46 protein-coding genes and 3 pseudogenes are annotated in these 56,084 nt (G+C 70.3%); 35 read left to right on the top strand and 14 right to left on the bottom strand.

The features are described from left to right. The first annotated feature begins 216 nt into the window (after positions 1-216). The 21 genes from ACIQK6_RS12755 to ACIQK6_RS12855 all read left to right on the top strand — a co-directional run bounded on the left by ACIQK6_RS12755 (position 217) and on the right by ACIQK6_RS12855 (position 29,754). Complete coding sequence (locus tag ACIQK6_RS12755) at positions 217-2,664, top strand: SDR family NAD(P)-dependent oxidoreductase (protein WP_402694771.1); 2,448 nt, start codon at positions 217-219, stop codon at positions 2,662-2,664. Between the two features lie 140 nt (positions 2,665-2,804). Continuing rightward, a complete protein-coding gene (locus ACIQK6_RS12760) occupies positions 2,805-10,196 on the top strand; it encodes a beta-ketoacyl synthase N-terminal-like domain-containing protein (RefSeq protein ID WP_402694772.1) in 7,392 nt (2,463 codons plus the stop codon). A 29-nt stretch (positions 10,197-10,225) separates the two neighbouring features. After that, on the top strand, positions 10,226-11,848 hold the full coding sequence (locus tag ACIQK6_RS12765) for a PfaD family polyunsaturated fatty acid/polyketide biosynthesis protein (protein ID WP_329100014.1): 1,623 nt from the start codon (positions 10,226-10,228) through the stop codon (positions 11,846-11,848). Then, the gene (locus tag ACIQK6_RS12770; protein ID WP_402694773.1) at positions 11,845-13,740 is read left to right on the top strand and encodes an acyl-CoA dehydrogenase family protein; all 1,896 of its coding nucleotides are present in this window, start codon (positions 11,845-11,847) and stop codon (positions 13,738-13,740) included. Before ACIQK6_RS12765 ends, ACIQK6_RS12770 begins: the two co-directional genes overlap by 4 nt. After that, positions 13,737-15,494 (top strand): acyl-CoA dehydrogenase family protein, encoded by a 1,758-nt coding sequence (locus tag ACIQK6_RS12775; protein WP_402694774.1) that lies wholly within the window; start codon positions 13,737-13,739, stop codon positions 15,492-15,494. Before ACIQK6_RS12770 ends, ACIQK6_RS12775 begins: the two co-directional genes overlap by 4 nt. Before the next feature lie 22 nt (positions 15,495-15,516). Beyond that, positions 15,517-16,296, top strand: coding sequence for a 4'-phosphopantetheinyl transferase superfamily protein (locus tag ACIQK6_RS12780; RefSeq protein WP_329100011.1), 780 nt, complete (start codon positions 15,517-15,519; stop codon positions 16,294-16,296). Positions 16,297-16,455: 159 nt separating this feature from the next. Continuing rightward, positions 16,456-17,148, top strand: coding sequence for an RNA polymerase sigma factor (locus ACIQK6_RS12785; RefSeq protein WP_402694775.1), 693 nt, complete (start codon positions 16,456-16,458; stop codon positions 17,146-17,148). 5 nt (positions 17,149-17,153) lie between these two features. Further along, entirely contained in the window at positions 17,154-17,564 is a 411-nt protein-coding gene (locus ACIQK6_RS12790; RefSeq protein WP_329100008.1) for a hypothetical protein, read from the top strand. Continuing rightward, positions 17,557-18,000, top strand: a complete 444-nt coding sequence (locus tag ACIQK6_RS12795) for a hypothetical protein (RefSeq protein ID WP_329100007.1) — start codon at positions 17,557-17,559, stop codon at positions 17,998-18,000. The genes ACIQK6_RS12790 and ACIQK6_RS12795 overlap by 8 nt, the downstream gene beginning before the upstream one ends. Further along, positions 17,997-19,409, top strand: coding sequence for an aldehyde dehydrogenase family protein (locus ACIQK6_RS12800; RefSeq protein ID WP_329100006.1), 1,413 nt, complete (start codon positions 17,997-17,999; stop codon positions 19,407-19,409). Before ACIQK6_RS12795 ends, ACIQK6_RS12800 begins: the two co-directional genes overlap by 4 nt. A gap of 9 nt (positions 19,410-19,418) precedes the next feature. After that, complete coding sequence (locus tag ACIQK6_RS12805) at positions 19,419-19,898, top strand: DUF4188 domain-containing protein (RefSeq protein WP_329100005.1); 480 nt, start codon at positions 19,419-19,421, stop codon at positions 19,896-19,898. A gap of 7 nt (positions 19,899-19,905) precedes the next feature. Then, positions 19,906-20,088, top strand: coding sequence for a hypothetical protein (locus ACIQK6_RS12810; protein WP_329100004.1), 183 nt, complete (start codon positions 19,906-19,908; stop codon positions 20,086-20,088). Next, the gene (locus ACIQK6_RS12815) at positions 20,085-21,101 is read left to right on the top strand and encodes a LuxR C-terminal-related transcriptional regulator (RefSeq protein WP_402694776.1); all 1,017 of its coding nucleotides are present in this window, start codon (positions 20,085-20,087) and stop codon (positions 21,099-21,101) included. Before ACIQK6_RS12810 ends, ACIQK6_RS12815 begins: the two co-directional genes overlap by 4 nt. Positions 21,102-21,212: 111 nt before the next feature. Continuing rightward, positions 21,213-21,704 carry a cobalamin-dependent protein gene (locus tag ACIQK6_RS12820; protein ID WP_329100002.1) on the top strand — a complete coding sequence of 164 codons (492 nt, stop codon included), beginning with the start codon at positions 21,213-21,215 and terminating at the stop codon, positions 21,702-21,704. Beyond that, entirely contained in the window at positions 21,704-23,035 is a 1,332-nt protein-coding gene (locus ACIQK6_RS12825; RefSeq protein WP_329100001.1) for a methylaspartate mutase, read from the top strand. Before ACIQK6_RS12820 ends, ACIQK6_RS12825 begins: the two co-directional genes overlap by 1 nt. Further along, entirely contained in the window at positions 23,032-23,952 is a 921-nt protein-coding gene (locus ACIQK6_RS12830; RefSeq protein WP_402694777.1) for a transporter substrate-binding domain-containing protein, read from the top strand. Before ACIQK6_RS12825 ends, ACIQK6_RS12830 begins: the two co-directional genes overlap by 4 nt. 34 nt (positions 23,953-23,986) lie before the next feature. Then, positions 23,987-25,078, top strand: a complete 1,092-nt coding sequence (locus ACIQK6_RS12835) for an aspartate-semialdehyde dehydrogenase (RefSeq protein ID WP_329099999.1) — start codon at positions 23,987-23,989, stop codon at positions 25,076-25,078. Beyond that, positions 25,075-26,172: an aspartate kinase gene (locus ACIQK6_RS12840; protein ID WP_329099998.1), complete on the top strand. Its 1,098-nt coding sequence runs from the start codon at positions 25,075-25,077 to the stop codon at positions 26,170-26,172. Before ACIQK6_RS12835 ends, ACIQK6_RS12840 begins: the two co-directional genes overlap by 4 nt. Before the next feature lie 5 nt (positions 26,173-26,177). Further along, positions 26,178-27,200, top strand: coding sequence for a TauD/TfdA family dioxygenase (locus ACIQK6_RS12845; protein ID WP_329099997.1), 1,023 nt, complete (start codon positions 26,178-26,180; stop codon positions 27,198-27,200). Between the two features lie 551 nt (positions 27,201-27,751). After that, positions 27,752-28,747: a LuxR C-terminal-related transcriptional regulator gene (locus ACIQK6_RS12850; protein ID WP_329099996.1), complete on the top strand. Its 996-nt coding sequence runs from the start codon at positions 27,752-27,754 to the stop codon at positions 28,745-28,747. A gap of 110 nt (positions 28,748-28,857) precedes the next feature. Next, the gene (locus ACIQK6_RS12855; RefSeq protein WP_329099994.1) at positions 28,858-29,754 is read left to right on the top strand and encodes a LysR family transcriptional regulator; all 897 of its coding nucleotides are present in this window, start codon (positions 28,858-28,860) and stop codon (positions 29,752-29,754) included. A 135-nt stretch (positions 29,755-29,889) separates the two neighbouring features. Here the strand turns inward: ACIQK6_RS12855 and ACIQK6_RS12860 are convergent, their stop codons facing one another. After that, positions 29,890-31,557 carry an FAD-dependent monooxygenase gene (locus tag ACIQK6_RS12860; RefSeq protein WP_402694778.1) on the bottom strand — a complete coding sequence of 556 codons (1,668 nt, stop codon included), beginning with the start codon at positions 31,555-31,557 and terminating at the stop codon, positions 29,890-29,892. A 102-nt stretch (positions 31,558-31,659) separates the two neighbouring features. Here ACIQK6_RS12860 and ACIQK6_RS12865 point away from each other — a divergent pair, with 102 nt between their 5' ends. Together ACIQK6_RS12865 and ACIQK6_RS12870 are read left to right on the top strand one after the other, a co-directional pair. After that, positions 31,660-32,274: a TetR/AcrR family transcriptional regulator gene (locus tag ACIQK6_RS12865; RefSeq protein WP_329107761.1), complete on the top strand. Its 615-nt coding sequence runs from the start codon at positions 31,660-31,662 to the stop codon at positions 32,272-32,274. Between the two features lie 316 nt (positions 32,275-32,590). Further along, positions 32,591-33,067 (top strand): cupin domain-containing protein, encoded by a 477-nt coding sequence (locus ACIQK6_RS12870; protein WP_329099992.1) that lies wholly within the window; start codon positions 32,591-32,593, stop codon positions 33,065-33,067. A 235-nt stretch (positions 33,068-33,302) separates the two neighbouring features. Here ACIQK6_RS12870 and ACIQK6_RS12875 read toward each other — a convergent pair whose 3' ends face one another. Next, positions 33,303-36,089, bottom strand: a complete 2,787-nt coding sequence (locus tag ACIQK6_RS12875) for a hypothetical protein (RefSeq protein WP_329099991.1) — start codon at positions 36,087-36,089, stop codon at positions 33,303-33,305. A 211-nt stretch (positions 36,090-36,300) separates the two neighbouring features. Between ACIQK6_RS12875 and ACIQK6_RS12880 the strand changes: the two are divergent. Beyond that, positions 36,301-36,447 (top strand): annotated as a pseudogene (locus ACIQK6_RS12880) (DUF4287 domain-containing protein); the annotation flags it as partial. Between the two features lie 36 nt (positions 36,448-36,483). Here the strand turns inward: ACIQK6_RS12880 and ACIQK6_RS12885 are convergent. After that, positions 36,484-37,284 carry an alpha/beta hydrolase gene (locus tag ACIQK6_RS12885; RefSeq protein ID WP_329099990.1) on the bottom strand — a complete coding sequence of 267 codons (801 nt, stop codon included), beginning with the start codon at positions 37,282-37,284 and terminating at the stop codon, positions 36,484-36,486. Continuing rightward, positions 37,281-38,270 (bottom strand): sigma-70 family RNA polymerase sigma factor, encoded by a 990-nt coding sequence (locus ACIQK6_RS12890; RefSeq protein ID WP_329099989.1) that lies wholly within the window; start codon positions 38,268-38,270, stop codon positions 37,281-37,283. Before ACIQK6_RS12890 ends, ACIQK6_RS12885 begins: the two co-directional genes overlap by 4 nt. 942 nt (positions 38,271-39,212) lie before the next feature. Here ACIQK6_RS12890 and ACIQK6_RS12895 point away from each other — a divergent pair. Continuing rightward, positions 39,213-39,767, top strand: a pseudogene (locus ACIQK6_RS12895) (tyrosine-type recombinase/integrase); the annotation flags it as partial. Positions 39,768-39,903: 136 nt separating this feature from the next. Here the strand turns inward: ACIQK6_RS12895 and ACIQK6_RS12900 are convergent. After that, the gene (locus ACIQK6_RS12900) at positions 39,904-40,464 is read right to left on the bottom strand and encodes a hypothetical protein (protein WP_327384165.1); all 561 of its coding nucleotides are present in this window, start codon (positions 40,462-40,464) and stop codon (positions 39,904-39,906) included. A 219-nt stretch (positions 40,465-40,683) separates the two neighbouring features. On the opposite strand from ACIQK6_RS12900, the gene ACIQK6_RS12905 reads away from it, so the two are divergent. Next, the gene (locus tag ACIQK6_RS12905; RefSeq protein WP_329099988.1) at positions 40,684-41,514 is read left to right on the top strand and encodes a hemolysin III family protein; all 831 of its coding nucleotides are present in this window, start codon (positions 40,684-40,686) and stop codon (positions 41,512-41,514) included. Positions 41,515-41,581: 67 nt separating this feature from the next. Here ACIQK6_RS12905 and ACIQK6_RS12910 read toward each other — a convergent pair whose 3' ends face one another. Further along, positions 41,582-41,941, bottom strand: a complete 360-nt coding sequence (locus ACIQK6_RS12910; protein ID WP_402694779.1) for a PRC-barrel domain containing protein — start codon at positions 41,939-41,941, stop codon at positions 41,582-41,584. 503 nt (positions 41,942-42,444) lie between these two features. Between ACIQK6_RS12910 and ACIQK6_RS12915 the strand changes: the two genes are divergently transcribed. Further along, complete coding sequence (locus ACIQK6_RS12915; protein ID WP_402694786.1) at positions 42,445-43,653, top strand: PP2C family protein-serine/threonine phosphatase; 1,209 nt, start codon at positions 42,445-42,447, stop codon at positions 43,651-43,653. A gap of 48 nt (positions 43,654-43,701) precedes the next feature. Here the strand turns inward: ACIQK6_RS12915 and ACIQK6_RS12920 are convergent, their stop codons facing one another. Beyond that, positions 43,702-44,040: a MerR family transcriptional regulator gene (locus tag ACIQK6_RS12920; RefSeq protein WP_329099986.1), complete on the bottom strand. Its 339-nt coding sequence runs from the start codon at positions 44,038-44,040 to the stop codon at positions 43,702-43,704. A 1,280-nt stretch (positions 44,041-45,320) separates the two neighbouring features. Between ACIQK6_RS12920 and ACIQK6_RS12925 the strand changes: the two genes are divergently transcribed. Both ACIQK6_RS12925 and ACIQK6_RS12930 read left to right on the top strand, forming a co-directional pair. After that, entirely contained in the window at positions 45,321-45,536 is a 216-nt protein-coding gene (locus ACIQK6_RS12925) for a hypothetical protein (RefSeq protein ID WP_329099985.1), read from the top strand. A gap of 215 nt (positions 45,537-45,751) precedes the next feature. Beyond that, a complete protein-coding gene (locus ACIQK6_RS12930) occupies positions 45,752-45,925 on the top strand; it encodes a CsbD family protein (RefSeq protein WP_266594583.1) in 174 nt (57 codons plus the stop codon). Positions 45,926-46,000: 75 nt separating this feature from the next. On the opposite strand, the gene ACIQK6_RS12935 is transcribed toward ACIQK6_RS12930, so the two are convergent. From ACIQK6_RS12935 to ACIQK6_RS12945, 3 genes are all read right to left on the bottom strand, one after another. After that, a complete protein-coding gene (locus ACIQK6_RS12935; protein ID WP_329099983.1) occupies positions 46,001-46,447 on the bottom strand; it encodes a DUF2267 domain-containing protein in 447 nt (148 codons plus the stop codon). Between the two features lie 54 nt (positions 46,448-46,501). Then, positions 46,502-46,897 carry a DUF2267 domain-containing protein gene (locus tag ACIQK6_RS12940; RefSeq protein ID WP_266594581.1) on the bottom strand — a complete coding sequence of 132 codons (396 nt, stop codon included), beginning with the start codon at positions 46,895-46,897 and terminating at the stop codon, positions 46,502-46,504. Positions 46,898-46,993: 96 nt separating this feature from the next. Further along, positions 46,994-47,428: an Hsp20/alpha crystallin family protein gene (locus tag ACIQK6_RS12945; RefSeq protein WP_202197780.1), complete on the bottom strand. Its 435-nt coding sequence runs from the start codon at positions 47,426-47,428 to the stop codon at positions 46,994-46,996. Positions 47,429-47,557: 129 nt separating this feature from the next. Here ACIQK6_RS12945 and ACIQK6_RS12950 point away from each other — a divergent pair, with 129 nt between their 5' ends. The 4 genes from ACIQK6_RS12950 (at position 47,558) to ACIQK6_RS12965 (ending at position 51,001) form a co-directional block, all read left to right on the top strand. Further along, positions 47,558-48,238 carry an HSP18 transcriptional regulator gene (locus ACIQK6_RS12950; protein WP_329099982.1) on the top strand — a complete coding sequence of 227 codons (681 nt, stop codon included), beginning with the start codon at positions 47,558-47,560 and terminating at the stop codon, positions 48,236-48,238. A 74-nt stretch (positions 48,239-48,312) separates the two neighbouring features. Next, positions 48,313-48,711 (top strand): STAS domain-containing protein, encoded by a 399-nt coding sequence (locus ACIQK6_RS12955; protein WP_329099981.1) that lies wholly within the window; start codon positions 48,313-48,315, stop codon positions 48,709-48,711. Positions 48,712-49,131: 420 nt separating this feature from the next. Beyond that, positions 49,132-49,407, top strand: a complete 276-nt coding sequence (locus tag ACIQK6_RS12960; RefSeq protein ID WP_329099980.1) for an isoamylase early set domain-containing protein — start codon at positions 49,132-49,134, stop codon at positions 49,405-49,407. A 1,234-nt stretch (positions 49,408-50,641) separates the two neighbouring features. Next, positions 50,642-51,001 carry a hypothetical protein gene (locus ACIQK6_RS12965; RefSeq protein WP_402694780.1) on the top strand — a complete coding sequence of 120 codons (360 nt, stop codon included), beginning with the start codon at positions 50,642-50,644 and terminating at the stop codon, positions 50,999-51,001. A 105-nt stretch (positions 51,002-51,106) separates the two neighbouring features. Here the strand turns inward: ACIQK6_RS12965 and ACIQK6_RS12970 are convergent, their stop codons facing one another. The 4 genes from ACIQK6_RS12970 to ACIQK6_RS12985 form a co-directional block, all read right to left on the bottom strand. Continuing rightward, entirely contained in the window at positions 51,107-51,418 is a 312-nt protein-coding gene (locus ACIQK6_RS12970; RefSeq protein WP_329099976.1) for an SCO5918 family protein, read from the bottom strand. A gap of 52 nt (positions 51,419-51,470) precedes the next feature. Beyond that, positions 51,471-51,875, bottom strand: coding sequence for a CBS domain-containing protein (locus ACIQK6_RS12975; RefSeq protein ID WP_329099975.1), 405 nt, complete (start codon positions 51,873-51,875; stop codon positions 51,471-51,473). A 46-nt stretch (positions 51,876-51,921) separates the two neighbouring features. Continuing rightward, on the bottom strand, positions 51,922-53,436 hold the full coding sequence (locus tag ACIQK6_RS12980; RefSeq protein ID WP_329099974.1) for a DEAD/DEAH box helicase: 1,515 nt from the start codon (positions 53,434-53,436) through the stop codon (positions 51,922-51,924). Between the two features lie 310 nt (positions 53,437-53,746). Beyond that, positions 53,747-53,950 carry a cold-shock protein gene (locus tag ACIQK6_RS12985; RefSeq protein WP_030647895.1) on the bottom strand — a complete coding sequence of 68 codons (204 nt, stop codon included), beginning with the start codon at positions 53,948-53,950 and terminating at the stop codon, positions 53,747-53,749. A 525-nt stretch (positions 53,951-54,475) separates the two neighbouring features. On the opposite strand from ACIQK6_RS12985, the gene ACIQK6_RS12990 reads away from it, so the two are divergent. Both ACIQK6_RS12990 and ACIQK6_RS12995 read left to right on the top strand, forming a co-directional pair. After that, positions 54,476-54,607, top strand: a complete 132-nt coding sequence (locus ACIQK6_RS12990; RefSeq protein ID WP_266594573.1) for a hypothetical protein — start codon at positions 54,476-54,478, stop codon at positions 54,605-54,607. Positions 54,608-55,130: 523 nt separating this feature from the next. Continuing rightward, positions 55,131-55,990: pseudogene (locus tag ACIQK6_RS12995) on the top strand (IS630 family transposase); the annotation flags it as partial. Positions 55,991-56,084: the final 94 nt, after the last annotated feature.

Genomic DNA, 56,084 nt, shown 5'->3' on the forward strand with positions numbered 1-56,084 from the left:
TCGATCAAGCGTGTTCAGATCATGGGTGCGTTGCAGGAGCGGTTCCCGGTGTCGGGTGAGGTGGATCCGGAGCGGATGGGTGAGCTGAGGACCCTTGATGACATCGCGGGGTTCTTGGCTTCGGCTTCCGGCGCGTCGGCTTCGGTCGCTCCAGTCCCTGCTCCGGCTCCTGCCGTAGAGGCTCCCCTCGTCGTCACGTACCCCGGGGCGAACGGCGTGGGACGTACCTTCGCGGCCGTACGGGAACTGCCGGCGCCCTGCCGTGTCGTAGGGGCCTACCCCGAGCGTCGTACCGCGCTCGTCATGGACGACGGGTCGACGCTGACCCGTCCGCTGGTCGCCGGGCTGCGGGCCGACGGCTGGCGGGTGGAGGTCGTCACGCTGCCGGGCGCCGCGTCCGCGGTGGAAGCCGACTCCGTACGGTCCCTCCGTACCTGGGAGGAGGACGAGCTCGCCGGGGTCATCACCGCCCAGCGGCTCGACCTGGTGGTGCAGGTGGCCGCCCTGGCCGGTCAGGAGTGGGCCGAGGCGGCCCGCCGCCTGGCGCACACCGTGCTCGTGGCCAAGCGGGCCCAGGCGTCGCTGAAGGCCGCGGCCGCGGCCGGCGGCAGGGCCGCGTTCGTCGCGGTGACCCAGCTGGACGGTGCGAACGGCTACCGCGGCAGCGGCGCCGGATCGGCCCTGCTGGGCGGCGTGAGCGGACTGGTCAAGACGCTGGCGATCGAGGTACCGGCGCTCTTCACCCGTACCGTCGACTTCGCCCCCGGCCTGGACGACCGCACCGTCGCGACGCGCTTCCTGGACGAGATCCACGACGTGTCCGTCGACACCGCCGACGTGGGCCACGACGCGGAAGGACGGCGTACCGTCGTCCCGTCCGCCGAGCCGCCCGCCGCCCACGTGGCAGCCGTCCCGGAGATCGGTGTACAGGACCTGCTCGTCGTCACCGGTGGCGCCCGCGGGATCACCGCGGACTGCCTGCAGGCGCTGGTGGAGGCCCGTCCCGCGGGTCTGCTGCTGCTCGGCCGCAGCCAGGTGACCGCCGAGCCCGAGTGGTCGGCGGGTCTCGAAGGGGCGGCGCTCAAGGGCGTCATCGTCAAGCGGATCGTCGCCGCGGGGGAGAAGCCCACCCCGCGCGGGGTCGAGGCGGTCTACCGCGAGGTGACCGGCAGCCGTGACGTGCGGGCCAACCTCGACCGGCTGCGGGCGACCGGCGCCACCGTCGAGTACGTCGTGGTCGACATCACCGACGCGGCCGCCGTCCGGACCGCCCTCGCCCCGTACGCCGCGCGCGTCACCGGTGTCGTGCACGGCGCGGGCGTCCTGGCCGACCGGCTGATCGCCGACAAGACGTCGGAGGAGATCCACCGGGTCCTCGGTACGAAGATCGTCGGCCTGGGCCACGTACTGGACGCGCTCCGCGGTACGGCCGCCCTGCGCCACCTGGTGTTCTTCTCCTCGGTCGCCGGATTCTTCGGCAACCGCGGCCAGTCGGACTACGCGGTGGCGAACGAGGCCCTCAACCGGATGGCGGTGCGCCTCAAGCACGAGCTTCCCTCGGCTCGCGTGACCTCCGTCAACTGGGGTGCGTGGGACGGCGGGATGGTCACCGACGACCTGCGCAGGATGTTCGCCTCGCGCGGTGTGGTGCTGGTGCCGGTGGCGACCGGTGCGGGCATGTTCGCCGAGCAGTTCACCGCGGCCCGCGGGCAGGACACGGTCATCGTCGCCGGCCCGCTGACACCGCTCTCCGCGCCCCCCGCGGCCGACGCGTCCGCCCCGGCGTCCCTGCTCGTCGACCGCACGCTCGCGGACATCGACGCCGATCCGGTGCTCGCCGACCACGCGATCGGCGGCAAGCGGGTGCTGCCCGCCACCGCCGCGCTGGGTGCGCTCGTCAACGCGGCGGAGCGGGTGACCGGCAAGCCGGTGACCGAGGTGACCGCGTTCAAGGTCTTTAAGGGCCTGGTGATGGACGCTGCCGAGGGCGAGGGCCCGACCGCCTCACGGCTGAGGCTGTTCATGGAGCCCGGACCGGCGGCCCGCCCCCAGTCGGTCGAGGTGCTGGCCTCGGCCGTGGACGATGCCGGTCAGAGCAGGCCGTCGTACGGGGCGGGCCTCGCCACCGACGAGCTCACCGCTCCGGCGGACCGTACGGACCTCGCCCGTGCCGCCCGAGAGGCGACCCGCACCGATGCGGGCCCGCTCTACCTGGACGGCACGCTCTTCCACGGACCCGCGCTGCGCGGGCTCCGCTCCGTGCTGGTCGCGGAGGAACGGCTGCTGCTGCTCGGCGCGCGGCTCGGTGACGGGCGGCCGGCGCGCGGCGCGTACCACGGGCGGTTCCTCAGCCCCGTACTGGCCGATCTGCTGCTCCAGTCCGCGCTCGTGTGGGTCCGGCGGTTCCGCAACCGGGCCTGCCTGCCGATGGAGGTCACCAGGGCCCGCTTCTACGCGGAGCTTCCCGTCGACCAGGACTTCCTGATCGCGGTGGAGAACGTGTCGGCCGGCCCGAGCGGCATCAGCTGCTCGATCACCGCGCTCGACCGCGAAGGCCGCGTGCTCCAGGTGCTGGACGGGGTCACGGTCGTGGAAGACCCGCAGCTGGAAGGCAAGTTCGGGCCGACCGTCGAGCGGACCGGCACCGCGACCGTCTCGGTCTGACGTCCGCCGGACCGGACCCGGCCCTTCCCCGGGCCCGGTCCGGGTCAGGCCCGGTCCGGGCCCGGCCCGGACGGACAACCGACCACCGAACCCCCGACTCCCGAACCGATCCATTCGGACACCCGGAGGCTGACCCAACCATGGGCAAGTACGCGATCGTCGGCCTGGCCTGCCTCTTTCCGGGGGCGGGGACACCCGACGACTACTGGCGCAACCTGATCGGCGGCGTGGACTCACGCACCGACGGGGACGATCGGATCTTCGGGCACGCCCCGCAGGTCCGGGAGACCGACCCGGAGGACAGGCACCGCATCTACTGCACGCGGGGCGGCTTCCTCAACGAGTACGACGAGGGTGCCGAAGGCTTCGATCCGAAGGGTTACCTCCTCCCTCCCGACTACCTGGCCGGCCTGGACCGCTCGTTCCACTGGGCGCTCCGGGTGGCCGGGGACGCACTGGCCGACGCGGGCCATCCCCCGACCGCGGGCGGCCGGCCAGGGCGGAGGACCGGGGTGGTGTTCGGGAACTACCCGTTCCCCACCCCGGCCTCCGGCCGGTTCGCCGGTGAACTCTGGGACTCCGCCGTGGCCCGCGGCCTCGCGGACGCCGGACTGCGCGTGCCCGACGAAGCGATCGCGTCCGGCGCGGCCGCCGCGGCCGCGCCCGGCGCGGTCACCGCCCACAACCTGTGGGCGGGCGGCATGCCGGCCCGCGTGGTGGCGGCCGCCCTGGGCCTGGACGGGCCGAGGTTCACCCTCGACGCGGCCTGCTCCTCCGCGCTGTACGCGCTGAAGCTGGCCTGCGCCCATCTGGAGACCGGGCGGGCCGATCTCATGCTCGCGGGCGGCGTCTGCGCGCCCGATCCGACCGTGATCCACCTGTCCTTCTCCGACCTGCGGGCCTATCCGCAGGACGGTTTCAGCCAGCCCTTCGACGCCCGCTCCCGAGGCATCGTCACCGGGCAGGGGGCCGCGATGATCGCGGTGAAGCGGCTCGCCGACGCACGGCGCGACGGCGACCGCATCCACGCCGTCATCGACGGGCTCGCCCTGACCAACGACGGCCCGGGCAAGCACCTCCTCGCGCCGAACGAGGCCGGGCAGCTGGCCGCGTACGACCTCGCCTACCGCGAGGCGGGCGTCGACCCGTCCGCGATCCAGTACCTGGAGTGCCACGCCACCGGCACTCCGCTCGGCGACAGCACCGAACTGGGCGGCGCCGAGGCGTTCTTCGGCCGCACCCCGCTGCTGGGGTCGGTCAAGGCCAACATCGGCCACCTGCTGACCGTGGCCGGCATGTCCAGCCTCCTCAAGGTCGTCCTGTCCCTGTCGCACGGCGTCATACCGCCGACGATCGGCGTGGAGCGGCCGCTGCCCGGAACGATCGCCGACCGGGTCGTACGCGAAGCCGTGGCCTGGCCGGACCCGGCTCCCGGCGCTCCCCGCCGCGCGGGTGTCTCCGCCTTCGGCTTCGGCGGTACGAACGCCCACGTCGTGCTGTCGGCGCCGGACGCCGCGTCCGCGGAGGCCGCCGCGGACGCCGGTGCCGAGGCCGTCGAGCCGCCGCCGCTCGCCGTGATCGGCATGGGCGCACACTTCGGCTCCTTCGCCACCCTCGACGAGTTCGAACGCGCGGGATACGAAGGGCTCGGCGCCGTACGCGACCTGCCCGAACAGCGCTGGCGCGGCTTCGAGACCGTCGAGAACGGCCCCCTGGACCGGGGCGGGCTGGGCGGTGACGCGGCCCCCCGCGCCGCCTACATCGAGGACTTCGAGGTCGACACCACCTCGTACCGCATCCCGCCCAAGGACCTCGACCACTTCAACCAGCAGCAGTTGCTGATGATGCGCGTCGCCGAGGAGGCGCTGCGCGATGCCGGATACGAGCGCAAGCGCCCGGGCGGCGGCGGGGCCGCAGGCTCCGGTCCGCGCCGGATCGGCGTGGTCATCGGCATGGAGATGGAACCCAGCGCGCACGGTCACGGCTCCCGCTACGAACTGGGCCGCAAACTCACCGAGTGGTGTGCGGCGGCGGGGGTCCAGCCCTCCCCGGAGCAGCTGGCGGACCTGACCCGTGCCGCGCGCGACGGAGTCCACGACTCCATCGAGCCCAACGAGGTCCTCAGCTACATCGGCAACATCATGGCCAGCCGGGTCTCCTCCCTGTGGAACCTGACCGGCCCGTCCTTCACGCTCTCCTCCGACAGTGCGGTCGGTGTCGAGGCCCTGGACGTCGCCCGGCTGCTGCTGCTCGACCCCACCATCGAGGCCGTCCTCGTCGGCGCGGTCGACCTGGCCGCCGGACCGGAGAACACCCTCGCCCGCGAACTCCTCGAACCGGGCGCCGTCCGGGACGGACTGAAGATCCTGGGAGAGGGCGCCGGCGCCGTCGTCGTCACCCGGCCGGACAGCGTGCCGCAGGGACTCAGGGTGTACGCCACGGTCGAGTCGATCGCCGTGCACCACGCGCCGGACGTCACCCCGGGCGTCCGCGCCGAACTCGTGGAACGCGCCGCCGAGGACGCGCTCGCCGCGGCCGGACTCGGCCCGTCGGACGTCGAACTGGTCGAGGCCGCCGGCGGAGCGCGGGCGGCCGAGATCGATGGTCTCGCCCGCGTCTGGACCGCCGGGCGGGCGGGCGGGGAGCTGCACACCGCGCTGTCCTCGGTCCGGTCGGCCGTCGGCGACACGGGCTGTGCCTCCGGGCTCGCCGGGCTCATCCGGGCCGTGCTCTGCCTGCACCACGGGTACTTCCCGGTGGCCTCGGACGGGATCGCGGCGGACGGCACCGACGGCTCGGCCTTCTTCCTGGCCGCCGACTCCCGGCCCTGGCTGCGCGCCCACCGTGACGGCCGGCGTGCCGCCTCCGTCAGCGTCATCGGCACGGCGGGCAGCCACGCCCACCTCGTGCTCACCGGCCGCCAGGTCCGCGGCGAGATCACCGAGGCCGACTGGACCCGGTCCGGCGGGGGAGTGGTCGTACCGGTCGCCGCGGACGACTTCGACGGACTGCTGCGACGGCTGGGCGAACTGCGTTCCGCGGTCGCCGCCGACGGCGCCGGGACCGAGGACTGGTCGGCGGAGTTCACGGACCGGCCGGCGAAGCTCAAGGCCGTGCTCGTCGCCGACGACCCGGCCGGGCTCGTCCGGCAGATCGACCAGGCGCTGAAGGACCTGCCCGGCGTGTGGGAGTCCGGTGGCGAGTGGTCCTCCCCGTCCGGCAGCTGCTTCACCGCGCGGCCGCTCGGCCCCGACGCCAAGGTCACCCTGGTCTTCCCCGGTGCGTTCAACTCCTATCTGGGACTGGGACGCGCCATGTTCCGGGCCTTCCCCGGGCTGCTTCCGCGCTTCGAGGCCCAGGCCGAACTCCCCGCCGAACTGTTGCGCAGCGCGGCGCTCTACCCCCGTTCGCGAGGACCGCTGGGGAGGCGCGAGCTGATGCGGCTCGACGGCGAACTCGTCGAGGACATCCCGCTGATGCTCGCGGCGGGCACGAGCTACGCCCTGCTCTCCACCGACCTGGTGCGGGAGGTGCTGGGAGTCCCGGTGCACGGCGCGTTCGGCTACAGCCTGGGCGAGAGCAGCATGCTCTTCGCCACCGGCGGCTGGGTCAAGAGCGCACGCGGCGACGAGAAGATCAGCGCCTCGCCGCTCTTCGGCGACATGCTGCGCGGACCCAAGCGCACGGTGCGCGAGCTGTGGGGCCTGGGCGACGGGGTCCCCGACGCGGAGGTGTGGGCCACCCATGTGCTGCTCGCGCCGGCCGAGGACGTACGGGCGGCCCTGCGGCGCTACGACCGGGTGTTCCTCACCCACGTCAACACACCCCAGGAGACCGTCGTCGCGGGCGATCCGCGGCAGTGCCGCGACCTGATCGCCGAGCTCGAGTGCCGCAGCGCCCGCTCACCCGCCAACCACGTCATGCACTGCCCCGTGGTGGACGGGGTCCTGACCGAACTCGCCGACCTCAACCGCTACCCGACCGGCGACGTGGGGGACCTGGTCCTCTACAGCAGCCGGCACTACGAGCCCGTGACGGACTTCGACGCGGACGCGGTGGCCGAGAACATCGCGGTGACCCTGCGCGAGACGGTGGACTTCCCGCGGCTGGTGCGGCGTGCGTACGATGACGGCTACCGCTGCTTCATCGAGGTCGGCCCCAGCAGCACGTGCTCGCGGTGGATCCACGAGACCCTGGCCGGCGAACCGCACCTGTCGGTGTCCGTCGACCGGCGGGGCGCACGGGGGGCGTCCGACATCGCCCGCCTGGCCGCCCGACTCGCCGCCCACGGCATCCCCGTCGACCTCGGCGCCTTCGCCCCCCTCCCGCACGGCCGTACACGCCCGTCGCCGGGCCTGCGGCGCTTCCCGACGGGCGGCGCCCCGGTCCCGCCCCTGGTGACGGCGGCCGCGGCCCCGACCGTAGAGGTCCTGCCGAACGCTCCGGCGCGGCCGGCCGGACCCGTCACCCCGCCCGCACCCCTGTTCGTGGCGCCGGCCGTACTCCAGCCCGTGGCGTCGGCGGCATCTCTGCCCGTGGCGCCGGCCGTACTCCAGTCCGTGGCGCCGGCCGCGCCCCTGACCGGCTCCGGCGTGTCGAATGCCGGGCCCGCCGCCCCTCCCCGTACCGCCCCGATCACCCCGGCCGCACCCGTCGTCTCCGCCACCCCTGCAGCCCTGCCCGCCCGCCCCACCGCGCCGGTCGCGGTGCTCGTGGGCGGCGTCAATGCCGATCCGGTGCCTGCCCAAGGCCCCGAAACCACCACGGAATGGGACACCGCGATGCCTACCCAACCCTCCGCGCAGCCGCCGGCGCCAGCCCTGGCTTTGGAACGGGAGCCCATCACGATGATCCCGGCCGCCGGTGCCGTGGCACCGCCGGACGGGCCGCCCGCGATCACCCCCGACACGCCGCCCAGGACCGCGGTCTCCGGCGCGCCCCTGCCCGTGCCACCGGTCGCCAAGAGCCCGGCGCGCGCGAGCGACGAGACCACCGCCGTACTGGTGCGCGGACTCCGCAGCGAGATGCTGGAGGCGCACGGCGAGGTGCTCGCGGCCCAGCGCGAGCTGCGTGACGAGCTCGTCGCCCTGCTCACCACCGGGGACCACCCGACGCCCCGCCCGCCCAAGCCCGAGGGCGTCGTCTGGGACGAGCACGATCTGCTGGAGTTCGCGACCGGCAAGATCGGCAATGTCTTCGGCCCCCGCTTCGCGGAGATCGACGGCTACCGCCGCCGCGTCCGCCTGCCCGCCCCGCCCTACCACTTCGCGACCCGGGTCACCGCCCTGGAGGCCGAACCGGGAGAGTTCAAGCCCTCCTTCATCCGTACCGAGTACGACGTGCCGGTGGACGCCTGGTACGCGGTCGACGGACAGGTCCCCCCGGCCGTCACCATCGAGGCCGGCCAGTGCGACCTGCTGCTGATCAGCTACCTCGGCGCCGACTTCACCAACCGCGGCGACCGGGTGTACCGCCTGCTCGACAGCAGCCTCAGCTTCGTCGGCGACCTGCCCCGTGTCGGCCAGACCCTGCGCTACGACATCTGGATCGACCAGTTCGTGCAGCAGGGCGACACCCTCCTCTTCTTCTTCCACTACGACTGCTACGCCGACGGCGAGCTGATCCTCAAGCTCAACAACGCCTGCGCCGGCTTCTTCACCGACGAGGAGCTGGAGAGCTCCCTCGGCATCCTCCAGGCGAAGGTCAGGCCGCCGGTCGGCGACGGCACGTTCTCCGGTTCCAGTGCGTTCAAGCCGCTGGCCCGCACCGACCGCACCGCACTGGGCGCCGTCGACCTGGCGCAGCTCGCCGAGGGCCGGATCGCCGAGGTGTTCGGCCCCGGGCACCGTCAGCCCGCCGGCTGCAACACCTCGCTGAGGCTACCGAGCGAGCGGCTGCGCATGGCCGACGAGGTCACGGTCCTCGACCGCAAGGGCGGCCCGGCCGGTCTGGGCCGCATCGAGGCCGTGAAGCACCTCGTGCCGGACGGCTGGTACTTCACCAGCCACTTCCCGGACGACCCGGTCCTGGCCGGCTCGCTCGTCGCGGAGGGTGCCGTACAACTGCTGGAGGTGTACGCCCTCTCCCTCGGCCTGCACCTGTCCTTCCCCGACGCCCGTTTCCAGCCCGTTCCCGGTCTGTCGACGGAGGTCAAGGTCCGCGGTCAGATCACCCCGGACACCGAGAAGATCGAGTACCGCGTCGACATCACCTCGCTCACCCTGGTGCCGCGTCCGGCGATCACCGCCGACGTGGTCGTCCTGCGGGACGGCAAGGCGTCCATCAGCGTCACGGGCCTCGGCATCCGGCTGGTGGAGAAGCCGGGCACCCCGTTCCGCCCGGAGACGGGCGGCAAGGTGCCGCACTTCCTCGGCCGCCTGAGCCCGGCCACCGGGCAGCCGGCGCTGCTCAGCGAGTTCCACATGGCGCACGCGGCCAAGGGCGACCTGGCCACGGCGATGGGACCCGAGTTCGAGATCTACGCCAACAGCCGCGCCCCGTACATCCCCAACGGCGACTTCCTCTTCGTCGACCGGGTCATGGCCCTCGAAGGCACCCGGGGCGTCCTCAAGCGCGGGGCCGTCATGGTCACCGAGTACGACTCCCCGGACGACGCCTGGTACTACGACCACAACGGGCACCCGCACATGCCCAACTGCGTCTACATGGAGTCCAGCCTCCAGGCGGCCATCCTGCTCGGCTACTACCTGGGCGCCACGCTGCCCTTCCCCGACGAGCAGTTCAGCATCCGCAACCTCGACGGGCGCGCCACCCTGGTCAAGGACGTCGACCTGCGCGGCAAGACCATCCAGCACCGGTCGACCCTGCTGTCCAGCGACCAGATGCCGGGCTCCATCCTGCAGAACTACAGCTACGAGCTCTCCGCGGACGGAGAGGTCTTCTACACGGGCGAGTCGCTGTTCGGCTACTTCAGTGCGAAGGCCCTGGAGAACCAGGTCGGCCTGGACAAGGGCAAGCACGTGGCGCCCTGGCTCGACCGGCACGCCCCGCGCCCCGCGGACGTCCGCCGCGTCGACGTCGCCGCCTACCGGGCCGCCGAGGCCTCCCGGCCGGTGCCCCGCCTCGGCGCGGGCCACCTCGACCTGGTCGAGTGGGTCGACGTCGTGCCCACCGGCGGCGACCACGGCCGCGGCTACCTGCGCGGGCACCGCTCCATCCGCCCCGACGACTGGTACTTCTCCTGCCACTTCCACCGCGACCCGGTGATGCCCGGTTCGCTCGGCGTCGAGGCCCTGCTCCAGGGCCTGCAGGTGTACGCCGTGGAAACCGGCCTCACGGACGGTCTGGTCAACCCGCGCTTCGCCCTCCTCTCCGGTGCCGAGACGACCTGGTCGTACCGCGGCCAGATCCTGCGCGACGACCCCGACATGGAGTTCGACGTGCACATCAAGGAGGTGCGCCGCGAACCGGGCCGGATCCAGCTGCTCGGCGACGCGAGCGTCTGGAAGTCCACCCTGCGGATCTACCAGCTCGGTGGCATCGGCATCGAGATCCACCACGACCAGGTCTGATCCCGCGCACGACCGACAGGAGACGCAGCATGACCACCGATCAGTACCGCCCGCGGTGGACCGGGCGGGGAGAGCCGGCCGTCGGCGACACCGGGGTGTACGAGACCCTGATCCGCCTCGACGAGCCCGTCTACATCGTGCGCGGGCCGTACGGCCTGGGCGCGGCCGCCGGCGGTGAGGTCACCTCCGGCGGCCGTCACGAGATCGTCGCCGCCGTGCCGCCGCTCGGACCCGAACGGCTCGGCAGCGCCGCCTTCCTCGCCGCGCACGGCCTCAAGCAGGCGTACATGAGCGGCGCCATGGCCAACGGCATCGCCTCCGCCGACATGGTCGTCGCCATGGCACGCGCGGGCTTCCTCGCCTCGTACGGCGCGGCCGGACTGCTCCCCGAGGCGGTGGAGAAGGCCCTGATCCGCTTCCGCGACGAGATCCCCGGCCTCGGCTACGCCTGCAACCTCATCCACAGCCCGAGCGAGGACCGGCTGGAGCGCACTTCCGTCGACCTCTTCCTGGCGTACGGCGTGCCCTGCGTGGAGGCGTCCGCCTTCCTCAAGCTGACCCCCCACCTGGTCCGCTACCGGCTCGCCGGTCTGCGCACCGGCGGCCCGCACGGAGTCGTCGCCGCCAACCGGGTCATCGCCAAGATCTCCCGTACCGAGACGGCCGAACTCTTCATGCGGCCCGCACCGGAGGCCATGGTGCGGGCGCTGCTCGCGGACGGCCTCATCACCGAGGAGCAGGCCCGCCTCGCGCCCCGGGTCCCGCTCGCCGACGACATCACCGTCGAGGCGGACTCGGGGGGCCACACCGATCGCAGGCCGCTCCCCGCCCTGCTTCCCGTCATCATGCGGCAGCGCGACGCGATCATGCAGGAGGCCGGCTACCCCGAGCGCATCCGGATCGGAGCCGCCGGCGGCATCGGGACCCCGGACGCCGCGGCCGCCGCGTTCGCCATGGGAGCCGACTACATCGTGACCGGCTCGATCAACCAGTCGTGCCTGGAAGCCGGCACCTCCCCGCGGGTCAAGGAGATGCTCGCCCAGGCCGGCATCGCCGACTGCGAGATGGCCCCCGCGGCCGACATGTTCGAGATGGGTGTCGAACTGCAGGTGCTCAAGCGCGGCACGTTCTTCCCCATGCGCGCCAAGCAGCTGTACGAGCTCTACCGCACGTACGACGGCATCGAGGCGCTCCCGGACGACGTGCGCGCGCGGGTCGAGCAGCAGATCTTCCGGCGGCCGCTGGAGAGCGTCTGGGAGGAGACCGCCGAGTACTTCCGGCGCCGTGACCCGGCCCAGCTCGCCCGGGCGGAGGGCCATCCCAAGCGGCGGGCGGCGCTCGTCTTCCGCTGGTACCTGGGGATGGCGTCGCGCTGGGCGAAGACCGGTGAGGCGGACCGTGCGGTCGACTACCAGATCTGGTGCGGACCGGCGATGGGCAGCTTCAACGCGTGGGTGCGCGGGACGTACCTGGCCGCGCCCGAGCACCGCAGGGTCGCGGACGTGGGCCGGCAGATCATGACGGGTGCGGCGTTCCACCAGCGGCTCGCCATGCTGCGGGCGGCCGGCATCGCCTTCCCCGCGGGCATCGCCACCCGACCGTCGCCGGAGGACTCCACGTCCTACGACTCCGCCGTCGGGGTGGGGCAGTGACCACGGTGTTCCCGCCCGCCGCGGCTGACGTGGCTGACGCGCCCGTGGCTGACGTGCCCTTCGCCGAGGCGGAGCGGCTGGACCGGCTGCTCGGCGACCCCTGGGTGACGGACAACCCGTTCGGCTTCGCGGCCGGCGCGGCCCGCGACGCGGCGCAGGAGTACCCGGCGGCGGCCGAGGCGCGGCTGCGCGCGGAGGGCTTCCACCTGTGCCACCTCCCCGCGGCGCTCAGTGGAAACCTGCGCTCCTTCGAGGACACCCAGATCCTGGTCCGCGCCTGTGCCCGCCGCGACGTCAACGTCATGCCCGCGACCATGTTCAGCATCTCGGCCCTCATGACTGTCCTCGCCGCAGGTACGGAGGCCCAGCACCAGGTGGTCGCCGGTTGGCTGCGCGAGGGGCGCACGATCGCCTTCGGGCTGTCCGAGGAACAGGCCGGCAGCGACGTGCTCGCCAACAGCTGCCGGCTGACCGGCGAGGGAGCGTTGCACGGCACCAAATGGCTGGTCGGGCGCGGGAGTTCCGCCTCCGCCGCCGTGATCGTGGCCCGCACCGCGGAGCGGGGTGCGGGCGCGTTCACCGCGGTCCTGCTGGGGCCGCGGGAGCTCGCCGACCCCCGGGTGCGGCGGCTGCCGCCGCAGCGCACCACCGGGATGCGCGGCATTGACTTTGCCGACCTGGAGTTCGACGGGCTCGTCGTGGCGCCGGACGCCGTCGTCGGCGAGGTCGGCAGCGGCCTGGCGGGTGCGCTACGGGCCCAGCAGATCGTCCGGCTGATGAGCACGGCGGGCTGCCTGGCCACCGCCGACACGGCGCTGCGCACGGCGCTCCGGTTCGCCCGTGAGCACCGTACGGGCGGCGAGCGGGTCGCGGACACTCCGTACGGCTCGCGCGAACTCGCCCTGGCCGCCGCCGAACTGATCGCCACCGACCTCACCGTGCTGGCCGCCGCACGCCAGGTGCACGTCGCCCCCGGCGCGTTCGGTCTGGCGTCCTCCGTCGTCAAGCACGTCGCCACCCGTCTCACCGCCGCCTGCGCCACCCGCTCGCGCGCCCTGGTTGGCGCCCGCGCGGTGCTGCGGGACGGTCCGGGCGCGGTGCTCGACAAGGCGGTGCGGGACAACGCGATGGTCGCGGTCATCGACACGAGCGTCCTCGGCAACCTGCGCGCCCTCGCGATGCACCTCCCGGCCTACGCAACCGTGTTCGCGGACGACCCGACCGACGACACGGCCCGGGAGGCCCCCGACCCGGCCCCGGAGCGGGAGCGGCGGCTGCGCGCCGTGTTCGCCCTGGGCGACCAGGAGCTGCTGCCCGAGCTCCGGCCCGCCGCCCTCGACCTCGGCGTACGGCCGAAGGACGAGGTCCTGCTCGGGTTCGCCGCGCACGCCGGCGCGATCACCGCCGAGCTGTCCGGCCGGGGCGAGGCCCGGGCCGCGGAGCTGGTCGCCGAGGTGCGGGCGGCACTGGCTGCGGTGGTCCGTGACGCGGCCGACGCGCAGCGCGACCGCGCCCGGTCGGCGAAGGTCTCCCCGGAACCGCTGGACCTGGCCGATCGCCTCTGCGTGCTCTACGCGGCGGCCTCCGCCGCTCTGGCCTGGTGGTACCACCGCGACCGGGCCGGCCTCTACGGCGGCGCCGCCCCCGGCGACACCGGGTGGCTCACCGCCGTACTCGCGCTGCTGACCGCCCTCGCCGACGGACGGGACCCGCGCACCGCGGCGTACCGGGATCTCGCTCCGGCGGGTCGGCTGGTCACCGAACTCGACGCGAAACAAAGGCTGTTCACCGCCCTCCCGGTGCGGCTGAGCGACTCCGGCGAGCAGACGGAGAACGACAGGAACGACAGGAACGACAGGAACGACGAGAACGAGGAGGTCGAGGAGCGATGACCGATCTGCCGGCCCTCATGGCCGAGCTGGAGCGCCACCTGGGCGACCCGCACGACCCGGACGGGCCCATGCCGTACAGCCGCGTCCTCGACCTGGACGAACGGGAGGAGTACCCGCACGAGTTCGTCGATCTGCTCGCCTCCTGGGGCCTGTACGACTGGATCGTGCCCGCCGAGAACGGGGGGCGGGCCGTGGACGTGCAGGACGGCTTCAACCTGTACCGGCTGGTCGCCCGCCGCGACCCCACGGCCGCCACGGCCATGGTCCTCACCAGTCTCAGCTACATGCCGGTGTGGGTCGCCGGCACCCCCGAGCAGCGGCAGCACTTCGCCGACGTGATCAGGGGCGGCGGCAAGCTGGCCTGGGGCCTGTCCGAGCGGCGGCACGGCAGCGACGTCCTCGCCAACGACACCACCGCCCGGCGGACCGAGGGCGGCTGGCTGCTGGACGGCGAGAAGTGGACGATCGGCAACGCCACCGTCGCCGATGTCGTCATGGTCTTCGCCCGTACGTCGGACAAGGGGGGACCCGGCGGCTATTCGATCTTCGCCGTCGAGAAGTCCGCGGTCCCCGCCGAGCAGCTCGAGCACCTGCCCGACGAGCCCTTGCACGGCCTGCGCGGGCTGGACATGAGCGGAGTACGGCTGCGGAACTGCTTCGTGTCCGACAGCGCGCTCGTCGGTCGGGCCGGGCAGGGGCTGGAAACGGCGCTCAAGAGCAGCCAGCTGGCCCGTGTGGCGATCGCGAGCATCGCGATGAGCTGCGTGGACACCGCGCTGCGCACCACCCTCGACTTCGCTACCCAGCGGATGATCTTTGGCGGTGCGGTTTCCGAGGTGCCCTACTCCCAGCGACAGCTCGTGGAGAGCTACGCGGACCTGCTGGTCGCCGACGCGCTCACCACCGGCGCCGTGCGCAGCCTCCAGCTGAGCCCGGACCAGGCCAGCATCTGGTCGTCGGTGGTGAAGTACTTCGTCCCCACCTTCCTGGAGGAGACGCTCGGCCGGCTCGCCATCGTGCTCGGCGCCCGTTACTACCTGCGCTCGCACCCCCGGCACGGGATCTTCCAGAAGGTGCTGCGGGACTTCGCCATCTCCAACTTCGCCGACGGCAACACCGTGGTGAACCTGAAGAACATCGCGCTGCAACTGGACAAGCTGCTGGCCAACGCGATCGGTCAGGATCCGGCGCTGGTGGCCGGCGCGGTGGCGAGGACCGGAACGCTCTTCGACCCGGCCCATCCCATGAAGCCCTATCGGCCCGCCGAGCAACAGCTGTTCAGTCGGGGCGTGGACGACCCGGTGCTCGCCCTGCGCTCCGCCGTCGACGAACTGCACCGGGCCGCGGCGGCGGCCACCGCGAGCGACGCGTCGCGCCTGGCCGCGGCGGCGGACACGGCGGGGGCGATCGTCGACGAACTGGACCGCATCGCCGAGGAGCACCGCAAACTCGTCTCCGACCTCGGCAAGGGAGTCGGACAGTCGTCCGAGCTGTACGACCTGGCCAAGCAGTACACCGTCGTCTCGGCGGCGGCCGCCGTCGTTCACCTCCACCTGCGCGGCCACGACAGCATCGATCCGGGGCTGCGCTCGCCCGCGGTCCTGCTGGTCTGCCTGGAGCGGCTGCTCAAGCGCTTCCACCCCACCCGGCGGGTCACCGGTCCGCAGGAGGTCGCCGAGGTCGCCGACGTGCTGTTCTCCGCGCACCGCGAGGGCCGGCTCTTCTCGTTCCGGTCCTTCCCCGTCAACTGGTAGATCCAGGAAGGAGACCGATCCCATGGACAGCGCGGCCCCGTTTGCCGACCCGCTCGCCGACACGGCCGAGGTCTGGCTGCTCGCCGAGGAGGACGTGGACAGGTTCGCCGAGGCGACGGGCGGCGTCGCGATGCTGACGGACGAGGAGCGGGCCCGGCACGACCGGCTCCTGTTCGCCGCCGCCCGGCGGCGCTTCCTCGGCGCCCGGCTGCTCTCCCGGCAGGTCCTGTCCCGCTACGCCGACGTGCCGCCGGACTCCTGGCGGTTCCGGGCCGGCATGTACGGCCGTCCCGAGGTCGAGGGGTGCGCCTGGGGGCTCGACTTCAACATCACCCACACCAACGGCCTGATCGCCGCCATCGTGGTCCGCGGGCGGACCGCCGGCGTGGACGCCGAGGTCACCCCGGCCAACCCCGAGGCGATGCAGTTCGCGCCGAAGGTGTTCACCCCGCTGGAGAACGAGGTGCTCCGCCGCAACCGGGAGGACCAGCGCGGGCACGCCTTCGCCGATTCGTGGGTGGCCAAGGAGGCGTACACGAAGGCCACCGGTATGGGCATGTGCCGGGGCTTCGACGCCTTTTCCGTGCACCGGCTGCGCGACGGGGGCCTGGCCGTCGTCGACGAGGACATCCCCGAGACGGAGCGGGACCTGTGGCAGGTGCAGGTCCTCCAGGTGTGGGACCGGTTCGCGCTCGGCGTGGCCATCCGGGCCGACCGGAGCGACACGGGGCCGTTGCCGGTCCGGCTGCGCTCGGCCATCGCGGAACTCCTGCCGGACGGGGCGGACGGGGCGCACTCGTGACCGGCGCCGCGGCGGCGGGCCGCCGCTGTCCACCTGTGGCCGGTCCGCTAGCTGACGGCCGATCCCGCTTGCTGCGCCGGTCCCCCAGCGGATTCCATGGATTCCACCCCGCCCAAGGCACCCGGAATCGTCGAAGAGCCCCCCACGAAGGGAATTCTCATGTCACGTAAAGGGAACGCGGAACTGCTGGCGGGGTGCGCGCGCGGAGAGCAGGCCTGCTGGGACGAAATGGTGGAACGATTCGGCAGACTGGTCTGGTCCGTCGTGCGAAGCCATCGAATGAACGACGTGGACGCCGAGGACGTACGCCAGCTGACCTGGCTGCGACTCGTACAGAACGTCGACCGCATTCGCGACCCCGAACGCATCGCCGACTGGCTCGCCACCGTCGCCCGCCGGGAATCCCTCAAGGTCCTCGCGCGGAGGAAGCGCCTGGTCATGGTCGGTGACAGCGAGACCCTCGACGGGCTCTCCGGCCACAGCGAGAGCCCCGAGCAGATCACCCTGCGCGCCCAGCGCAGGGAGGAGACGCTGCGGGCCATCGACACGCTCTCCGAGCAGTGCCGCGGCGTCCTGATGCTGGCGCTCGCGGATCCGCCGGCCTCGTACGACGAGATCTCCACCGCCCTGTCCATGTCCGTCGGCTCGGTGGGTCCCATCCGCACCCGCTGCCTGCGCCGGCTGCACCGCGTCCTCGCCGCCGCCGACGCGGGTGAACGCCTCCCGCAGGAGGCCCTCCGTGCTCGCTGCCGCCCCGACCGGGTACGTCCGGACGTGTCCGGTCCGCGGCGCTTGGAGGCTCTGGTGGGGGGAGGCCCCGAAGCGTCGGCCGGGCAGGCCAGACAGGAGTGATGAGCATGTCCCACTACGACGTGAACGAACTGGTGCGGTCCATCGTCATCGACACGCTGGGAATTCCCACCGACCTGTACCACGAGGACCTGGTCTTCTCCGCCGATCTCGGACTGGAATCCCTGGATCTCCTCGACATCTTCTTCCGTATCGAATGCAGTGCCCCGGTCGTCCTCTCGGTCGAGAAATGCGGACGGTATCTCCAAGGAGAGGTTCCCGACGCGGAGTTCTGCGACGCCCGCGGAATCATCAGCGGGCGCGGACTCTCACGGCTCAACACCGTCATGCCCCAGCTCGACGCCGACCGCTGGGCGGGAAAGCTGACCCTCGACCGCATGCTCGCCGAGCTGTCCGTCGGAAATCTCATCTCGATGGTCGAGAACCTGCTCGCCGAAGGGCAGGCCGCCCATGCCTGAGCACGACAACGGCGTCGTCAGGGTGGGCAGCTACAGCGTCGACAAGGACACCGTCGAGCGGCTGATCGCTTGGCACGGCTCCGAGGCGCTGCGGCTCCCCGCCGGAGACGGCTCGGCCGTCCGCTGGGCGCTGCGCCAGGCCACGCTGCGTGCCCTGGCCGCGCCACCGCGGGTCGCCTGCCAGTGGCGCGACGTCGACCTGCTCGGCACCGGTGAAGGCCCCTGGACCCTGGTGTTCCGGGGTGAGGTGGCCGAGTACGCGGAGACCGTCCTGCACGGCGACGTCTCCCTCTCGGTGACCACGGGAGCCTCCCGGATCACCGCCCACGCCGTCCTGACCCGCGCCGGCACCACCCGTCCCTCCCCCCGAGACCCCTCCCCCCGAGGCCCCTTCCCCCGAGGCCCCCTCCCCCGAGAAACTGAGGTACTCAGGTGAGCACCGTCACCGAAGCCGGACTGCTGACGAGCCGCGAGATCATCACCGGTGAGGAGCTGGGCAGTGTCCCGCTCGCCTCCGCCGGTGCCGTGCTGTCGGCGGCCCGCCGGGCGGCCGCGGCGCAACCGGAGTGGGCCGCGCGGACCGCCGCCGAACGCGCCGCGATCCTGGGCCGCGCCGCCGACCTGCTGCTGGAGCGGGCCCAGGAGGCCCAGGACCTGCTGGTCCGCGAAGGCGGCTCCATCACAGGCAAGGCCTTCTACGAGGTCCACGCGGGCGCCGCCGAGCTGCGCCACGCCGCCGAACTGGCCACCGCCCCCGAGGTGCCGCACGGCCCCGGCTCCGACCCGGGCCGCGACAGCGAGGTACGGCGCGTACCGCTGGGCGTCGTCGGGGTGATCGTGCCCTGGAACTTCCCGCTGCTGCTCGGCATGCGCTCGGTCGCCCCCGCCCTCGCGCTGGGCAACACCGTCCTGCTCAAGCCCGATCCGCACACCCCGCTGAGCGGCGGCCGCCTCTTCGCCGAGGTGCTGGCCGAGGCCGGGCTGCCCAAGGGCGTCCTGGAAGTGGTCCACGGCGACGCGGAGGCGGGCGCCGCGCTCGTCCAGTCGCCGGACGTGGCCATGGTGTCCTTTACCGGATCCACCGAGGTGGGCCGGGAGATCGGCGCCACTGCGGGACGGCTGCTCAAGCGCGTGGTGTTGGAACTGGGCGGGCAGAACGCCTTCGTCGTCCTGCCCGACGCCGACGTCGAAGCGGCGGCCTCCGCCGGCTCCTGGGGCTCCTTCCTGCACCAGGGCCAGATCTGCATGGCCGCCCGCCGCCACCTCGTCCACGAGGACGTGGCCGAGAGCTACACGGAAGCCCTCACCCGCCGCGCCGCGGCGCTGCGCATCGGCGACCCCTACCGTACGGACGCCCAGATCGGGCCGATCATCGACCAGGGGCAGCTCACCCGGATCGCCGCCGCCGTCGAGGACGCCGTCGCCCAAGGCGCACGCCTGGTCACCGGCGGGCGGGTGCAGGGGCAGTACTTCCCCCCGACGGTCCTGGCCGACGTGACGCCGAAGATGTCCATCTTCCACAACGAGGTCTTCGGCCCCGTGGCCACCATCACCTCCTTCGCCGACGAGGAGGAGGCCGTCGGGCTCGCCAACACCTCCGACTACGGGCTCACCGCCGCCGTCTACACCGCCGACACCGACCGCGGCCGGGCCCTCGCGGCCCGACTGCGCTGCGGGGTGGTCCACGTGGGTGACCAGACGGTCAACCACGACCCCCAGCTGCCCTTCGGCGGCATCGGGGCCTCCGGCAACGCCTCCGGCTTCGGCGGCCGGGCCGCGCTCGACGCCTTCACCCGCTGGCACACCCTCACCACCAGTACCCCGGCGCGCACTTACCCCTTCTGAGAGGAAACCATGGACCTCAAGGTCGTCAAAGAGCCGCGCATCGCCGCGCCTCCCGAGGGCACGGTGGTGCTGCTGATCGGCACCCGGATCAACAAGTTCTGGATGGTGCACCGCTGGGTGCCCGTCATCGCCTCGATGATCCCGATGCTGATCGAGCTGAAGAAGAACAAGGACCACGGATTCCTCTACTCGCGCGCCTGGTTCAACCGGACCGTGATCATGCTCCAGTACTGGCGCAGCATGGACGATCTGATGCGCTACTCGCACAACACCACCGGCAAGCACCGTTCGATGTGGGCCTGGTTCAATCGTGCGGTCAGGAACGACGGCGCCGTCGGCATCTTCCACGAGGCCTACATAGTCGACCCCGAGCGCATGCACTCGGTCTACCGGAACATCCCCCTGTTCGGCATCGCCGCGGCCACCGAATCCGTCCCGCAGCGGGTTCGTCCCCCCGTGCCGGGCGGCAAAGCCGCCAAGAAGGCGTGAGGCCGCCGTGACCCGGCCACGGGGGCACCCGGAATGCCAGTTCCATCTGCTGCGCGCCCCGTCGGAGTTCGAGGTCCCCGGGCCCGGCCTGCACACCACCGTCCCGATGCACCGGAAGGTCTTCGACCACCCCCGGTTCCACCGGGGCGACATCGCGACCGACTTCCCCGAGCGACACCTCGCGCTGTGAGCACGGCCCCGGAACACGACACCGTCATGTCCGAAGGCCCGCTCACCCCCCAGGACGTCCGCGTCTACCGCCAGCTCCTGGAGGTGTCACCGGACGCGGACGAGGGAGCCGAGCAGCTCGGCCTCTCGCCGGCGCAATTCGCAGAGTCCGTCGGCCGGCTCACTGCCCGGCGGCTGCTGCGCCCGGACGGGCCGTACCGCCACGAAGCCCTCTCCCCGGGGCTCGCCGCGATCTCGCTGACCGCCGCGTCCCACGTCCAGGTGCACGAGCTGATGCGCCGGATCGACACCACGCGCCGCGAGCTGGGCCCGCTGGGACCGTTGTACGAGCGCCATCTGCGCCGGGAGCTGGAGGGCAGCGCGACCGAACTGCTCACCGACGGCGAGGCCGTGCGCCACCGGCTCGCCGAGCTCTCGGCACAGGTACGGCACAGCGTCCTCACGGTGCACCCCACCCTGGGCAGCCCGGAGACGCTGCGCGCCGCCCGGGAGCTCGACCGTGACCTCCTCGACCGCGGTGTGCGGTACCGGACGGTGGTACCGCACACCGCCCGCCGGCAGCGGGAGGCGCTACATCACATGACGCTCCTCGGCGGCCTCGGCGCCCAGGTGCGCACCGCCGCGGTGATACCCGGGCGGCTGATCCTCCTCGACGAGGACATCGCGGTCGTCCCCACCGGGACGGGCGGAGCGGCCGTGCTCCGCGATCCGACCGTGGTCACCTTCCTCACCGTGATCTTCGACCACATCTGGGAACACGCGCGTCCGGTCACCGTGAACGGCGAGGGCGACGAGGTTCTCGAGGATGTGGAAATGGCCGTCCTGCGGCATCTGGAGCGCGGCAGGTCCGACGACTTCATCGCGCGCAAGCTCGCCGTCTCCACCCGCACGGTGCGCCGCTATCTGGCCGGACTGTGCGAGAAGCTCCAGGTCGAGACCCGGTTCCAACTCGGCGTGGCGGCGGCCCGACTCGACCTTCTCGGCGACGAGCAGGAGCTGGACGACCAAGGATAGAAATTCCTGATCGGGGGCATCGGGAATCCCCGTCGGCACGGCTGGACCGGGCCGCGGGGCGGCGTGGATAGTTTCCACGACTGATCGCTTGCATACCCCCGGGGGGCCCGAATGAACGACACGACCTTCGCCGAGCACCGATTGCGGATCGTCGTTTCCGGCCTGTCCTCCGACGCCCACCTGTGGAACCTGGTCTACCTCCAGCTGCTCCTGGAAGACCTGGGCCACCAGGTGACGAACCTGGGCAACACGACCCCCGACCGGACGATCGTCCGGGCCTGCCGGACGGGACGCCCGGATCTGCTCGTCATCAGCAGCGTCAACGGCCACGGCCGGCTGGACGGGCTCCGCCTGATCTCCGCCCTGCGCGCCGTACCGGCCCTCTCCGCCCTGCCCGTCGCCATCGGCGGCAAGCTCGGCATCGACGGCCGCGACCACGCCGGGACCACCGCGCAGCTGACCGCCGCCGGATACGACGCGGTCTTCGACGACGCGGCCGAAGGCGGCCCCGGGGCCGGACTCGCCCGCTTCTACGCCTTCCTCGACCGGATCGGCGCCGACCGCTCCTGCGGGCGGTTCGCCGCCGGGGCCGGAGCGGCCTGATGGACGCGACCGACCGGTTCACCGGCTTCGTACGCAGTGCCCGCGACTCGGGCCGCCTCGTCGTCCAGCCCCGCATGGGCTTCGGCGAACTCCACCGCATGCGCGCCGGTCTGCGCGCCGTACGGGACGCGGACGCCACCACGGTGGGCACCGTCACCCTGGACAGCTACACCCGGTGCCACGACGACGCGGCGGCTCGCCGCGCACTGCGCGAACACCCCGGCGATCTCAACGGTTTCCCGCTCCTCGCCCACGGCGTGCCGGCGGTGCGGTCCCTCCTCCAGGAGGTCTCGTCGCCGGACTTCCCCGTCCAGGTCCGCCACGGCACGCCCCGCCCGCTGAGGCTCTTCCGGGCCATGGCCGAGGCCGGCGCGGACGCCACGGAGGGCGGCCCCGTCTCGTACTGCCTGCCCTACGGCCGGGTCCCGCTCGCGCGGGCGGTCCAGGAGTGGAGCGCCGGCTGCGAGCTCCTCGCCGCACAGCCCGTACCACCGCACATGGAGACCTTCGGCGGCTGCATGCTGGGACAGCTGTGCCCGCCGTCGCTGCTGGTCGCGCTCTCGGTCCTGGAGGCGATGTTCTTCCAGCGGCACGGCCTGCGGGGCATCTCCCTCAGCTACGCCCAGCAGATCCACGCCGGTCAGGACCTGGAGGCCCTCGCGGCGCTGCGCCGGCTCGCGGACGAGCGGCTGTCCGGCTCCGCGCACCACATCGTGCTCTACACCTTCATGGGCGTCTTCCCGCGCACCGAGCTCGGCAGCCGCCGCCTCCTCGCGGCCAGCGCCCGCCTCGCCGCGCGCGGCGGCGCCGACCGGCTGGTCGTCAAGACGCCGGCCGAGGCGCACCGCATCCCCACCGTCGAGGAGAACGTGGCGGCGCTCGAGTACGCGGGCTCCGTGGCCGCGGACGAAGCCGCGGACGAAGCCGAAGGCGCGGACGGCGGACCCCCGGCCACCGCGTCCGGCCTCTACGAAGAGGCCCGTACGCTCGTCGACGCCGCTCTGGAGACGGGCGGCACGCTCGGCGAGTGCCTCGTCGCGGCCTTCGCCCGCGGGGTCCTGGACGTGCCGTACTGCCTCCACCCCGACAACGCCAACCGCAGCCGCGCCACCATCGACGCCCGGTCCATGCTCGTCTGGAGCCGGGCCGGCGCCATGCCCGTGACACCCACGCGCACGGCCGCCGCCGCCCGCGTCACCGCGCGGCAGCTGACCGAGCTGCTCACCTTCAACAGCCGCCGGTTCGACGGCTCCGACGGGCTCGACCGCTGTGACCGCTTCGACCGCTCCGACCGGTACGAACGGCAGCGCCCGCTCAGGAGCGCCTCGTGAGCCGCCCGGCCTCGACCGCCACCCTGCGCGCCGCACGCGTCCGCGGGGCCCTGCGGGCCGCCGTCTCCCAGGGCATCCACGGACTGTCGCTGCGCACTCCGGGCGGGCGCTGGACCGGCCTCGACACCGACATCGCCCGCGCCGTCGCCGCGGCCGCCCTCGGCGACCCCGAGGCCGTCGACTGGCGCCCCGTCACGGCCTCCGACCGGCTGTCGGCGCTCGAAGCGGGCCGCGTGGACCTGACGGTGTGCAACCTGACGTGGACGATGGCCCGGGAGGCCGAGCGCCGGGTGCTCTTCGCGGGGATCACCTGCTACGACGGCGAAGGTTTCCTCGTCCGCGCGGACGCGGGATTCACCGGACCCGCGGACCTCGCGGGCCACCGCCTCGCCGTCCACAAGGGCTGCACCACCACGGTCAACCTGGACGCCTGGTACGGCCCCCGGGGCCTGAGCGTCGAGCCCGTCGCCTTCGACGCCCCGGCCGACGCCCTGGCCGCCTACGCCGACGGGGACTGCGCCGCCTACGTGTTGGACCGTACCGCTCTGGCCGGCGCCCGGGCGCGGCTGCGCCGGCCGCGGGACCACCACATCCTTCCGGCGTCGATATCCCGCGAGCCGATGGCCGCCGCGGTCCACGAGACCGACCCGCACTGGTTCCGGCTCGTCCGCTGGGTGCTGCAGCTGCTGCTGGCCGCCGAGTACGAGACGCCCGAGGCCGCGGCCCGGCGCGCCGGACCCCACGGTCCGGCGGTCGGCCTCGACGAGGGATGGGCCGACCGGGTCCTGGCCGCCGTCGGCACCTACGCGGACGTCTACGAACGGAACCTCGGCGCCGCCTCCGGCCTCGACGTTCCCCGCGGTCTCAACCAACTGTGGACCTCGGGCGGGCTGCACTACCCCGTACCCCTGTACTGACCAGCCGCCCCATCGTCCAGAACGGAGAAGCCTGATGACGCTAGTCACCGACCCCGCCGCTCCGCGCATCGCCATCGTCGGCGCGACCGGAGCCGTGGGCAGTACTCTCATCGAGCTGTTGGAGGAACGGGCGCTGCGCTATCGCGAGTTGCACCTGGTCGCGTCCTCGCGCAGCGCCGGCCGCCAGATACCGGTGGGCGGAAAGCCGTACGAGGTGCAGGCCCTGGAGGACTTCGACTTCGGCCTCGCCGACATCGCGTTCTTCTCCGCCGGCACCTCGATCAGCAGCACCTGGGTGCCGACCGCCGTGGCCAAGGGCGCGCTGGTCATCGACAACACCAACGCCTACCGGATGGACCCCGACACCCCGCTCGTCGTGCCCCAGGTCAACTTCCACACCCTGGACCGGCCTCCGGAGAGCGGCGTCATCGCCAACCCCAACTGTTCGACCATCCCGCTGGTCCGCGTCCTGGGGCCGGTGGAACGCCGCTGGGGCGTCCGCCAGGCCGTGGTCAGCACCTACCAGGCCGCGTCGGGACAGGGCCACCAGGGCGTCGAGGAGCTGCTGGAGGGCTGCGAGGTCGCGCTGCGGGACCCCGACGCGGAACTGCCGTCCGAGCGGTTCCGGCCGCCGCTCGCCTTCAACGTGGTTCCCTTCATCGACGTGCTTCAGGACAGCGGCTTCACCCTGGAGGAGCAGAAGATGGTCCAGGAGTCCCGCAAGATCCTCGACCTGTCCCATCTGGACGTCACCGCCACCTGCGTCCGCGTGCCCGTCGTCAACTCCCACTCCGAAGCGGTCTGGATCGAGACCGAGGCGCCGGTGGACCGCGACGAGCTGATCGCGCTGCTGGCCGGGCAGCCCGAGGTCACCGTGCACGACAGGGAGAACCGGGCGGGCTTCCCGACCCCCCTGAAGGCCGGGCATCCCGACCACGTGCACGTCGGCAGGGTGCGGGTGTCGCCGCACAATCCACGGGGCTTCTGGCTGTGGCTGGTCTCGGACAACCTCCGGGTCGGCGCGGCCCTGAACGCGGTCCAGATCGCCGAGTACGTCCTCGGCCGCGGCTTCCTGGCCGCCGGGTACGTCCTCGGCCGCGGCTTCCTGGCCGGAGGTGCCCGGTGAACACCCCGGTGGTACTGAAGTTCGGCGGCTCCACCTTCCGTACCCCTGCCGCCTACGAGGAACTCGCGGCCGGGCTCGACGAGCGGATCCGCAGCGAGGGCCGCCCGATGGCCGTGGTCGTGAGCGCGATGCAGGGAGAGACCGAGGCGCTGCGCGGCCGGCTGCACGAGGTCAACCGGCAGCCGGGGGCCGACACCGCCGCGGGCCTGCTGACCACCGCCGACCTGGTCAGCGCCCATCTGCTGACCACCGCCCTGCACCGCAGGGGGCGCACCGCCACCGTGCTCGCGGGCCACCAGCTCGGACTGACCACCAACGCCTCGTTCCTGTGGGCCCGCGTGGTCAGGACCGACCCCGGCCCGCTGCGCAGGGCGCTGGCGGAGCACGAGGTCGTGGTGGTGCCCGGGGGACAGGCGGTGGACGCCGAGGGCCGCCCGACCTGGCTGGGCAAGAACAGCTCCGACCTGTCGGCCCTGGCCGTCGCCCGGGCCGTCGGCAGCCACGTCTGCGAGATCCACTCCGATGTCGACGGGATCTACACCTCCGACCCCCACCTGATCACCGGGGCCCGGATGCTCCCGGAGGTCTCGTACAACATGGCGGCGCTGATGTCGCTGTACGGGGCGAAGGTGCTGCACCGCCGCGCCGTCCAGCTCGCGCTGCGGCACCGGATCGAAATCGTGCTGCGCTACAACCGGGCCCCGTACGCGGCGGGCACGACGATCAGCGGAGCCGGCACCCAGATGGCGGCGGTGGTCTTCAACGAGCGTTCCGTGGTGCTCGACTACCCGGACGACGCGCAGGCCGACGCCGCGCACCACGCCTTCCACCTCGAAGGGCTCGACACCGTGCGGCTCAACCGGCAGCCGTCGGTCGCGGTCATCGGCGGGTACGTCGACAAGGAGGCCGTCCAGCGCAGGCACGGCGTCAAGGCCGGGCGCCCGGCGGGAGTTCCCGTGGCGGAGGTGCGGGGCAGCAAGGTCACCACGCACGTGGCCGCCGGCGGCGAGGACGCGCTGCATCTGGCGCAACGGTTGCACGACAGGTTGGACTTCCCGGTTCCGCGGCGGGCCGGCGTAGAGGCAGGGGTGTGAGCGACATGACCAACGTGATCGACACGATCGGTTCCACCACGACCTTCGCGGACCTGGTGCTGCCCGATGCCGTGCGGGAGGTCATCGGCCGTGAGCTCGCGGCGCTGCCCGATCCGAGCGGCGACATCGACCGGGCGACGGCCCGCTGCCACCAGGTGTTCGCGGCGCTGCCCCTGGAACTCCTGCGTTCCCTGCTGGACTTCGGCCGGCACAACGACACGCCGGGGGTCGCCCTGGTGCGCAACCTCCCCGTTGACGCGGAGCCGGGCCCGACGCCGCTCGACGGCGGTCCCGGCCGGAACAAGAGCGGATTCGTCAGCGAAGGCGTGCTGCTGGGCCTGACCGGCCTCCTCGGCGAACCGCTCGGCGTGCTCACGGAGAAGGGCGGCCGGCTGATCCACGACGTCGTTCCGGTCGTCGGCGGGGAGCGGACCCAGACCAACCAGAGTTCGGCGGTCTTCCTGAACTTCCACAGCGACATCACGTACGACTCGACGGGCCGTTACGACGTCGCCAACCCGGACTTCCTCGTGCTCAACTGCCTGCGCGGTGACCGCTCCGGGAGCGCGGTCACCTATTACGCCGACGCCCGCGACATCTGCCGGCAGCTTCCGGACGACGCGCTGGGCCTGCTGCGCAGTCGCCTCTTCCGGCTGAACGCGCCGGGCAGCTACACCCGCGGCATGGCCGGCGGTGCGGAGGTGCTGTCCGAACCGGTGCCGGTCATCAGCGGTGCCGAGGCCCACCCGGAGATCACCGTGTCGGCCAATGGGGTCCGTGCGCTGAACCGCGATGCCGCGGCGGCCTTCGAACGGCTTCAGGAGGTGTGCCGTTCGGTGGCGCACGCCGTGCAGCTGGAGCCGGGACAGGCTCTGCTCGTCAACAACCGCAAGGGCGTCCACGCCCGGTCGAGCTTCGACGCCCGCCATGACGGCCGGGACCGTTGGCTGCAGCGGACGTATGTGCGGCGCAGCCTGTGGGACATCCGCTACCGGGTGACTCCGCAGGACCGGCGAGTGCACTTCTGATCAGGGGGGCGGGCGCTTCGTGCCCGCCCCTCTGACAATCGCGTGGTGGGGCGTCCCTACCGAATCCGCCGCGGCCAATGCAGGGTTCCGGAATCGGTGTGGAAAGAGCGGAGTTCATTCGCGAAAGAATTCCCCTGGAGCACGATCAATCCTCCGGTCGGTGGCATCGATTCAAGAATTTCCGGTACCCGTGCCGACGGCCCCGCCACCGATCGGCAAGACGACGTCCCACTTGTCGTCGGCGAGAATCACCCTGCCGGTCACTTCTCCCGCAGAGGCCGTCGTGGCCGTCAGCCCGGCGGAGTGAATCACTCCGATTGTCAGCGCTGCCGCCACGACGCCATGAGCCAGGAATATGCGTGCGTTCACGTCTCGTGCCCCCCGGATGTCTAATTTGTGGGCGGCGCCCTCTTCGGTCGCCACTGGAAATCTGTCACTCCTAAAGATCGAGTTCGAGTGGCAGGGGGTGTCCTATGATGGAGCGGCAGCAAGTGGATAGCGGCAAATCGGGCATTCGGTGGGAATGGTGGTCGATGGGCGAGAATCACCTCTTGGATGAAGTTGCCGTTGCGACCTACGAGTACGCGTTACGGGTCGGATCCTTCGGGGACGAGGACGTCGCCTGTCACCTCGGCGTCGATGTCCATCGGGTCACCGAGGCCCGCAAAGCCCTGCAGAACCTGAGACTGCTCGCCTCGGCGGGGGGCGACCGCGCCGAGGTGGCGCTCGACCCCGAGATCGCCGAGGCGGAACTGGTCACGCCGCTGGAGTTGTCGATCGCGCAGCGCCGCCGCGAGATATCCGGCATCCACCAGCAGCTGCGCGTCCTGTCGACGATGTACCACTCGCGCGTCCAGCCCGTGGCCGAAGGCGTCCCCATCCGCGTCCTCGACGACTTCGAGGACGTCCGGCGCGAGATCGACCTCGCGCGAAGACGCTGCACCGAAGAGCGCATCACCCTTCAGCCCGGCGGCGGCCGCAGCGCGGAACTGCTCGAACAGGACCTGCTGCAGACCCTGGAGATGCGACAGCGCGGCATCCGCGTCCGGACCCTCTACCAGCACACCGCCCAGGCGAGCCTGGCCACCCGCGCCTACGTACGCCAGATTTCCGAGGCGGGTGCCGAGGTCCGCACCGCGGAGGAACTGTCCGAGCGGCTCATCGTCTACGACCGCAAACTCGCCTTCATCCCCAAGGAACGCAAGGGCAAGGAACCGCCGGGCGCGGCCATCGTCACCGACCCCACCGTCGTCGCCTACCTGTGCCGGTCCTTCGAGTCCGTCTGGCAGGGGAGTCAGCCTTTTGACGTAGGCGGGGTCACCGAGTACCACCACGCCGAGGACCTGCGGTTGTCGGTCATCCGGCTAATGGCGATGGGCCTCAAGGACGAGGTGATCGCCCGGCGCCTCGGCGTGGCCACGCGTACGTGTCGCCGCCATATTTCCGCCATCATGGCTGAAGTCGGAGCAACCAGCCGTTTTCAGGCCGGGATTCTGCTGGCCAGGCAGGGCGTGATCCCGGACGGCGAAGGCGTGGCAGATTCCTGACGGGCTCTGTCCTCAAATTGACAGGCGGTCGTTCTGGCCCCCGGTTCCCCCCTGCTGATTCCCTGGTGTTCGCGCTTCAAGTTCGACGAGAACCGGACCGTGGAGGGGACATGGACATTCGACAGTTGGCGACGTTCCACAAGGTGGCGACGCTGCTCAGCTTCACCCGCGCGGCGATTGAACTGAAGTACGCGCAATCCAGTGTCACGGCGCACATCAAGAGCCTTGAGGAATCGCTCGAGGTGGGCCTTTTCGACCGCCTCGGGGGCCGGGTCGAACTCACCGCGGCCGGCCGGCGGCTCCTGCCCTACGCCGAGCAGATGCTCGCGCTCGCGGGCGAGGCACGGGGCGCCGCGCTGGGCTCCGACTCGCCCGCCGGGGTGCTTACCGTCGGCTCCATGGAGAGCATCACCTCCTACCGCATGCCGACGCTCCTGGAGTTCTTCCACCACCGCCATCCGGCGCTCCAGATCGTGCTGCGCCCCAGCCTCTGCGCAGAGACCTGCCACGCCCTGCGCCAAGGCCTGTTCGACCTGGGCTTCCTCATGGAGGCCGAGACGCGCCATCCGGGCGTCCAAACCGAGATCCTCGGCTCCGAACCCCTGACGGTCGTCGCCGCCCCGGGCCACCCGCTGACCCGGGCGGAGAAGGTGACCACGGAGGACCTCAGCGGCGTCCAGGTCATCTCCGCCGAAGCCGGCTGCGCCTACCGCGAGCTGTTCGAGGCGGAACTGAACGCCGGCACCGGAGAGGCGCTGCCCTTCCTGGAGTTCGGCACGATCGAGTCCATCAAACGAGGCGTGGCCGCGGGCCTCGGCATCAGCCTCCTCCCCACGGCCACGGTGGCCGACTCCATCGACGCCGGCACCCTGGTCCCCCTCCCGTGGCCGATCCCCTTCGAGGTGCACACCCAGATCGCCTGGCGCCGCGGCAAGACCCTCTCGCGCGAGATGCGGATCTTCATCGACCAGACGATGCGCTTCCTCTCCGAGGAGTACGCCCGCTAACGACCCGGCCCGTGCCGGAGAGGTCATCGACCTCGGTATCGAGGTGGGCCTCGCCGCTGGCGCGGAGGACGATCGTGGCCGCCGGTCAGCCGTCCCGTTCGCTGGTGGGCGTGCTGCTGGCCGGTGCGGTCGACGTCAACGGGCCGCGGCCGGTTTGCTCATTCGCGCAGCACGGCCCGGCGTTCCGAACCACCGGTGGAGGGCGTCGGTCAGCGTGTCCCCGGTGACCGCCGGATCCGCGGTGACGGCCGCGTCCCCCGTGTCGGGCGCGTCCCCGGCGTCGGACGCCCAGGCAACGATTCCGTCCGGGCGTACGAGGAGGCCGGCCAGCTCCGGTCTGCCGGGGCAGGCGACGGTGGTGACGCGCACCCGCTCGCCGTACCCCTCGGCGTGAGACCGGAGCCCCGCGTCGTCGGCGAGATCGAGCAGCAGGGCGCGCCCGTCGTGGAGCAGGTCCGCGAGGCGCGTTCCGTCGGCGAGTTCGAGGTCCGGGGCGCTGCGGCCGACGAGCGGATGGCTGCCGGGAAGGTCGTACCGCTGCCGAACGCCGGAGATCTTCTTGGCGAAGTAGGTGGTGCCGGCGACGGACTCGGTCAACTCGGCGACGACGCCGCGCAGGGCGCGGGCCTGGGGTTCCGGCCGCATCAGCGCGATCTGCGCCCGGGTCCATTCGAGTACCCATGCCCCGATCGGATGCCGTTCGGCCGTGTACGTGTCCAGCAGCTCTTCCGGTGCCCGGCCGCGTACGACGGCGGCGAGTTTCCAACCGAGGTTCATCGCGTCCCCGATGCCGAGGTTCAGCCCCTGGCCGCCGAACGGGGAGTGGACGTGCGCGGCGTCGCCTGCGAGGAGGACCCGACCCGCCCGGTAGTCGGCCGCTTGGCGCGCGTTGTCGGTGAAGCGGGTGGCGGTGCGCACCCCGGTGATCGTGACCTCCGCTCCGGAGACGCGCCGCAGGCTCGCCTGCAACTCCTGCGCGGTGACGGCCGCGTCCCGGTCGGCCGGCGGCCCGTCGAACTCGACCGTGAGGATGCGACCGGGCATGGGCCCGTGCACGTACGTCCCGGTGTCCGTGTGGTGCCAGCCGGGCCGGAGGGCTTTGGACCCGGTCATCTCGACGAGCGCCTGGTGACCGGTGATCTGCGGATCCGTACCGGGGAACGCGAACCCGGCGAGCTTGCGGACCGTGCTGCGGCCGCCGTCGCAGCCCACGAGCCAGCCCGCGCGCATGACGTCGGCCGATCCGTCGGCCACCCGGATCGCGCGGATCTCGATTCCGTCGTCGTCCTCGTCGAATCCCGCCAGCTCCGTGCCGTTGCGCAGCTCGACGCCGAGTCGTCGGGCCTGCTCGGCGAGCAGCCGCTCGACTTCCTGTTGCGGTACGAGGCCGACGTCCCCGGCGGGACCGGGGTTCGTGAAGTCCGGGTCCATCGCGTCGAGCAGTTCCCCGCGCAGCGTGATCCCGGCGAAGTGCCCGGCGAACTTGGGGGGCACGCGCAGAGGCCGTCCATCCGCCTGCGTCCCCTCTTGTTCGCGTACGAACGCCCGGAACCGTTTCATGGAGCGCTGCTGCACCTCGGCCAGCGCGGGCAGCATTCCGCGCCGGTAGAAGGCCTCGGCGGTCGGTGTGTTGATCGCCCCCGCCTTGATGGTCTGATCCACTTCGGTGCGCCGCTCGACGACCACCACGCTTGCGCCACCGAGTCGGAGCTCGCAGGCCAGCATCATTCCGACCGGGCCGCCTCCGGCCACGACTACGTCAAAGTCCGAGCTCATGGAGTTGGAGTTGGAGTTGGAGTTCATGGATTTCACTATAGTCACTAAAACTTTGGAGTCGCTATAGTGTCATCTGTGAACGAGGAAACTGAGAGGCACGGCTCCGGAAGGCGTGGAGCCGAAGGGGCGATGACGCTGCGCGAGCGCAAGAAGCGCGAGACGCGGCAACGCATCTCCGACGAGGCGACGCTGCTGTTCGCGGCGCGCGGCTTCGACCAGGTGACCGTGGCCGAGGTCGCCAAGGCCGCTCATGTCTCCACGATGACGGTCTTCAACCACTTCCCCCGCAAGGAAGACCTCTTCCTGGACCGGATCCCCGAAGCCGTCGAGCTCTTCACGGCTGCGGTACGGGACCGCCCGGCCGGCGAGTCCCCGCTGGCCGCCCTGCGGGTTCTGCTCCTCCAACTCCTGGACCGGCGCCATCCGCTGGCGGCGGTGGGCGACGGCTTCCCGCACTTCTGGCGCATCGTGCTGGACTCGCCCGCCCTGCGGGCGCGGGCGCGCGAAGGCGTCGAGGAGGTGGAGCAGGCACTGGCGGCCGCGATGGCCGAGACCACCCCCGACGGAGGCCCCGACCCCCGCCTCGCGGCCGCACTGACCGTGGCCGCGTACCGAGCCGTCTACGTCACCACGGCCCAACGCCTCCTCGCGGGCGAGCGTGCGGTCGACGTGGCGGACGATCACCGATCGCGTCTGCACGGCGCGTTCGACGTACTGGAGCGTGCGCTGACCACTGCGCGCTGACGCCGGACAACGACGCAGCCCCAGGTCGCTGACCTGGGGGGACCGAAGTCGCATGAGCGCCGCGCCGGCCCGGGTTGCGCCGCATCTCCTCGCCGCCACCGAGGCGGGCCTCCGTACTTCCTGTCGGTGGTGACGTTCGCTGCACGACCGGCCGCACGCCGGAACGTGGCAACGGGACGCGTCCGTTCGGGCGGTAGGTGCTCGCGCGCTTGTGGCCAGAAGAGCCCGGAGATCTGGAATGGTTGAGCTGGGCTGAGGCAAGACTGCGACCGAGTGCCGCGCACCGCGTACCAACTTCGTTGACCGGGAGAGAAGCATGACCATCAAGGACATCGGGCCGGAACCGCAGAGCTTCGACCTCGAGCAGGCGACGCTCAAGAACACGAACCATCGCGCGGTCGCCTGGTCCGGGAAGCACCTTCAACTGACCCTCATGTCGATCCCGGTGGGCGAGGACATCGGTTTGGAAGCCCACCCGGAGACTGACCAGTTCCTACGGCTCGACGCGGGCCGGGGCCGAGTCCAGATGGGCAGCACGAAGGACCGACTCGACTTCGACCGGGAGGTCGAGGACGGCTGGGCGATCTTCGTGCCCGCCGGCACGTGGCACAACGTCACCAACATCGGTGACGAGCCCCTGCAGCTCTACGCCGTATACGCGCCGGTCCACCACGCGCCGGGCAAGATCCATGCGACGGCCGCCGATGCGAAGCACGACGAGGACTCGGGCAACGACGAACCGCCGAGCTGGTCGGTCCAGCCTGCCCGGCGGCCGTCGGACGAGCACGCCTGACCAATCAGGTCCATCACGACGTTGGTTCGGGAGTGGCCGTCAGCCCTCGCTACCGCGTGCCGGGCGCGGGCCCGGAGAGGTCTAGGCCACACAGAGCCCCAGGTCGCTGACCTGGGGCTTTGTTGCGGAGCGGGTGACGGGAATCGAACCCGCGCTACAAGCTTGGGAATCACCGACGTAATCGGGCTCACGTGGTCGAACTCGCATGAGGTAGCGCTCTGCCGCTCTGCAGCGGTTACTCGTTGTCGTCCAGTAGCGTCGCCAGCCGCTGCGTCGCATAGGGGACGCCGGCTTCCTGCGCCTGCCGCAGCATTTTTTCCGCCCCTGCCTGATCCCCCCGCTGCTTTCGGATGTTCGCCAAATTCACAAGCAGATCCGGATTTCCTTGCGCAATAAGTGTGAGGAGTAGCTGTTCGGCAGCTTCATGCTCACCTCGGGCCGCTCGGGCTTTCGCCAAGGCGGCGAGGAGGTCCTTAGACCCTCCTGCGAGGCGTTCGGCCTGCAGTGTTCTTCCCCTGGTCTCCAATATTCGTACGAGCTCACAAGCGGCGCTGGACTGCCCCTCGTCGAGGGCCCGCCAGTAAAGCCTTTCGGCTTGTTTCAGTCGGCCCTCCTCTTCACGTAGACTGGCTAGCTCGAGCAGCACGTAGGTCAGACCCAGATTGTAGGCTCTCCAGAAGAGGGCGGCCGCAGCGTGATGGGCACCTTTGCTGCGACGGATCATGCCCAGGCCGCGGAGCGCATTCGTCTCGCCAAGGTGAACGGCAATTTCGCAGAATCGATCTGCTTCATCGCTTTCTCCTTCTTGCTCGAGGGCCCAGGACAGCTCCATCGGCGCATTTGCGTCCCCTTCGGCCATGGCGTGCTTGAACACCTCGATAGCCCGGGACCTATCTTTGTACATGTAGGTCCAGGCCAAGCCCGTATAGGCGCCGGTGTTCCCGGAGTTGAAGGAGAACTTCGTCAGGAGCAATGCGAGAGCATGCTGGCCGCGACCAGCAAGCCAGCGTGCTTGGTACTCGACCGCCCGAGCTCCGAAGAAGCCGGAGCTGAGTGCTTGGTTGTACAGCTCGATGGCACGTGTGGCGTCTCCGCGTTGAGATGAGACGGAAGCCAGGCCAACGATGGCATCCCATCGGCGGCTGTCCCGATCAATAGCCTTTCGGTACCAGCGTTCCGCCTTCTCGAGCTGCCCGTCGTTCTCTGCGCGGAAAGCAAGGGTGACCTGCGCGTCACCATCCCCCAGTTCGGCCGCCAGTTCGTAGTAGACGTGAGGGTCTTCGTCTTTGCGATTTTCTTTGATCCATCTTGCCAGATGGGACAGGGCGGCGCCGTCTCCGTACTGTGCTGCCGCCAACGCGAGTGTTTCCGCCCGGGCCACCCTGCCCCGCTCAAGTGCAGCTCGCGAAAGGGAGACTCTGTCTCTGGCACTGGCAGCGTGCTCCGCCGCTGCATCCCAGAATCCGTCTTCAGGACAGATGAGTTTCCGGTGCCGACGGCCGTGCAGCTCAACGTAGTCCGCCAGCCGGTAGCTGCCGGGATTCACCGTTCCGGTCGCGGAGAAGCCCGGGACCGATGCCAGTGGTCCACGAACCCCGCGACACGGAGCTGACAGGTATTGCAGAGCGCGTGAGAACCAATCGGTTTCCGCTAGATCCCGCTGCAGGGCGGTGAGGTAGCTGGTGGCCGCGTCATGGAGGAACGAATGAGGTAGGTCCATACCGTGGCCAAGCCGCCGCGCGTCCATGGCGGCATGGAGGACGGCCTGAGCGGTCGGGGATCCGTTTGCATAGCGTTCCAACTGTGCCGGCCCGCCTGCGAGGAACTGGATGACGTGGCCGTCCTCGGCCTCGCGAGCAGCCTTCAGCATTCTGGGGTCGGCGGGCCGGTCCATGTCGAGAAGAGCAGCCATCTCGTCGTCGCTGAACCGCTCCGGGACCGGGATGGCGCACTTGGTTAGCAAGGCGTGTGTTTTCGCACGCTCGCCTCCAGAAAGGGTGGTCATGGTGTTCCAGTGGACATGCCAGGCTGTCCCCAGGACCAGAACTGGGGTCCGGCGCGGATCGCGCAGCAGCTCTGTGAGTCGAGCGGCTACGTGTTCATCTCGCTGAGAGTCGCCGCAGAGCAGATAGCGATCGATCTCATTGAGCCACACGACCGTACGTGGCTTTACTGAGCCGAGTGAGGCCAGTAGATCTTCCTGGTCGGCCGGATGCCACAGCCGCCAGTCTCTTCCCAGGCGCTGGATGGCTTCCCAAGCCGCGCGAGTCTTTCCCGTCGAAGAATCAGCGAGAAGGACTTTCAGCCCACTGACCCCGGCGAGTGCCTTCTCGACGACGGCATCGAGTTCTTCGTCGAAGGGCCTTCGGAAGTACGTCGGCAGAACAGGTTCGTCTGGGCACGCCCCCTCATCGACTGAGATGGCCTCGTGGACTTCCAGGCTGATCGGGTCGGCGTCATGTACGAGACAGCCGACGTCGTCGCTGCCTCCAGTCTTGTAGAAGGCCTCCAAGGCGTCCGCATCGCAGAAGCGTTGTGCTGTGTGGTCACCGAAGTACCGGGCCACGATGCGCGGCTGGAGTCGTAGGCGAGATGCCAGGTGCTCGGCATCCCACAGCTCGAGCACCAGATGTGGATTCTGAGTTTGGTAGTGGTGAACGAGATCGCGGACCTGGGCCCGGGTGGTCTTGCAGGATGTGACGATGACCAGCCGCGTCGCCGCGTAGGGCCTCGGGCCGCACAGGAAGAGGTCCAGGGCCTTCTTCGCGTCCGCTCGAGCGAATTGGGCGACGTGCTTGACCTGGAAGGCGTACCAGTGGCCGTCCTCTGACAGCCCCGCAATATCGATACCGGCCTGTGCCTGCCCGGGAGATCCGTACCGGTGACAGGGCGACAACCGTTCGGTCACCTGGACGAATTCGCACACCAGCTTCTCGAACTGGCTCCATGAGACCAGCTCATGGAAAGGCAGTGACTCAATCTTGCCATCGACCACTAAAGGTTGCTCCGAAGCTTCAGCCACGTTGCCTCGCTAGGTCTGCACTCGATGCTCAGCGATAACTCTATGTGAGGTGACTGACAAGCAGGCCCTTCACTGCGTCAGTAGCGGCTGACCACGGCCTTCACCCACCGTGGAGCGTGAAGAGGGTCGAACTCGGTCCGGATTCCGCCCAGCCGGAGTCGGCCGGGCCACCGTCCGGGCAAATCGGTAGCCGACTGCCGCACCGGGCCTGATCTCCGAGTGGAAGGAGCTCATCCGGTCCGCCCCGCTGACCAAGCACACGGTGCTCGTCTCCTGGCTCAAGACCGAGCACGGCCCGGGACATGGCCGCGCCAACGCCTTGGTCGATCAGACTCTCGCCGAGAAGAGCGGCCAGTGAGTGGGAACGTGATCACGTCGTCCGTCCGATGGCAGATCATGTGACCTCTGCGAGGAACTCGCGGAGTGCGCGCCGCAGGACGTCCGGTCGCTCCAGATGAACGTCGTGTCCCGTCCTGGGGACGCTCAAGGCCACGGTCTCCGGCCGCCGCCGGAGCATGTCGCTGACCTCTCCTGGCGGGATGATGCCGTTCTGGCCGAGGACGGCCAGGGTCGGGCAGGTGACCTTCGACCACTCGTCCCAGAAGGACCGCTGGGCGACCTCCGCCAGCGACCCGACCATCACGTCGCGCTCGAAGCGCGGCCACCAGCCACCCTCGCGCTCCACCAGGCCGGCCGCCCAGCCCTCGCCGACGGGACCGCCGCCGAGGAACTCGACGGCGGCCTCCCGTGAAGGGAACGGCCTGGGCCAGGCATCGAGCCACCCACCGATCTCCACCTGCACGTCACGGTTCGGCCCGCCCGGCCCGGCCTCCACCAGGACGAGCGCACGGAAGAGCCCGGGGTGAGCGGCGGCGGCGAGCATGGCGGTGTGGCCGCCCAGCGACTGGCCCACCAGGACGGGTTGCCGGAGACCGAGCTGTTCGACTACGGCGACGGTGTCCGCGACGTACGCGGCCCGCGAGACGTCCTGCGGGCGGCGCTCACTGGCACCGTGGCCGCGCTGGTCCAGGGCGACGACCCGGTACCGGGGGCTCAGGTCCCGGGCGACGGCGTCCCATTCGCCCGCATGCCCGGCCAGCCCGTGCAACAGGACGACGGACGGCCCCGAACCTCCCCAGTCACGGCAGGAAACGCGGACGCCCTCACGGACGACGGTGTGTTCTGACCAGGTCATGCGGTGTCCTTCAGACGGCGGGCCGGGCCTACGCGTGCGGGCAGGCCGAAGAGGGGGAAGAGGCGGTCGGTGTCGCGGAAGGCCGTGATGCCGGCGATGCGGGCACCGGAGAACTCGAGGACCTGGAGAGCCCAGGGGGTGTAGCCGTCCCCGTCAGGCCGGTATTGGCCGAAGGCGAGGGTGCCGTTCGCCGTGGTCGGGATCAGGCGGGAGCCGCGGCAGTCGACGGCGGGGCCGGTCAGCCACGCCTGGATGTCGGGGACACCGCGCATCCACTTCGCGTACGGGGGCAGGCATAGCGTGGCATCGACATGGAGCAGCATGTTCAGCTCCTCCATGTCATAGCAGGAGAAGGCCGCGGCGTACCGCTCGGCCAGCACCCGGCGGACGGCGTCGGACGGCTTGGTGCCCGGGGCTTCGGCAGTGCCGTTGCGAGCACCCAGCGTGGCACGAGCCCGCTGCAGAGCGCTGTTGACCGAGGCGACGGTCGAGCCGTGCAGCTCGGCGACCTCGCGGGCCGAGAAGGCCAGTACGTCCCGGAGGATCAGCGTGGCCCGCTGCTTGGGCGGCAGGTGCTGGAGCGCGGCGACGAACGCCAGCCGCACCGTCTCGCTCGCCGCCACGGCCGCCTCGGGGTCCCCTCCGGGACAGGGCCCGATCCACACGGCGGCGTCCTCCGGGGCCCCCGGGAGCGCGGCTCCGGGTGACGGCTCCGAGAGGTCCATCGGCAGAGCCCGCCGTCTGCCTGCGGCCAGGGCGTCCAGGCACACGTTGGTGGCGATGCGGTAGATCCACGACCGCAGCGACGAACGCCCCTCGAACCGCTCGACGTTCCGCCAGGCCCGGACCATCGTCTCCTGCACGGCGTCCTCGGCCTCGGCGTACGAGCCGAGCATCCGGTAGCAGTACCCGGTCAGTTCTGCCCGGTACTCCTCCAGCCGGACCGCCGTCTCGCGCTCGCCGTCACCCACGACAAGATCCTTCATGCGCGATTCCGCCCCCTGTTGCACGCCGTCCCGGGCCACCGACCAGGCGGTTCCCATCATGTCCCGGCCGCACGAAAACTATCTGCCGACAGGGGCACACGGCCAGTGATCAAGGTCCACGATCGTTCTGCTCCTCGGCACCGACACCACGCTCGCGGGGCTGCTGCTCGTTCTTCACCGGAGTGTGGGACGAGCACTCGGTGCAGGTAGTGCACGTGTTGCGCCCAGAGCCCTCCGAGCAGGGCATTCCCACGAGTTGGGGCACGCGGAGAGCGCGGCGGGGGGCAGCAAGGTCTGGTCAACAAGCAAGCCCCAGGTCGCTGACCTGGGGCTTTGCCATGGAGCAGATGACGCGAATCGAACCCGCTCCATAAGCTTGGGAATCACCGATCTTCTGCCCGCCATCAAGGCTTTGGCCAGCGCGAACGTCGCCGATGCAGGCCCGGAAGCCTCGTGGCGACGACTGTCTTTGACCGCCGTTGTCCGCCTCGTCTGGCACGCTTCTGGCACGGTCGTGACGGTGTGAGTGGGGAGGCTGCGGTGCAGATCGCAGGTGTTGATGTGTATGTGAATCACCCGGTGCTGCATCTTGGGTCCACGGATTGGGTCCCCACTGATCTCGAACTAGGCGACGCGCCTGCGGCGAGTTGTGACACCCACGTAGCCGTCCGCGTGCGCCCTCAGCTTGGCTTGGTCGCAGTGCGAATCTTCCGCGACTCCGAAGAGATCCCAGGTGCCGATCCCAGCTTCACGACCGTTTTCGATGGGCAGCTTTTGCTGTCGGACGGACGAATGGCCATTGGGGATGTCGAAGGGCTCACGCGGTTCGTTCGCCTTCTTGGAGACCGCGGCCCTTGGAACGTACGAGTGGCAGTTGATGTCCCGGGGTGGGAGGCCCGAGCCATGGATGTCACGGTCGGCCGGCCCGCCTACTGATGCTCGGGCGCCTACGGCCCGATGCGCCCGGAGGAGCAGGCGGCCCTGCGCCGGACCTCGGTCACCCTCGATCCCCTCGCCGTACGGATCACCGAGGCCGCCCCGGAACTGAACACCGGCCGCCGCGTCGAGGGCGACACCAAGTCGGCGGCGGGCGTCCGCACCATCCACCTGCCGGCCTTCCTCTCCATGGAGGTCAAGCGGCACCTGGACTGGTTCGCGGAGAAGGAGCCCGACGGGCTGCTGTTCGTGGGGGAGAAGGGAGCGCCGTTCCGGCGCACGACCTTCGGCCGGAAGTGGGCCAAGGCCCGCGCGAAGGTCGGCCTGCCGAAGGGCTTCCGCTTCTACGACCTGCGCCACACCGGGCACACACTCTCCACCCAGTCCGGCGCGACCCTCAAGGACACGATGGTCCGCGCCGGCCAGTCCTCGGAGAAGGCCGCGATGATCTACCAGCACTCTGACGACGAACGCCAGCAGGAGGTCGCCGGGGGCATCGACGCCCGGGTACGCGCTGCCCGCGTCAAGGGAGCGGTGAAGAGGCAGGCGAAGGGCGCCTGACGATCGGTGGGTGAGGGGCGGCGTCTCGCCTTCCTCCCCTCACCGGCTCTCTGGGTTCCGTTGGACCCGAACAGTAGCGGCGGCGCTCGTCGATGGCCCGTCTACGGCCGTGCTGTGTCGAGAGGAAACTTGGCGCTCATGCACGCCTCCATGCGTCGAGGAAGGCTTTCCGCTCAGCCGGATCAGCTGATTTGTGGTCCGCGTGCAGGACCCGCCAGGCGGTGAGTTCGAGATCCCGGAGCCACAGCTCGCCGATGACCTGCGTCTTGAGGTCGGGGAGGTGGTCGGATTCGGCGAGCGCCTGGCCGATTACCTCTCCGGCTGCGACGCGCTGGGGCGGGGTCATCTCGTCGACAGCCGAGAGGATCTGACCGGCCAGACCGGTGCCTTCTCCGGCCAGCGAACTCAGCACGAACGTCTTGATGTTGGCGGGCAGCAGGTAGAGGGAGCCTGAGGTCCTCCACAGGTCCGACCAGAAGCGTTCTCCGGCCTCGGTGGGAGCGGGGAGCGCGGCCAGCAGTCCGAGGAGGTGCGCGGTGGCCGCGTACCCATCGGAGTGGGCGGATGCGACGACGGCGATGTCGGCGACGCGCTCGACATCGATTCGGCCCGCTTCGAGGCGTGGGTCCAGTCCCAGTCGCTGTTCCAGCTGGTGGGAAAGGGGGGCGGATGCGTGGGAGCGGAACTCGGGAAGCATCGGTGGTCCTTGAACGTAGGAGAGCGGAGAGGCCCGTTCGGAAGCCCTGATCGTTCCCGTGGCTCGCCGACTTACACGACTTCCACGGCCCCAGTTGGGGGCAGGCCTCCAGGACCGGAACCATGGGCGGCTGAACAGGCCGTGTCCGGCGGTGCCGGCCCGGTGGTCCGAGGCAGGCCTCGGGCAATGCTCCTGCGGGCAGGCTCCTAACATGAGCACGTGGTTGCCAGTGACGCCCAGCAGTCCGAGGCAGGAAGGGAAGCAGTGTCCCGCGACGACGTCGAAACCGGCGGTGTGTCTTCCGCACCGACGGTCGGAGGCTGCGAGGCAAGTGGTCCTCCCTCCGGATCGCACCGTGACAAGGCTGCCGAGGGCTCCCACCCGGTTGCCGACCTGGTCGAGCGAGCGGCCGATGTGGTGGAGCCGATCAAGCCGAAGCTACGAGGCTGGCTTCACGCCGGAATGGTCCCCGCATCGCTGGCCGCGGGCATCGTCCTCATCTGCCTGGCTGGGACGCCGCACGCCACCCTGGCCTGCACCGTGTACTCCGTCACCGCCTGGATACTGTTCGGGACGAGCGCCGTCTACCACCTCGGCACGTGGGGACCACTCGGTGAGGCCGTTCTGCGTCGCCTCGACCACGCCAACATCTTCCTGATCATCGCCGGCACCTGTACCCCGCTTGCCGTGCTCCTTCTTCCCCCTGACCAGCGGTCCGTCCTGCTGTGGATCGTGTGGACGGGCGCTCTGGCCGGCATCGCCTTCCGTGTCCTGTGGGTCGGAGCTCCCCGCTGGCTGTACACCCCCTGCTACCTGGCCCTGGGTTGGGCACCGGTGCGTTACCTGCCCGACTTCCTGGACAGTGGTGGGACGCCCGTACTCGCCTTGATCGTGACCGGCGGGCTTCTCTACAGTGCGGGCGCGGTTGTCTACGCCCTTCAGCGCCCCGACCCCTCGCCCCGCTGGTTCGGCTTCCACGAGGTCTTCCACGCCCTGACCGTGGCAGCCTTCACCGCGCACTACATCGCCATCTCGTTCACCGTCTACTGAGCACGGCAATGTTCTGCCCGGGGGCTGCTGTCGCCCTGGGGCGGGCGAGTTGCCGGCTGGCTTCGGGTCAGGGTGCGAGGGGGCGGCGGAGGGAGAGGTAGTAGTTGCCGACGGCGGACAGATAGCGGTGGTCAGCCGTTTCGCTGTCGGTGGTGAACTGGGGAGCGGCTTTGATCTCTTCCAGGGTCTCTGAAACCTTTACCGTCCGTGTTTCGGTGTCGATGCCGGCGACGGCGCCGGCCGGGATCAAAATGCTCTTGCCGAACACCCACACGCCGGTGTCGACGACCAGATGTTGCATGCCGGGCTGGTCCTGCTGGCGGTCCACGTGCCCGATGGTTCCGTCAGCCGCCTCAACCGTGAACCCCACCATTGACTGCCGGGACGTGTAGCCGCTGTCCTGCGCGTACATCCACACACCGCTCACAACCCCGTCTCCTCACGCTCGGCTCGAAGGCGGCGGCCAGCCACACCGCCGACTTGACTCGTCCATCCCCATGCCCCGGTGCTTGCCCCGCAACCGGGTCCTCTGAGGATTCCGGGCGTGTGCGCTACACCGGTGGCCGGGCGGCGTCCCCGAGAGGGCCGATGCCTGCTGTTCGGGTGAACCAGTCAGGCAGCGCGGACTGCACGGGCAGCAGCAGCCACCTGGCGTGCGGGTCCTCGGGCAGGGTTGAGGACGGTCGGCCCCGCGGGCTTCTCGGATCTGTGCCGGCCGTGGTCACAGGCTGCGACCCCAGATGGGATGGCTTCGACGAGGCAGGGGGCCGCCCCTAAGGCCTCGTGCGCTCGGAAAGAACGTCAGGGAGCTGTGCTCGTGGAGGGCTGGTCCCACGGTGTCGGAGGAGGAGAGGAGCGGCCATGCCCCCGACCGAGGAGCGAGATTCAGGCGCCCATCAGGGGCGCGCCGGCGGAGAGCAGCTGGTGGAGGTGGACCTTGCGGGCGTGCTCGCGGCAGCGGAATCCGCCTCCCCTGTGGAGTCCCTGGACGTTGTCGCGCGGCTGCTCCGGGACCGCCTGCAGGCTGCCTCAGTCTCGTTCCTGATCGTCGACTTCACCGGGTCGTCAGTGGTGCGGCTCGGGGCAGCCGACAGCGTCGAGTCTGACGAGCCCCCTGAGCGCGTCGCTCTGCCCGGCACCCTCTACGCGGACGCGTTGCGCACACAGCGGCCGGCCCTCCAGCGAGAGGGCAACAGCCGGGTCAGGGTCGTGGCGCCCGTCACCAACCGCGGCGACGCCATCGGCCTGCTCGAACTCATCCTGCCGGATCACCCCGACGACTTCGCGATGAGGCAGATCGGCGCGACCGCTCACGCCCTGGCCTACATCGTGATCGCCAATCGGTCCTTCACCGACGTCTACCAATGGGGTCGCCGTACACGGCCCCTGAACCTGGCCGCCGAGATCCAGCACCGACTCCTGCCCACCTCACTGGCGTGTGAGGCAGCCCAGTTCACGGTCGCCGGAGCGCTGGAACCGGCCACGCACGTCGGCGGTGACACCTTCGACTACGTCGTCGACCGCGACACCATGCAACTCTCCGTCACCGATGCCATGGGCCACGACGTGGAAGCCGCGCTACTCGCCACCCTCGCAGTGGGCGCCCTTCGCAGGGCCAGGCGTGCCGGCGCCGAGCTCGAAGTACAGGCCTTGGAGGCCAACCGGGCCGTCATCGACAACGGCAGGCGGGGCTTCGTCACTGGGCAGCTGCTGCGCATCAGCCTGCTCGACGGGATCACTCAGTTCGTCAACGCCGGGCATCCCTGGCCCCTGCGCCTCAGGCGGGAAAGGGTCGAGCAGATGGTTCCCGAGGTCGATCTCCCCTTCGGTATCCAGCCGCGTACCGACTATCGGGTGCAGCGGCTGGACCTGCAGCCGGGTGACCGCCTTGTGATGCTCACCGACGGCATGCTCGAGGGCCGCGCTGTGGAGGTCGATCTGCCCTCCCTGGTTGTGCGCACGGGCGATCTCCACGCCCGCGAGGCCTCCCGCGCTCTGGTCGCGGAGATTCTGCGCGCGCATGGTGGCCGTCTCCAGGACGACGCGACGGTCATGTGCCTGGACTGGCACGGTACCCACCGGGTCACACGCAGCGCTGACGCCGGGGCGGACCCGGCGGAGGCGTCCGCACCCGAATAGCACTCCTTCGACGACCGAGGCCCGTCGATCCCGACGGGCACACTCGGGTCAGGTCGAGGACGGCGGCGCGGATGATTCGGCGGCGCGGCGGTACTCGGCGTTGATGCGCTGGGCTTCCTCGAGCTGGTCTTCGAGGATGATGATGCGGCAGGCGGCCTCGATGGGGGTGCCCTGGTCGACGAGTTCCCGGGCGCGGGCGGCGATGCGGAGCTGGTAGCGGGAGTAGCGGCGGTGGCCGCCCTCGGAGCGGAGCGGGGTGATCAGGCGGGCTTCGCCGATAGCGCGGAGGAAGCCCTGGGTGGTGCCGAGCATGGCGGCGGCCCGGCCCATCGTGTAGGCGGGGTAGTCGTCGTCGTCGAGACGGCCGAACGAGTCGTCTGCTGTCATTGAACCTCTCTCATGGAACGCATGGAGGGGCCCTGGTGCCGTACGGCACCAGGGCCCCGAAGGAACTACTACACCATCTGTCGGCCCTGATACTGCGCCGACCCTATGTTTCCGCCGACCCGACCGAGATGCTGCCGGGAGTGCGGGGATCGCGGTTGCTTGACCGGAGACCACCTCACTATCGATGTCCTGCGGTACCCGGGCTCAAGGCTTCCGCCCGGGCGATCCTGATGGTGCTCGGCTCCTCCGTTCTTCCCTCGGTGATCAACTGCTTACTGCTGGTACTGCTCTACTGCGTACTGCTGGTGGCCTGTGTCAGCGCCACTCTTCGGCAGCCAGCCCCGTTGCCCATCTTGCGTGTGCTCTGGCTTAGAACCCCACTGCCGAACTTCCCGGTGCGCGCGCCCGCAGCCGACGCCTTCACCGAGGTGCTGCTCACTTACTTCACTGCTGGGTACTGCGAACTGCACTTACGGGTACTGCCACTGCGTTAACTGCTGGTACTGCTCACGGCGGCCCCTGATGACTGCGGGCCACCCGGTCCGGTCGTCAGTCCCGTCGCCGTCCTGCGACAACCCTGGCTTCGGAACTCCACCACCGCACCGTCCTGCGCACTGCAACTGCGGGTACTGCTGCCCGGCAGTTCGTCTCTGCCAGGCCTTGCTGTCTCTCTGGGCTACGAGAGAAACCATAACCACGTCACAGCCCAATGTCTACTCCGGCCGTCATAGATTTTCGTGTGGCGGGTGAGGAGGTAATCGACCTCGAACGCACGGTCGCTCCTGTCGATGCGCAGCACAGGGAGCAGCTGGGGGCGGCCAACGGTGTGTGCCTCATCGAGGGCCAGAGCAACGGTCGAGAGCGTCGCGGCACACCGGAAACGGTGTCCTGGAGGATGGAGGGATCGTTTTGACGAACGTGACGGACGATCATTGGGCGGACTCCAGCCGCGGCGCACAGGCCGGCAGCGGCCAGCGCAGAGCGGTTGGCCGTCTTCCGGGACAAGCGCGCCGAAGGCCTTCCCGTAGCCCGGCACACGCCCGTGGCCGGATTCCCGGAGAACCCCCGGACCAGGGCACACCCCTGTACACGCAGCTTGCCGAGGAATGGGCTGCCCGCGGCGCCGCCGTCCCCGGCCGCCCCGACCCGCTGTGGCAGCGTCTGGCCTCTTCCGAACACCTCAGGCGCGAGACGGAAAGCACCTTGCGCCAGCTCCACCTGGCGGGGGAGGCCCGCCCCGTGGATGGCTCAGCCGAGTCGGTTCAACCGGAGGCACTCCCGTGAACCACGCTGCACTGGTGTGCCGGGGCTGCTTCGGCAACCTCTACGCCGTCTCCACCAACTGCGCCCCCGCCGCACCCTTGCCCACCTGGGAAGTCGACCACGACCACACCTCGGCCAACTGTCCCCTGCGCCCTCTCCTGCCGCTGGAAGGTGCGGCCGCTCACGTCCACGAGCTCCCCGACGCCAGCCACGTCCTGACCGGGCCGGTCTGACACGATCGCGGCTCCTCACCACCGCGCTCCGGCTCGCTGGCACGGGCACCTCCATGAGGCGCCGCGCGAACCGCTGCGACATCCAGGCCGGCTGGCCCATGGCCGAACGTTTCGCCCCGAGCGTCACCCCATTGCCGGCCTGTCTGTTTGGGAGGGATCCCACCGGTCATACGGGGTTCTGTAAGACCTTTCCATCGAACAGGGAGTGATCAGCTGTGTCTGGTGAGCAGAAGGCCGAGGCGAAGGGCGAGCAGGCCAAGGGCAAGCTCAAGGAGACCGCTGGCCGTCTGACGGGCAATGAGCGGATGACCGCCGAGGGTCGCGCGGAGCAGGCCAAGGGCGATGCCCGCGAGGCCAAGGAAAAGATCAAGGACACCTTCAAGCACTGACGCCTCGTGTCCACGGGGCCGGGACCGCAGGAGCGGTCCCGGCCCCGTTGCATGTCCGCGCGCAGCCGGCTCCGGTCAGGCGGCGGCGCGCTGAGGCCGGCGCAGTTGCGCCTGTCCGAAGAGGAGTGCGTAGTCGTCGGGGAGTCGCTGGAGGACGCGGGCAAGGAGGTCGGGTCCGGCGAGCGCGGTGACGGTGGCGAGTACGGCGCCGGTGTCCCAGCGGGCGATGGCCGGGCTCGCGCCGGTTCGTGCGGCCAGGTCCTTGACGAAGCCCCAGCCGGTGAGCTGCTCGGTATCGGGGATCTGGGCGGTCAGGGTGAGGGCGGCTTCGACGGGCAGGCACTGAGCGAGGTCGACGCGCTCGTCACCGGTGACCTGCCGGCCGAGCGCGGCAAGCACGGTGCGGACGGCTTCTTCCGCGCGTTCGCGGGTGGGGTAGGCGCCCTCGTAGCGGACGCGTTCCAGCATCTGGTCGAACGTCATGGCGGGGGTGAGCCGGTCCGGTCGAGGCTGGTCGTACATGGTGCTGCGGTTGCCTTTCTCTTCGAAGGTTCGAGTTCCGGCCGTCGACGCCGGTCAGATGGGCTGGGGGTGCCCGAAGAGGAGGTCGTAGCCGGGCGGGAGCTGGATCAGGACCTCGCGCATGAGGACGTCACCCGCCGCTGCGGCCACGGTGGAGAGGACCGCGCCGATGTCCCACAGGGCCGTCTTCTCGGTGGCGCCCTCGATCCAGGCCGCGGTCGCGCGGACGAAGCGTTCGGGTGAGAGCGGTTCGGCGGCCTGCAGGGGATTCAGAAGGATCAGGGCGTACGTCTCGGGGAGCCGGGCGGCGAGCTCGGCCCGCACGGTGCCGACCAGGTGCGCGCCCAGTAGGGCCAGGACGACGCGCGCCGCCCGTTCGGCTTCCGGCAGGGTCGTGTACTCGCCGCGTTCCTGGACGTGGGCCAGGAACGCCTCCCTGCGTATCGACATCACGTCACCTCCGGGGAGGGGTGAAGGGGCGAGGGGCGCGGAGGACGGGGTGCCGGAGGGGGATCGGTTCCCCGTCCTCCGCCGCTTTGGGGCCGATCAGCCGGAGATCTGCTTGCGGCCGGATTCGCCGCCGATGCTGATCTTTCGCGGCTTGGCGCGCTCGGCGATCGGGATCCGCAGGGTCAGGACGCCCGCGTCGTAGTCGGCTTCGATGTGCTCGGTGTCGAGGGTGTCGGCCAGCATGATCTGGCGGGAGAAGACGCCCAGGGGCCGCTCGGAGAGCTCCATCTGCACTCCGTCGGACTTCCCCGTGGGCCGACGCTCGGCCTTCACCGTCAGCATGTTCCGCTCGACGTCGATGTCGATCGCCTCGGTGCTCACACCGGGGAGGTCGAAGGCGATCACGTACACGTCACCCTGACGGTAGGCGTCCATCGGCATCACCGACGGCTTCGACCACGTGCCAGACGTACCCGACAGCTGCTGGACGATCCGGTCCATCTCGCGGAACGGGTCGGTGCGCATCAACATCGCGAAACACCTCCAGTTGGTTCAGGCAGAAACTGCCAATGCGCTTCAACGTGCCTCCGTTGTAACATGTCATCGAAACGATGACAAGTAAGCAGTCATCTGGAGGATGACAAGCCAACGGAGAGTCCCATGAACGAGGCCGAACGCGAGGCCACCCCACCGCCCACCCAGGTCCCCTTCCTCGCCGCCGCGGCGGCACTGGAGACCATCGACCAGGCCCTGCGGGACGCGCAGCGACCCTCCGCAGCACCAACGACGGCCCCGACGGGGCGCGCGCCGGACCCGGGTCCACACCCGGCCCTGGCCGCGCTGTTGCTGCTGCGCGAGGTCCGCGAGCAGCTCGCCGACTGGGAGAGCGGGCTGATCGAGACCGCCCGCGGGCGGGGCGCGAGCTGGGCCGACCTCGCGGGCCCGCTCGGGGTCGCCAGCCGCCAGGCCGCAGAACGGCGCTACCTGCGGCTGCGCCCGGGAGCGGTCGGGAGTACCGGCGAGCAGCGCGTCCAGGCCACGCGCGACACGCGCGCCGCCGACCGCACGGTGACCACCTGGGCCCGCGACCACGCGGCCGACCTGCGCCGTCTCGCCGGCCAGGTCACCGCTCTGACCGATCTCCCCGACGGTGCCGAGGGCGCCGTCGGCGACCTGAACCTGGCCCTCGCCGCCGACGACGCCGCCCGCCTCGTCCGCCCTCTGATCGACACCCGTGCCCACCTGCGACCCGAGGACACCGAGCTCGCCGAACGCATCGACGCCCTGACCCGGCACACCGACCGGCTCCGCCAGGAAACCCACGACCAGCGAAGCACCTGACCCGCCCCTCCCCCGAACCGCCGACCGGACCACGGGCTTCGGGGGCCACGACACGAACCCAGGAGTGACCCACCATGGCCGAACGCCCTTCCCCGGAGGCCGGCGGCAACGCCATCGCCGTGGAAGTCCTGGAGCACGCCGTTGCCATCAGGCCCTCGGGCGAGATCGACATCGAGACAGCCCCCGCCCTGCGGTTCGCCCTCGCCGAAGCCCTCACCCACGCCTCACCGGCCAAGCCCGTGACGGTCGACTGCAGCCGCGTCTCCTTCTGCGACTCCGCCGCGCTCAACGCACTCCTCGCTGCCCGGCGCGCAGCACAGGAGACCGGAACCGTCGTTCGCCTGGCAGCCCCCAACCACCAGCTCCTGCGCCTCCTGGAGATGACCGGCACCCTGCCCCTCTTCCCCGCGGACCACGACCCGCCGCCCGGCGACCGCTCTTCGGAGGGATGGCCGGACGGCCTGCCTCACTAGGCACACCGGTCGCGTACGGGCGCCGCCCATCACCGGCGGGGACGGTCGCCTTCCGGGGCCAAGCCCCTGCCACCGACCAGGACCGAACCCCCAGGCCGCCCTCGCCGAGGTGGGCTGGAATGGGGGTGACGCTGCTTCGGGGCTATCCGGTCCGAAGTTTGGCGTGCTCGCGGAACGTCTGCTTCGCATGGCGCAGGACCCGGCCGGTGTGGCTACGGGGCCCCGGCCGGGTCCTGCTTGCGTGGGGCAATCCGTCGTCCTACCCCACGTGCACTGTCACATGTGCCCGGTTGCGCGTCCTGCTGGGTGCAGCGGGTGGGTGACCCGGTGGGCAGTACGGCGGCGTCGGCGTGCGCGGCTCCTGCTCTGCCCTGACCATGGGCCCGTACTGTCCCTCCCCCTGTCCGTCAGGAGTCTCTCGTGCTGGAACGCGCCGTGCGCAAGAACCGCGCCAAGGTCACCTTCGTTCTGCCCGCCGACATGCCTGCGGCCGAGGTGAGCGTGGTCGGCGACTTCAACGACTGGTGCCCCGGCGTGCACCCTCTTACCCTCCGCAAGGACGGCAACCGCGCGGTCACCGTTGAGCTGCCCACCGGCAGCAACCATTCCTTCCGCTACCTGGCCGCCGACGACTACTGGTTCAACGACGACACCGCCGACGAGCACGACGGCCGCAACAGCCGTATCCGCACCTGATCGCGTCTGGCAAGTGCTCTCCTAGTCCTGGCAGCTGCCGTCCTGGGCGATGAAGCCGGCTCCTTCTCCGCATCAACCTTCACGGCGAGGCCTCCCACTCCATGCGGAACGCGGAGGGTAATCGCCCTGGTTCGTGACTAGCCGGGCCGCTTCCACGACAGTGCCGTGGCCGACGAGCTCTCGGACGTGGGCGGCGCTGCGCAGCTGGGTAGCGGAAGTAGTGGCGGAGGACGCAGGCGAGCGGAGCGGGTGATCAGACAGGCCTGGAGAGCAAGAGGGGGCGGAACGAAAGGAGGGGCCCCGGTGCGTTCAGCACCGGGGCCCCGAAGGAACTGCTACACCATCTGCCGGCCCTAGTTCTGCGCCGGCCTACTGTCTCCGCCGACCCGTCCGAACGGGGACAGGCTGTGCGGGGATCGCGGTTGCTCGACCGGAGACCACCTCACTATCGATGTCCTGCGGTACCCGGACTCAAGACTTCCGCCCGGGCGATCCTGATGGCGCCTCAACTCCTCCATTCTTCCCTCGGCGATCAACTGCTTACCAAACGGGAGAGACTGCAACTGCGGGTTACTGCGGTACTGCGTACTGCTGGTGGCCTGCTGCAGCGCCACTTTTCGGCAGCCAGCCCCGTTGCCCATCCTGCGACTGCTCTGGCTTAGAACCCCACTGCCGAACTTCCCGGTGTGCGCATCCGCAGCCGACGCCTTCACCGAGGTGCTGCTCACTACTTCACTGCTGGGTACTGCTCACGGCGGCCCCTGATCACTGCGGGTCACCCGGTCCGGTCGTCAGTCCCGTCGCCGTCCTGCGACAACCCTGGCTTCGGAACTCCACCACCGCACCGTCCTGCGCACTGCAACTGCGGGTACTGCTGCCCGGCAGTTCGTCTCTGCCAGGCCTTGCTGTCTCTCTGGGCTACGAGAGAAACCATAACCACGTCACAGCCCAATGTCTACTCCGGCCATCATAGATTTTCGTGCCCGCCGAGGAGAGCTAGACGTTCGCGGTCGGACTGGATGCGCAGAGCAGCCTGCACAGCAGGTCAGGGGTTCGGGCCCCGTTTCCTGTGCGGCCATACCGGTGGATTCGGCTGGCCCATGGTCACCGCATCGCACGAGCAACCGGTGTCGTCACCCGTCGGGGCTCCGGCGGGAAGGCGGTGAGTGCACTTCTCGACCGGTAGTGCTACCGGTCGAGAGGACGGGACGACTGGTGCATAAGATCGGCTCTCATGTCGAAGCCTGACGAGCTGCTCGTTGACGTTGCCACCCTGGTGGAGTCAGGGCAAAGCAATCAGATGTCCCTGACCGTTGTCACCGGTGGCGCTGTCATCACCGGTCGGCTGGCACCCGAAGCCGTGTGGAGGCAGCGGGTGTCGGAGGTCCTGACGGATTCCGCCCGCCTGGGCGAGTTCGCCGCCATCTTCACCGCCACGACACCCCACGAGGGACCGCCCACTCATCTGCACTTCCATGTGGCCCGCATCCTTCAGGGCACGGTCGGGATCCCGGAGACGGGTGGGATGTATCGCGTCTCGATCGCGGAAGTCAGCGCCTGGACCATGGGCGACTTCAGCTACTTCGACCACTGACCGACATCGCGTAAGAAACCCCTGGGTACGCGGGAGGGCCCGACCGGCGTGTGCCGGTCGGGCCCTCCTCGCTGTTCGGGTGTCGGCTCGCGCCGGTCCTGTCCGTCAGACGGTCACCGGGATGCCGAGCATCTCGGAAGCCTGCTGGAGCGGGCTGAGGACGCGCCTGGGCGCGGCGGCCCGGGGGAGGCCGCGGCAGGTGAACCCGAGCTGGGTCATGGCCCGGAGGACTTCACCGGCGCTGAAGTCGCGGCGGTCCTGGCGCGTGATGACCTGACCGACCTGCTTGACGGGGTAGGTACGGCGCCCGACGATCACGGACTCGCCGACGACCTGCTCGGGCTTGATGCCCTTCATCGACTCCAGGACACCGCTCTTGGTCAGGTCGAACGGGAAACGGGCGATGACACAGCGCATGTTGCCTCACAGGAAGAAGAAGACGGGGACGGCCGTGCCGCGGTGAGGCGGTTCAGCGGGCAAGGGCGAGGACGCCCAGAGCACTGCCCTGCTCATCGACGACCGGCAGGGCATCGAGCCGGCGGTAGCGCATCGCGTGTTCGGCTTCGGCCATCGTGGTTGCGGGTGAGGCGACCGGCCCGCGGTTCCCCAGCAGGTCGCGGAGACGGACCCGGTCGGTGTACGCCGCGCTGTCGCGGATGGCGGTGAGCTGGGCCTGCGTGACCAGCCCAGTGCACAGGCCGTCCTCGTCGCAGACGAGCAGATGACCCGCGCGGGCGCCGGCCATGACGGCCAGGGCCACCTCGACCGTCATGTCGTCACATACCTGTGGACCGGCCGCCTCCATCGCGTCGTCCACCGTCCGGTGCACAGGGTTGGCGTTCGCCGAGCGGGGCTGCATCTGGACCAGCGTCAAAACGTACCTCCTGCAGAGATGGGTCAGTTTCCTGATCACGTGCTTCTCAGGCCGCCGCATCGAAGGCGGACTGCCGCACGCTCACGCGCCGGACCGTCGAGGCGGGCCGTCGCCTGCCGCGGGAGGCCGCGCTGCGCTTGGCGCGTTCGACGACGGGTGCGGTGATGACGACGGGGATGCCGGAGGGGGCTTGGGCGCCGGTGATCCGGTTCAGTGCCTCTTCGCCGGAGCGGACCTGGGTGGTCTGCGGTGTGATGCCGGCGGCCTGCATGAGGCGGGTCATGTCGCGGCGCTGGTTGGGAGTGACGAGGGTGACGACGCTGCCGGACTCGCCGGCGCGGGCGGTGCGGCCGCCGCGGTGGAGGTAGTCCTTGTGGTCGGTGGGCGGGTCGACGTTGACGACGAGGTCGAGGTTGTCGACGTGGATGCCGCGCGCCGCCACGTTCGTCGCGACCAGTACGGTCACGTGTCCGGTCTTGAACTGGGCGAGGGTGCGCGTGCGTTGGGGCTGCGACTTCCCACCGTGCAGGGCGGCGGCCCGCACTCCGCTGTTCAGCAGGTCCTGGGTCAGCCGGTCGACGGCGTGCTTGGTGTCCAGGAACATGATCACCCGGCCCTCCCGGGCCGCGATCTCCGTCGTCGTGCGGTGCTTGTCGGCGCCGTGGACGTGCAGCACGTGGTGCTCCATCGTCGTGACGGCGCCCGCGGACGGGTCCACCGAGTGCACGACGGGGTCGGTCAGGTAGCGGCGCACCAGCAGGTCGACGTTGCGGTCGAGGGTGGCGGAGAAAAGCATCCGCTGCCCCTCAGGACGCACCTGGTCCAGGAGGGCGGTGACCTGCGGCATGAAGCCCATGTCGGCCATCTGGTCGGCCTCGTCCAGGACGGTGATCGCGACCTGGTTAAGCCGGCATTCGCCACGGTCGATGAGGTCCTTCAACCGGCCGGGCGTAGCCACGACGACCTCTGCGCCTCCGCGCAGAGCTCCGGCCTGCTTGCCGATCGACATGCCGCCGACGACCGTGGTCAGGCGCAGCTTCACGGCGCGGGCGTACGGGGTGAGGGCGTCGGTCACCTGCTGGGCCAGCTCGCGGGTGGGGACGAGGACCAGGGCGAGGGGCTGGCGGGGCTCGGCGCGCTGCCCGGCGGTGCGGGCCAGCAGAGCGAGGCCGAAGGCGAGGGTCTTACCGGAGCCGGTCCGTCCGCGGCCGAGGACGTCGCGGCCTGCGAGGGTGTTGGGCAGGGTGGCTCCCTGGATCGGGAACGGCACGCTCAGGCCCTGCGCGCCTAGGGCAGCAAGCAGCTCCGCCGGCATGTCGAGGTCGGCGAAGGCCTCGACGGCGGGCAGCGCGGGAGTGATGGTCTTCGGCGGAGCGAACTCGCCCTGTACCGCTGCGGGTCGGCGGCCGTAGCCGCCCGAGCGGCGCGGACCTCCGGAACGGCTCGGGGCCGACGAGCTGAAGCGGCTGCCCCGCTCCGAACCGGCGGCAGCGCCGAAAGCGGGGCCGCCGGTGCGGCTGCGGGTGCGAGAGGAACGGTCGTTCGTACGTGTGCGGTTCATTCAGAACCTTTCCTTGATGCGGCGCGTATCAAGGAATTCCCGCAGCGAAACGCAGCGCAGGGAATCACAAGAACGGGCCGAATGGAATGCGAAAGCGACTCTGGCCAACAGAGATTCTGTACGGGCGCATGCGCTGAGATGAGGTGGCGTCACGGGGACGCGAAATCAAGAAATCGAGTGGGGTGAAGTGCCGAGCAGGCTGTAACCCTGAAATGCTTCATCCCGCAGGTGACACCGCTGCGGGAAATGCGTGCAGCTGGGGCCCGCACCCCAAGGGATGCGGGCCCCAGCTACGAAATGCGCGTCAGCGTCAGGCGGGAACGATGTTCTCGGCCGTCGGGCCCTTCTGGCCCTGCGCGATGTCGAAGGTGACCTTCTGGCCTTCCAGCAGCTCGCGGAAGCCCTGGGCGGCGATGTTCGAGAAGTGGGCGAAGACGTCGTCGCCGCCACCGTCCTGCTCGATGAAGCCGAAGCCCTTGGCCGCGTTGAACCACTTCACGGTGCCAGATGCCATGTCATATCTCCTTTGGGGCAGTACACCAGCATCCGCACCATACGGACACCGTGTCGCCGCGATGATGCCCCGCCGGAAAATGACCGGAAATATGAAGCACTCGAATGTGGCGCGGAGGCCGACTGGAGCGCTTGAAGTTTTTGGGTACCAAAACTGCAACCGAGACCGACAGTAGCACGCTGCAGCGGTTCGTGTGCGTTAAATATCTCCATCGTGTGCGGTGCGGAAAAACTCTCCCTGCGGGGTCCATTAAACTCTCTGACCGCGGGGATAGATATTGATTCCCCCCGAGTGCAGCGTTTCGCGAGCAAGGGCGTCCGCCAGCTGCGACGTGCAGTCCAGGGGGCGTGAGCCTGCGGGGTGGGTCCGCAGAGCCCTCCCGAAGGGATCCGCAGCTCGCAGGTACTCCATGACGGTCTCGGGGGTGCCCACGGCAAGGCGGCAGCGACCCGGCCCCGCACCGCTGCACGTCTGTTCCGCAGCGCCCGACCATCACTGCGGTCGTTCGCGAAGCCGCTCTCGCAGGTGGAGGAGAACCTCGGTGTCGGCGACGTTGACCAAGGCTGCCAAAAGGATCCGGATGCGAACATCATCGCCATCGTGTACAGCCCGCACGATGGCCTCGACGGAGGCGGCCGCCTCAGCGGTAAGGAATGATGGGCCGGCCGTGGTCCGCACGTGAACGGCAGGGTCATCCGTGCCCGGCTGCTCTGCCGGAGTGCCCTGCGCAGGGTCACTGTCTTCATGCACCGGCACCTGCGGGAACCTCCTGGCGAAATGGTCAGCCGAACCGTGATCCCAGTGGCCATCTCACTGGCACGGCCGGACCATGAGCCGCCCCCGAGCTCCGGTGTGCAGCTTTCTCCGAGACTGTCCCGCTGCGAGGCGTGGCACTCTCGTCGCGAGCACCATTGGTGGGGAAGGTGGCGCAGGTGATGGCTGAGTTGAAGTTCGAAACCGTCCGGTGCCCGCACTGTTCAGCCTGCCCGGCCACTGGGCAGGCTCGCACCATCGCCGCCGACCGGCGCCGGGTGACGGTGACGTGGCATGTCCCTTCCTGCCCGCACTACGCCGCCGATCGCGTGTTGGCGGGGAAAGAGGACTAGTGCCGGATCAAGCAACGTTTGCCCCGTCCTGACATGTCGCCCGGTTGCTACGCCGGGCGGCGCCAGACGCCCAGATGGTGCTGCTGTCAGCGCAGGGGATGCCGGTGGCGAAGATCGCTGAGGTGACGTTCACCAGCGTGGACCGGGTCCGCGATGTGATCCACAACTTCAACGCCGACAGCTTCGAGTCGCTCTATCCGAAGTACAAAGGCGGTCGGCCCAGGACGTTCACCCTTCCCGAGCGCCGTGAGATCAAGAAGACCGCCAAGTCCAAGCCGGTCGAGCACGGCCTGCCGTTCTCGACCTGGAGCCTGGCGAAACTGGCCGACTTCCTGGTCGCCGAGGGGGTGGTCGACGACATCAGCCACGAGGGCCTGCGCATCCTGCTCCGCGAGGAAGGCGTCTCCTTTCAACGCCTGAAGACCTGGAAGACCTCCCGCGACCCCGACCACGCGGCCAAGAAGGCCCGGGTCCAGCACCTCTACGCGATCGCCGACGGCGAGGTCATACCCGACGAAGGCGGGCCCGGAGTCATCTTCTGCATGGACGAGTTCGGCCCCCTCAACCTCCAGCCCCACCCCGGACGGCAGTGGGCCGAACGCGGCGGCCGGCACAAGGACCCCGACCGCGACACCGCCCCCGCAGGCGAGCGACCTACAACCGCCCGCACGGCGTCCGGAACCTGTTCGCCGCCTACGACCTGGCCAAGGACCAGCTCTACGGGCACATCAAGAAGACGAAGAACCGCTCGAAGTTCCTGGAGTTCTGCCGCTACCTGCGCTCGCTGCACCCGATGGACTTACGCATCGCGATCGTCTGCGACAACTACTCGCCCCACCTGACCACCAAGCGGTGCCAACGGGTCGGGACCTGGGCCGAGGCGAACAACGTCGAGATCGCCTACACCCCGACCAACAGCTCCTGGCTTAACCGCAATGCCGTTGACTTAGGGGTCTGGTGAGGGTGCGACAGCCGCAATGACCTGCAGACTTTCTGCCGGTCGACGGGTTGGCTGTGGTGGTTGCGGC

Origin of the sequence: Streptomyces sp. NPDC091682, assembly GCF_044756625.1 — a bacterium.
In the GTDB taxonomy this organism is placed as follows: domain Bacteria; phylum Actinomycetota; class Actinomycetes; order Streptomycetales; family Streptomycetaceae; genus Streptomyces.

What these genes read in the sequence shown, in the direction of transcription:
- ACIQK6_RS12760 (WP_402694772.1), top strand. Translation starts at nt 2,805, where the DNA reads ATGGGCAAGTACGCGATCGTCGGCCTGGCCTGCCTCTTTCCGGGGGCG.
- ACIQK6_RS12765 (WP_329100014.1), top strand. Translation starts at nt 10,226, where the DNA reads ATGACCACCGATCAGTACCGCCCGCGGTGGACCGGGCGGGGAGAGCCG.
- ACIQK6_RS12775 (WP_402694774.1), top strand. Translation starts at nt 13,737, where the DNA reads ATGACCGATCTGCCGGCCCTCATGGCCGAGCTGGAGCGCCACCTGGGC.
- ACIQK6_RS12780 (WP_329100011.1), top strand. Translation starts at nt 15,517, where the DNA reads ATGGACAGCGCGGCCCCGTTTGCCGACCCGCTCGCCGACACGGCCGAG.
- ACIQK6_RS12785 (WP_402694775.1), top strand. Translation starts at nt 16,456, where the DNA reads ATGTCACGTAAAGGGAACGCGGAACTGCTGGCGGGGTGCGCGCGCGGA.
- ACIQK6_RS12790 (WP_329100008.1), top strand. Translation starts at nt 17,154, where the DNA reads ATGTCCCACTACGACGTGAACGAACTGGTGCGGTCCATCGTCATCGAC.
- ACIQK6_RS12795 (WP_329100007.1), top strand. Translation starts at nt 17,557, where the DNA reads ATGCCTGAGCACGACAACGGCGTCGTCAGGGTGGGCAGCTACAGCGTC.
- ACIQK6_RS12805 (WP_329100005.1), top strand. Translation starts at nt 19,419, where the DNA reads ATGGACCTCAAGGTCGTCAAAGAGCCGCGCATCGCCGCGCCTCCCGAG.
- ACIQK6_RS12820 (WP_329100002.1), top strand. Translation starts at nt 21,213, where the DNA reads ATGAACGACACGACCTTCGCCGAGCACCGATTGCGGATCGTCGTTTCC.
- ACIQK6_RS12825 (WP_329100001.1), top strand. Translation starts at nt 21,704, where the DNA reads ATGGACGCGACCGACCGGTTCACCGGCTTCGTACGCAGTGCCCGCGAC.
- ACIQK6_RS12835 (WP_329099999.1), top strand. Translation starts at nt 23,987, where the DNA reads ATGACGCTAGTCACCGACCCCGCCGCTCCGCGCATCGCCATCGTCGGC.
- ACIQK6_RS12845 (WP_329099997.1), top strand. Translation starts at nt 26,178, where the DNA reads ATGACCAACGTGATCGACACGATCGGTTCCACCACGACCTTCGCGGAC.
- ACIQK6_RS12855 (WP_329099994.1), top strand. Translation starts at nt 28,858, where the DNA reads ATGGACATTCGACAGTTGGCGACGTTCCACAAGGTGGCGACGCTGCTC.
- ACIQK6_RS12860 (WP_402694778.1), bottom strand. Translation starts at nt 31,557, where the DNA reads ATGAACTCCAACTCCAACTCCAACTCCATGAGCTCGGACTTTGACGTA.
- ACIQK6_RS12865 (WP_329107761.1), top strand. Translation starts at nt 31,660, where the DNA reads ATGACGCTGCGCGAGCGCAAGAAGCGCGAGACGCGGCAACGCATCTCC.
- ACIQK6_RS12870 (WP_329099992.1), top strand. Translation starts at nt 32,591, where the DNA reads ATGACCATCAAGGACATCGGGCCGGAACCGCAGAGCTTCGACCTCGAG.
- ACIQK6_RS12885 (WP_329099990.1), bottom strand. Translation starts at nt 37,284, where the DNA reads ATGACCTGGTCAGAACACACCGTCGTCCGTGAGGGCGTCCGCGTTTCC.
- ACIQK6_RS12890 (WP_329099989.1), bottom strand. Translation starts at nt 38,270, where the DNA reads ATGAAGGATCTTGTCGTGGGTGACGGCGAGCGCGAGACGGCGGTCCGG.
- ACIQK6_RS12900 (WP_327384165.1), bottom strand. Translation starts at nt 40,464, where the DNA reads ATGCTTCCCGAGTTCCGCTCCCACGCATCCGCCCCCCTTTCCCACCAG.
- ACIQK6_RS12920 (WP_329099986.1), bottom strand. Translation starts at nt 44,040, where the DNA reads ATGACAGCAGACGACTCGTTCGGCCGTCTCGACGACGACGACTACCCC.
- ACIQK6_RS12935 (WP_329099983.1), bottom strand. Translation starts at nt 46,447, where the DNA reads ATGTACGACCAGCCTCGACCGGACCGGCTCACCCCCGCCATGACGTTC.
- ACIQK6_RS12940 (WP_266594581.1), bottom strand. Translation starts at nt 46,897, where the DNA reads ATGTCGATACGCAGGGAGGCGTTCCTGGCCCACGTCCAGGAACGCGGC.
- ACIQK6_RS12945 (WP_202197780.1), bottom strand. Translation starts at nt 47,428, where the DNA reads ATGTTGATGCGCACCGACCCGTTCCGCGAGATGGACCGGATCGTCCAG.
- ACIQK6_RS12950 (WP_329099982.1), top strand. Translation starts at nt 47,558, where the DNA reads ATGAACGAGGCCGAACGCGAGGCCACCCCACCGCCCACCCAGGTCCCC.
- ACIQK6_RS12955 (WP_329099981.1), top strand. Translation starts at nt 48,313, where the DNA reads ATGGCCGAACGCCCTTCCCCGGAGGCCGGCGGCAACGCCATCGCCGTG.
- ACIQK6_RS12965 (WP_402694780.1), top strand. Translation starts at nt 50,642, where the DNA reads ATGTCGAAGCCTGACGAGCTGCTCGTTGACGTTGCCACCCTGGTGGAG.
- ACIQK6_RS12970 (WP_329099976.1), bottom strand. Translation starts at nt 51,418, where the DNA reads ATGCGCTGTGTCATCGCCCGTTTCCCGTTCGACCTGACCAAGAGCGGT.
- ACIQK6_RS12980 (WP_329099974.1), bottom strand. Translation starts at nt 53,436, where the DNA reads ATGAACCGCACACGTACGAACGACCGTTCCTCTCGCACCCGCAGCCGC.
- ACIQK6_RS12985 (WP_030647895.1), bottom strand. Translation starts at nt 53,950, where the DNA reads ATGGCATCTGGCACCGTGAAGTGGTTCAACGCGGCCAAGGGCTTCGGC.